Source organism: Klebsiella sp. KE9456 (genome assembly GCF_043832615.1).
GTDB lineage: Bacteria > Pseudomonadota > Gammaproteobacteria > Enterobacterales > Enterobacteriaceae > Klebsiella > Klebsiella indica.
This window is the reverse complement of sequence record NZ_JBDYQK010000024.1, coordinates 1-57,671: the sequence shown is the minus strand read 5'-3', so window position 1 is coordinate 57,671 and position 57,671 is coordinate 1. Positions and strand designations below refer to the sequence as shown.

Annotated in this window: 53 protein-coding genes, 1 other RNA gene, 1 pseudogene and 1 other annotated feature (1 of these 56 running past the window's edge); of the genes and pseudogenes, 23 read left to right on the top strand and 32 right to left on the bottom strand. The window is 49.5% G+C overall.

Annotated elements, in window-relative coordinates:
- A protein-coding gene (locus ABK821_RS21010) for a site-specific integrase (RefSeq protein WP_343178695.1) crosses the window boundary here: on the top strand, window positions 1-601 show its 3' portion. The gene continues 2 nt to the left of window position 1, outside the view; the window shows 601 of its 603 coding nt (coding positions 3-603); the start codon is cut by the window's left edge — 1 of its three bases falls inside, at window position 1; its stop codon occupies window positions 599-601.
- 99 nt (window positions 602-700) lie between these two features.
- Here the strand turns inward: ABK821_RS21010 and ABK821_RS21005 are convergent, their stop codons facing one another.
- Entirely contained in the window at window positions 701-1,600 is a 900-nt protein-coding gene (locus ABK821_RS21005; protein WP_343178694.1) for a LysR family transcriptional regulator, read from the bottom strand.
- A 137-nt stretch (window positions 1,601-1,737) separates the two neighbouring features.
- Here ABK821_RS21005 and ABK821_RS21000 point away from each other — a divergent pair, with 137 nt between their 5' ends.
- The 5 genes from ABK821_RS21000 (at window position 1,738) to ABK821_RS20980 (ending at window position 6,320) form a co-directional block, all read left to right on the top strand.
- Window positions 1,738-2,658 (top strand): alpha/beta hydrolase, encoded by a 921-nt coding sequence (locus ABK821_RS21000; protein ID WP_343178693.1) that lies wholly within the window; start codon window positions 1,738-1,740, stop codon window positions 2,656-2,658.
- Window positions 2,658-3,590 (top strand): alpha/beta hydrolase, encoded by a 933-nt coding sequence (locus ABK821_RS20995; RefSeq protein WP_112203995.1) that lies wholly within the window; start codon window positions 2,658-2,660, stop codon window positions 3,588-3,590. Before ABK821_RS21000 ends, ABK821_RS20995 begins: the two co-directional genes overlap by 1 nt.
- 18 nt (window positions 3,591-3,608) lie before the next feature.
- Window positions 3,609-4,247, top strand: coding sequence for an SDR family oxidoreductase (locus ABK821_RS20990; RefSeq protein ID WP_142255902.1), 639 nt, complete (start codon window positions 3,609-3,611; stop codon window positions 4,245-4,247).
- 72 nt (window positions 4,248-4,319) lie between these two features.
- Window positions 4,320-5,153 carry an SDR family NAD(P)-dependent oxidoreductase gene (locus ABK821_RS20985; RefSeq protein WP_343178692.1) on the top strand — a complete coding sequence of 278 codons (834 nt, stop codon included), beginning with the start codon at window positions 4,320-4,322 and terminating at the stop codon, window positions 5,151-5,153.
- A gap of 39 nt (window positions 5,154-5,192) precedes the next feature.
- Window positions 5,193-6,320 carry an NADH-dependent flavin oxidoreductase gene (locus ABK821_RS20980; protein WP_395034111.1) on the top strand — a complete coding sequence of 376 codons (1,128 nt, stop codon included), beginning with the start codon at window positions 5,193-5,195 and terminating at the stop codon, window positions 6,318-6,320.
- A gap of 671 nt (window positions 6,321-6,991) precedes the next feature.
- Here ABK821_RS20980 and yfjT read toward each other — a convergent pair.
- The 10 genes from yfjT to ABK821_RS20930 form a co-directional block, all read right to left on the bottom strand.
- A complete protein-coding gene (gene yfjT / locus ABK821_RS20975) occupies window positions 6,992-7,459 on the bottom strand; it encodes a protein YfjT (protein WP_343178833.1) in 468 nt (155 codons plus the stop codon).
- A 23-nt stretch (window positions 7,460-7,482) separates the two neighbouring features.
- Complete coding sequence (locus ABK821_RS20970; RefSeq protein ID WP_032230808.1) at window positions 7,483-7,923, bottom strand: YfjS/YafY family lipoprotein; 441 nt, start codon at window positions 7,921-7,923, stop codon at window positions 7,483-7,485.
- Window positions 7,923-8,159, bottom strand: a complete 237-nt coding sequence (ypjK, locus tag ABK821_RS20965) for a protein YpjK (protein ID WP_001144029.1) — start codon at window positions 8,157-8,159, stop codon at window positions 7,923-7,925. Before ypjK ends, ABK821_RS20970 begins: the two co-directional genes overlap by 1 nt.
- A gap of 40 nt (window positions 8,160-8,199) precedes the next feature.
- Entirely contained in the window at window positions 8,200-8,901 is a 702-nt protein-coding gene (locus ABK821_RS20960) for a WYL domain-containing protein (RefSeq protein ID WP_343178834.1), read from the bottom strand.
- Window positions 8,902-9,117: 216 nt separating this feature from the next.
- On the bottom strand, window positions 9,118-9,939 hold the full coding sequence (locus ABK821_RS20955) for a DUF932 domain-containing protein (protein WP_343178835.1): 822 nt from the start codon (window positions 9,937-9,939) through the stop codon (window positions 9,118-9,120).
- Between the two features lie 91 nt (window positions 9,940-10,030).
- Complete coding sequence (locus ABK821_RS20950) at window positions 10,031-10,894, bottom strand: GTPase family protein (RefSeq protein WP_343178836.1); 864 nt, start codon at window positions 10,892-10,894, stop codon at window positions 10,031-10,033.
- Window positions 10,895-11,234: 340 nt separating this feature from the next.
- Complete coding sequence (locus ABK821_RS20945) at window positions 11,235-12,914, bottom strand: ATP-dependent helicase (RefSeq protein WP_343178837.1); 1,680 nt, start codon at window positions 12,912-12,914, stop codon at window positions 11,235-11,237.
- Window positions 12,911-14,815 carry a TOPRIM nucleotidyl transferase/hydrolase domain-containing protein gene (locus ABK821_RS20940; RefSeq protein ID WP_343178838.1) on the bottom strand — a complete coding sequence of 635 codons (1,905 nt, stop codon included), beginning with the start codon at window positions 14,813-14,815 and terminating at the stop codon, window positions 12,911-12,913. Before ABK821_RS20940 ends, ABK821_RS20945 begins: the two co-directional genes overlap by 4 nt.
- Before the next feature lie 628 nt (window positions 14,816-15,443).
- A complete protein-coding gene (locus ABK821_RS20935) occupies window positions 15,444-16,550 on the bottom strand; it encodes an XRE family transcriptional regulator (protein ID WP_343178839.1) in 1,107 nt (368 codons plus the stop codon).
- Window positions 16,547-17,218 carry a hypothetical protein gene (locus tag ABK821_RS20930; protein WP_023326116.1) on the bottom strand — a complete coding sequence of 224 codons (672 nt, stop codon included), beginning with the start codon at window positions 17,216-17,218 and terminating at the stop codon, window positions 16,547-16,549. Before ABK821_RS20930 ends, ABK821_RS20935 begins: the two co-directional genes overlap by 4 nt.
- Before the next feature lie 352 nt (window positions 17,219-17,570).
- Here ABK821_RS20930 and ABK821_RS20925 point away from each other — a divergent pair, with 352 nt between their 5' ends.
- Complete coding sequence (locus ABK821_RS20925; RefSeq protein ID WP_395034116.1) at window positions 17,571-18,779, top strand: type II restriction endonuclease; 1,209 nt, start codon at window positions 17,571-17,573, stop codon at window positions 18,777-18,779.
- A 34-nt stretch (window positions 18,780-18,813) separates the two neighbouring features.
- Here the strand turns inward: ABK821_RS20925 and ABK821_RS20920 are convergent, their stop codons facing one another.
- The 3 genes from ABK821_RS20920 to rdrA form a co-directional block, all read right to left on the bottom strand.
- A complete protein-coding gene (locus ABK821_RS20920; RefSeq protein WP_343178840.1) occupies window positions 18,814-20,247 on the bottom strand; it encodes a DNA cytosine methyltransferase in 1,434 nt (477 codons plus the stop codon).
- A gap of 759 nt (window positions 20,248-21,006) precedes the next feature.
- On the bottom strand, window positions 21,007-23,760 hold the full coding sequence (gene rdrB, locus ABK821_RS20915) for an antiviral RADAR system adenosine deaminase RdrB (protein WP_343178841.1): 2,754 nt from the start codon (window positions 23,758-23,760) through the stop codon (window positions 21,007-21,009).
- Window positions 23,760-26,414 (bottom strand): antiviral RADAR system adenosine triphosphatase RdrA, encoded by a 2,655-nt coding sequence (gene rdrA, locus ABK821_RS20910; protein WP_343178842.1) that lies wholly within the window; start codon window positions 26,412-26,414, stop codon window positions 23,760-23,762. Before rdrA ends, rdrB begins: the two co-directional genes overlap by 1 nt.
- 306 nt (window positions 26,415-26,720) lie before the next feature.
- Here rdrA and ABK821_RS20905 point away from each other — a divergent pair.
- Window positions 26,721-26,866: pseudogene (locus ABK821_RS20905) on the top strand (IS630 family transposase); the annotation flags it as partial.
- 142 nt (window positions 26,867-27,008) lie between these two features.
- On the opposite strand, the gene ABK821_RS20900 reads toward ABK821_RS20905, so the two are convergent.
- The 3 genes from ABK821_RS20900 to ABK821_RS20890 form a co-directional block, all read right to left on the bottom strand.
- The gene (locus ABK821_RS20900) at window positions 27,009-27,629 is read right to left on the bottom strand and encodes an inovirus Gp2 family protein (RefSeq protein WP_343178843.1); all 621 of its coding nucleotides are present in this window, start codon (window positions 27,627-27,629) and stop codon (window positions 27,009-27,011) included.
- A gap of 242 nt (window positions 27,630-27,871) precedes the next feature.
- Window positions 27,872-29,380, bottom strand: coding sequence for a YfjI family protein (locus tag ABK821_RS20895; RefSeq protein ID WP_343178844.1), 1,509 nt, complete (start codon window positions 29,378-29,380; stop codon window positions 27,872-27,874).
- 12 nt (window positions 29,381-29,392) lie between these two features.
- Window positions 29,393-29,605 (bottom strand): AlpA family transcriptional regulator, encoded by a 213-nt coding sequence (locus ABK821_RS20890; RefSeq protein WP_343178845.1) that lies wholly within the window; start codon window positions 29,603-29,605, stop codon window positions 29,393-29,395.
- A gap of 125 nt (window positions 29,606-29,730) precedes the next feature.
- Between ABK821_RS20890 and ABK821_RS20885 the strand changes: the two genes are divergently transcribed.
- Window positions 29,731-30,609 carry a hypothetical protein gene (locus tag ABK821_RS20885; RefSeq protein ID WP_343178846.1) on the top strand — a complete coding sequence of 293 codons (879 nt, stop codon included), beginning with the start codon at window positions 29,731-29,733 and terminating at the stop codon, window positions 30,607-30,609.
- A gap of 58 nt (window positions 30,610-30,667) precedes the next feature.
- Here the strand turns inward: ABK821_RS20885 and ABK821_RS20880 are convergent, their stop codons facing one another.
- The 3 genes from ABK821_RS20880 to smpB all read right to left on the bottom strand — a co-directional run bounded on the left by ABK821_RS20880 (window position 30,668) and on the right by smpB (window position 33,104).
- Window positions 30,668-31,909 (bottom strand): integrase, encoded by a 1,242-nt coding sequence (locus ABK821_RS20880; RefSeq protein ID WP_343178847.1) that lies wholly within the window; start codon window positions 31,907-31,909, stop codon window positions 30,668-30,670.
- 203 nt (window positions 31,910-32,112) lie between these two features.
- Window positions 32,113-32,475: a transfer-messenger RNA gene (gene ssrA / locus ABK821_RS20875) on the bottom strand.
- A 146-nt stretch (window positions 32,476-32,621) separates the two neighbouring features.
- Window positions 32,622-33,104 (bottom strand): SsrA-binding protein SmpB, encoded by a 483-nt coding sequence (gene smpB / locus ABK821_RS20870; RefSeq protein WP_138363108.1) that lies wholly within the window; start codon window positions 33,102-33,104, stop codon window positions 32,622-32,624.
- Between the two features lie 150 nt (window positions 33,105-33,254).
- On the opposite strand from smpB, the gene ABK821_RS20865 reads away from it, so the two are divergent.
- Together ABK821_RS20865 and ABK821_RS20860 are read left to right on the top strand one after the other, a co-directional pair.
- Window positions 33,255-33,692, top strand: coding sequence for a type II toxin-antitoxin system RatA family toxin (locus ABK821_RS20865; protein WP_206665985.1), 438 nt, complete (start codon window positions 33,255-33,257; stop codon window positions 33,690-33,692).
- A 1-nt stretch (window position 33,693) separates the two neighbouring features.
- Window positions 33,694-33,972 (top strand): RnfH family protein, encoded by a 279-nt coding sequence (locus ABK821_RS20860; RefSeq protein WP_395034114.1) that lies wholly within the window; start codon window positions 33,694-33,696, stop codon window positions 33,970-33,972.
- Between the two features lie 68 nt (window positions 33,973-34,040).
- Here the strand turns inward: ABK821_RS20860 and bamE are convergent, their stop codons facing one another.
- From bamE to nadK, 3 genes are all read right to left on the bottom strand, one after another.
- Complete coding sequence (gene bamE, locus ABK821_RS20855; RefSeq protein WP_138363105.1) at window positions 34,041-34,382, bottom strand: outer membrane protein assembly factor BamE; 342 nt, start codon at window positions 34,380-34,382, stop codon at window positions 34,041-34,043.
- 147 nt (window positions 34,383-34,529) lie between these two features.
- Complete coding sequence (gene recN / locus ABK821_RS20850) at window positions 34,530-36,191, bottom strand: DNA repair protein RecN (RefSeq protein ID WP_343178848.1); 1,662 nt, start codon at window positions 36,189-36,191, stop codon at window positions 34,530-34,532.
- Window positions 36,192-36,277: 86 nt separating this feature from the next.
- Window positions 36,278-37,156: an NAD(+) kinase gene (gene nadK, locus ABK821_RS20845; RefSeq protein ID WP_138363103.1), complete on the bottom strand. Its 879-nt coding sequence runs from the start codon at window positions 37,154-37,156 to the stop codon at window positions 36,278-36,280.
- 123 nt (window positions 37,157-37,279) lie between these two features.
- Here nadK and grpE point away from each other — a divergent pair, with 123 nt between their 5' ends.
- Complete coding sequence (gene grpE / locus ABK821_RS20840) at window positions 37,280-37,870, top strand: nucleotide exchange factor GrpE (protein ID WP_138363102.1); 591 nt, start codon at window positions 37,280-37,282, stop codon at window positions 37,868-37,870.
- Between the two features lie 68 nt (window positions 37,871-37,938).
- Here the strand turns inward: grpE and ABK821_RS20835 are convergent, their stop codons facing one another.
- Together ABK821_RS20835 and ABK821_RS20830 are read right to left on the bottom strand one after the other, a co-directional pair.
- Window positions 37,939-39,228, bottom strand: coding sequence for an HlyC/CorC family transporter (locus ABK821_RS20835; protein ID WP_138363101.1), 1,290 nt, complete (start codon window positions 39,226-39,228; stop codon window positions 37,939-37,941).
- Window positions 39,229-39,246: 18 nt separating this feature from the next.
- The gene (locus tag ABK821_RS20830) at window positions 39,247-40,038 is read right to left on the bottom strand and encodes an inner membrane protein YpjD (RefSeq protein ID WP_138363100.1); all 792 of its coding nucleotides are present in this window, start codon (window positions 40,036-40,038) and stop codon (window positions 39,247-39,249) included.
- A 166-nt stretch (window positions 40,039-40,204) separates the two neighbouring features.
- On the opposite strand from ABK821_RS20830, the gene ffh reads away from it, so the two are divergent.
- The 5 genes from ffh (at window position 40,205) to rplS (ending at window position 43,828) form a co-directional block, all read left to right on the top strand.
- Window positions 40,205-41,569, top strand: coding sequence for a signal recognition particle protein (gene ffh, locus ABK821_RS20825; protein WP_138363099.1), 1,365 nt, complete (start codon window positions 40,205-40,207; stop codon window positions 41,567-41,569).
- Window positions 41,570-41,806: 237 nt separating this feature from the next.
- Window positions 41,807-42,055 (top strand): 30S ribosomal protein S16, encoded by a 249-nt coding sequence (gene rpsP / locus ABK821_RS20820; RefSeq protein WP_138363098.1) that lies wholly within the window; start codon window positions 41,807-41,809, stop codon window positions 42,053-42,055.
- An 18-nt stretch (window positions 42,056-42,073) separates the two neighbouring features.
- Window positions 42,074-42,622: a ribosome maturation factor RimM gene (gene rimM, locus ABK821_RS20815; protein WP_138363097.1), complete on the top strand. Its 549-nt coding sequence runs from the start codon at window positions 42,074-42,076 to the stop codon at window positions 42,620-42,622.
- Between the two features lie 46 nt (window positions 42,623-42,668).
- Complete coding sequence (gene trmD / locus ABK821_RS20810) at window positions 42,669-43,436, top strand: tRNA (guanosine(37)-N1)-methyltransferase TrmD (RefSeq protein WP_395034108.1); 768 nt, start codon at window positions 42,669-42,671, stop codon at window positions 43,434-43,436.
- A 44-nt stretch (window positions 43,437-43,480) separates the two neighbouring features.
- The gene (rplS, locus tag ABK821_RS20805) at window positions 43,481-43,828 is read left to right on the top strand and encodes a 50S ribosomal protein L19 (RefSeq protein WP_000065253.1); all 348 of its coding nucleotides are present in this window, start codon (window positions 43,481-43,483) and stop codon (window positions 43,826-43,828) included.
- A 167-nt stretch (window positions 43,829-43,995) separates the two neighbouring features.
- Here the strand turns inward: rplS and ABK821_RS20800 are convergent, their stop codons facing one another.
- From ABK821_RS20800 to ABK821_RS20790, 3 genes are read right to left on the bottom strand one after another with little or no spacing between them, the layout of a single operon-like run.
- Window positions 43,996-44,478, bottom strand: a complete 483-nt coding sequence (locus ABK821_RS20800; protein WP_395034105.1) for an OmpA family protein — start codon at window positions 44,476-44,478, stop codon at window positions 43,996-43,998.
- An 11-nt stretch (window positions 44,479-44,489) separates the two neighbouring features.
- Entirely contained in the window at window positions 44,490-45,713 is a 1,224-nt protein-coding gene (gene dgcN, locus ABK821_RS20795) for a diguanylate cyclase DgcN (protein WP_138363094.1), read from the bottom strand.
- Window positions 45,706-46,215, bottom strand: coding sequence for a YfiR family protein (locus ABK821_RS20790; protein ID WP_138363093.1), 510 nt, complete (start codon window positions 46,213-46,215; stop codon window positions 45,706-45,708). Before ABK821_RS20790 ends, dgcN begins: the two co-directional genes overlap by 8 nt.
- A 340-nt stretch (window positions 46,216-46,555) precedes the next feature.
- On the opposite strand from ABK821_RS20790, the gene aroF reads away from it, so the two are divergent.
- The 3 genes from aroF to ABK821_RS20775 all read left to right on the top strand — a co-directional run bounded on the left by aroF (window position 46,556) and on the right by ABK821_RS20775 (window position 49,697).
- A complete protein-coding gene (gene aroF, locus ABK821_RS20785; RefSeq protein ID WP_138363092.1) occupies window positions 46,556-47,626 on the top strand; it encodes a 3-deoxy-7-phosphoheptulonate synthase AroF in 1,071 nt (356 codons plus the stop codon).
- Window positions 47,627-47,635: 9 nt separating this feature from the next.
- Window positions 47,636-48,757, top strand: a complete 1,122-nt coding sequence (gene tyrA / locus ABK821_RS20780; protein WP_343178849.1) for a bifunctional chorismate mutase/prephenate dehydrogenase — start codon at window positions 47,636-47,638, stop codon at window positions 48,755-48,757.
- A gap of 67 nt (window positions 48,758-48,824) precedes the next feature.
- The gene (locus ABK821_RS20775; RefSeq protein WP_142502438.1) at window positions 48,825-49,697 is read left to right on the top strand and encodes an SMP-30/gluconolactonase/LRE family protein; all 873 of its coding nucleotides are present in this window, start codon (window positions 48,825-48,827) and stop codon (window positions 49,695-49,697) included.
- Here ABK821_RS20775 and pheA read toward each other — a convergent pair.
- From pheA to bamD, 4 genes are all read right to left on the bottom strand, one after another.
- A complete protein-coding gene (pheA, locus tag ABK821_RS20770) occupies window positions 49,694-50,854 on the bottom strand; it encodes a bifunctional chorismate mutase/prephenate dehydratase (protein WP_343178850.1) in 1,161 nt (386 codons plus the stop codon). The two genes, ABK821_RS20775 and pheA, sit on opposite strands and share 4 nt — an antisense overlap.
- Window positions 50,855-50,884: 30 nt before the next feature.
- Window positions 50,885-51,009, bottom strand: a sequence feature (Phe leader region).
- A complete protein-coding gene (gene pheL, locus ABK821_RS20765; protein WP_101706155.1) occupies window positions 50,961-51,008 on the bottom strand; it encodes a pheA operon leader peptide PheL in 48 nt (15 codons plus the stop codon). It overlaps the preceding feature by 48 nt.
- A gap of 105 nt (window positions 51,010-51,114) precedes the next feature.
- Window positions 51,115-51,450: a ribosome-associated translation inhibitor RaiA gene (gene raiA / locus ABK821_RS20760; RefSeq protein ID WP_138363088.1), complete on the bottom strand. Its 336-nt coding sequence runs from the start codon at window positions 51,448-51,450 to the stop codon at window positions 51,115-51,117.
- 468 nt (window positions 51,451-51,918) lie between these two features.
- Window positions 51,919-52,656, bottom strand: coding sequence for an outer membrane protein assembly factor BamD (bamD, locus tag ABK821_RS20755; protein WP_138363087.1), 738 nt, complete (start codon window positions 52,654-52,656; stop codon window positions 51,919-51,921).
- A gap of 131 nt (window positions 52,657-52,787) precedes the next feature.
- Between bamD and rluD the strand changes: the two genes are divergently transcribed.
- The 3 genes from rluD (at window position 52,788) to clpB (ending at window position 57,197) form a co-directional block, all read left to right on the top strand.
- Window positions 52,788-53,768, top strand: a complete 981-nt coding sequence (gene rluD / locus ABK821_RS20750; RefSeq protein WP_138363086.1) for a 23S rRNA pseudouridine(1911/1915/1917) synthase RluD — start codon at window positions 52,788-52,790, stop codon at window positions 53,766-53,768.
- Window positions 53,765-54,496, top strand: coding sequence for a purine nucleoside phosphorylase YfiH (gene yfiH / locus ABK821_RS20745; RefSeq protein ID WP_138363085.1), 732 nt, complete (start codon window positions 53,765-53,767; stop codon window positions 54,494-54,496). Before rluD ends, yfiH begins: the two co-directional genes overlap by 4 nt.
- Before the next feature lie 127 nt (window positions 54,497-54,623).
- A complete protein-coding gene (clpB, locus tag ABK821_RS20740) occupies window positions 54,624-57,197 on the top strand; it encodes an ATP-dependent chaperone ClpB (RefSeq protein ID WP_138363084.1) in 2,574 nt (857 codons plus the stop codon).
- Window positions 57,198-57,671 lie beyond the last annotated feature (474 nt).

Here is a 57,671-nt window from a genome sequence, read left to right as displayed (position 1 = left end):
GAACACGTCACCGTGGAACAAAGACCGTATCATCGGCCAAAAAAGACCACTTCAGATATCTCATATCTCGGGGATCCGAATCCGGCTTGAACTGGAAGGTAAAATGCGCGATTTAGCTCTGTTCAATATGGCTCTGGACAGTAAGCTACGAGGCTGTGATCTGGTCAACCTCAAAGTATCTGATGTTGCATATGGTAGCTCTGTTTCAAGCAGAGCTACGGTGTTGCAACAGAAAACCGGTAGCCCTGTGCAGTTTGAGATAACCAAAGGGACAAGAGAAGCTGTTGCTGCATTGATAAAGCTTGGCAATTTGCATAGTAAAGACTTCTTGTTTCGGTCTCGAGTCGGAACTAACCAGCCCATATCTACCCGGCAATACAACCGAATTTTTCATGGGTGGATAGAAAAGCTTGGTCTCGAAGATTCGCTTTACAGCACACATTCCATGAGAAGAACAAAACCTTACCTAATCTACAAGAAAACCAAGAATCTCCGGGTGATCCAACTTCTGTTGGGCCATAAGAAACTGGAAAGCACAGTCCGTTATCTGGGCATTGAAGTCGATGATGCATTAGAGATCTCTGAATCGATCGAAGTATAAGGTTGTCAGGGCTGCATCAGCAGCCCTGTGCCAGAAGCGGACGTTGTACAGAACACGCGAGTTTCCCCTGAATGCCTGAACTCATCATCGAAAAGATATCTAAACAGATCCATTATACTTAAGCACATCAATTAACAGAGAAAATGCCGAACCCGCATGGCGGCGGTGTGGGTAGTACAGATGATACCCTGGTAAGTCGGGTGTAAATTTCTCCAGAACGCGGGTCAGTTTTTTTTCTTCAATAGCCTGCTGAACCTGGTCATAAGGCAGATACGTGAGGCCGTGCCCGTCAATCGCTGCATCGAGGATCAGGTCTATCGTATTCAATAGCAGTTGTCCTTCCATGCGAACCCTGACTTCGCGCCCTCCACGCACTAATCTCCAGCGATTCGCGGTACCCGATGAAGGAAGGTACAGATTAATAGCCTGATGATCGACCAGGTGCGCCACAGACACTGGAATACCTTTTCGCGAGAGATATTCTGGCGCACCAACAATTGCCATCGGGATATCGGGCCCGATTCGAACAGCAATCATATCCTTATCCATCTCTCCCCCCAGGCGAACCCCGGCATCAAAACGCTCTGAGACGACATCAGTCAGGCCGTAATCGATGAGCAGCTGCACATTAATGTCAGGGTGAGATTTCAACAGCGTGCGCATGGCGGGCAACAATATGGTCTTTGCGGCATGTTCCACTGTGGTAATGCGTATTGTGCCTGAGGGGCGGTCACGCAGATCGCCTAATGAGGCCAGGGTCGAGTCTATGTCGTGCAGCATTGGACCAAGAACAGACAAGAGGTGTTCACCCGCCTCTGTGGGAACAACACTGCGTGTAGTACGCGTCAGAAGCCGCAGGCTCAGGCGGTCTTCTGTTCGGCGCACTATCTGGCTTAGCGCTGACTGGGCCATGCCCAGACGGGCGGCAGCCCGGGTGAAACTACGCTCTTCGGCGACGGCCACAAATGCCATCAGATCGGCTATCTCATCGCGTTTCATCTCTGTGTTTTCATCCGGCAATTAATCATTTAAATGATAAGTCCAATCATTATTTTGGGTCTAATCATCTTAATGATCAATGGCTATAGTTATCCCATCAAACATGACAGATAGCCGACAGCCCAATGAGGAACCGGATGATGAACCAGAAAATCAGCTTCACCAACAGCAATATCCCGACAATTTCTTTGTCCGCTGTACTTTATTTTCCACCCGCATTTGATGAAAGCCGCAAGTACCCGGCCATTGTGGTTTCTCATCCGGGGGGCGGCGTTAAGGAACAAACTGCCGGAACCTATGCCGAAAAGCTGGCAGAAAGAGGGTTTGTGACGGTGGCTTACGATGCGTCTTATCAGGGCGAAAGCGGTGGAGAACCTCGCCAGCTGGAAAACCCGTATATCCGTACCGAAGATGTCAGCGCAGTGATTGATTACCTGACCACGCTTCCTTATGTCGACACCGCGCGAATTGGCGCGATGGGAATATGCGCCGGTGCGGGCTACACCGCCAATGCCGCGATTCAGGATCGCCGTATCAAGGCCATCGGAACCGTCAGCGCCGTCAATATCGGCTCGATGTTCCGCAACGGCTGGGAAAACAATGTGAAATCCATTGATGCGCTGCCGTACGTTGAAGCGGGTTCAAATGCCCGTAGTACCGATATTAGCAGCGGTGAGTATGCCACCATGCCGCTGGCGCCCATGAAAGAGTCTGATGCACCAAATGAAGAATTGCGCCAGGCCTGGGAGTACTACCACACGCCACGGGCACAGTACCCGACGGCCCCTGGATACGCCACGCTGCGCAGCCTCAACCAGATCATTACCTACGACGCGTACCATATGGCGGAGATTTACCTGACCCAGCCGCTGCAAATTGTGGCGGGTAGCGTAGCGGGAAGTAAATGGATGAGTGACGACCTGTACGATCGCGCCTCAGGCCAGGACAAGCGGTACCACATTGTCGAAGGCGCCAACCACATGGACTTGTATGACGGTAAAGCCTACGTTGCGGAAGCCGTTTCCGTATTAGCCCCGTTCTTTGAGGAGACGCTGTAATGAAAGATGTTCAAATCCAGAACGCCGATATGGCCTGGCACATTGCGGCCAGCATTCATTTTCCACCGGCGTTCGATGAGTCAAAACAGTATCCGACAATTATCAGCGTCCACCCTTTTGGCAGCTGTAAGGAACAGACGTCCGGCAATGTCTACGGAAAAGTGCTGGCTGAAGCAGGCTATGTCGCGATCGCCTATGACGCCAGTTTCCAGGGGGGATCCGGCGGCTCTCCACGCTGGGTGGAGGATCCGAATCAGCGCGTGGAAGATATCAGTCGCGTTATTGATTACGCCGTAACGCTGCCTTACGTCGATGCTGAACGGATTGGCGTGCTGGGTATTTGCGGCGGCGGTGGCTATGCCATTAATGCCACACTGACGGAGAAGCGTATTAAAGCCGTGGTGAGCATCACCGGCGTAAACATCGGCCGTCTTTTTCGCGAAGGTTTCAGCAATTACGACCCTATTGGCGCGCTGAATGCGATGGCGGCACAGCGTACAAATGAAGCCCGAGGAGGGGAAATTCAGGTTAATGAACTGCTCCCCGCCAGCCCGGAAATAGCAATGGCCAGTGGACTGACTGAGCGTGACGTGTTTGAGGCAACAGACTACTACAAAACGCCGCGCGGCCAGCAGCCAGGTGGGGCAACGCGAATGGTGTTCTCACATGCGCAGAAAACGCTGGCCTGGGATGCCTTCGCTTTTGCGGAAGTGTTGCTGACTCAACCCGTGATGGTGGTGGTCGGTGAAAAAGTGGGCGCTTTCGGGGCTTACCGTGATGGTCTGGAAATCTATGGACGGGCTGCCGTTTCCCGTGACCGCCAGTTAGTCTCATTAGCCGATTTTTCGCATTACGAACTGTATGACAAACCGGAAGCGGTTCGTGAAGCGATGTCAAAAGTGCTTCCGTTCTTTGCCGCACACCTGGAGTAATGCCCCGTGAAAAACATCATTCAAAAAGTCCTGGTACTTGGCGCCAGCGGGCAGATTGCCCGCCATGTTATCGACCAATTAGCGGATAAACCGGGCGTCACACAGACATTATTTGCCCGTCATCCGGTCAAAATCCACACACCACACCCGCTCAATAGCCGGATTATCATGGGCGATGTGTTAAACCATACAGCGCTGGAACAGGCCATGGTGGGTCAGGATGTGGTGTACGCCAACCTGACCGGGGAAGATTTGGATCTTCAGGCGAAGGCGGTGATTGCGGCGATGAAAGCCGCTGGCGTAAGACGCCTGATTTTCGTCCTTTCTCTCGGTATTTATGATGAAGTCCCGGGGAAATTCGGCGAGTGGAATAACGCCACTATCGGCGAACCGCTCAGGCCATTCCGCCGTGCGGCTGACGCGATTGAAGCCTCCGGGCTGGATTACACCATCCTGCGTCCGGCCTGGCTGACGGATGAAGATACGGTTGATTATGAGCTCACTACCCGCAATGAGCCGTTCAAAGGCACGGTGGTATCCCGCAAAAGCGTTGCCGCATTAATCAGCGATATGATTGATAAACCTGAACAACATATTGGTGAAAATATCGGTGTTAACCAGCCCGGGACCGATGGCGACAAGCCGTACTTTATGTAAATCAATTATGCCATTTTACCCGTACAGCTTGTATTGCAGTACGGGTTCTTAAACTTATCAAGGTGAGCTGAGATGAATCGTATTTGGTTTGTAACCGGGGCTGCCCGCGGTATGGGGGCCAGTATAGTGAATGCCGCTTTGCAGCAGGGAGATCGTGTGGTGGCAACGGGACGTAATATGGACAAATTACGCCAAATATTCAGCACGGTAGCGGCGGAGAATATTGCGCTGCTGGAGCTTGATGTTCGCGATGAGCACCAGGCTAAGGTTGCCGTTGATGCCGCTATTCGCCGTTTCGGGCGTATTGATGTTCTGGTTAACAACGCAGGATTCTGCCTGCTGGGTCGCTTTGAAGAGGCAACCGCTGAACAAATTGAGCTGCAGTTTACCACCAACGTGTTCGGCACGGCCAATGTGCTACGCGCTGTGTTACCAGTCATGCGCCAGCAGCGTAGCGGACGCATTATTAATACGTCCTCGATCGCGGGTGTCAAAGCGGTCGCAAACGCCACATTTTACTCAGCTTCGAAATTTGCCGTTGCAGGTATGACCCTGGCACTTGCCGATGAAGTTGCGCCGCTTGGTATTCATGTCACCGCAATTGAGCCCGGTTTTTTCCGCACCGAGTTTCTCAGTAATAGTTCGGCCCACTATGGCGAAAAAAAGATTGAGGACTATGCCGATTATGGCGATGCGCGTGAGCTGCTGGCATCCGCAGATGGTCAACAGCAAGGGGACCCGGCCAAACTCGCACAGGTGGTTTGTCAGGTGGTTGAAATGGAGAACCCACCCCGACAGCTGCTAATAGGAAATGACGCTATCAGTTTTGTAATGCCTTCGCTGGAAGCCCGTATTAAAGAGATACGCGAATTTGCGGTGCTGAGTAATACCACTGATTTTGATTAATGGGTGTAAGCACCCGATGCTTTAAATATCGAGAGTACAATGACTGACTTATTAACCCAGGCCTTCACATTTAAAAATGGCCTCAGGATGCGTAACCGCGTCGTTATGGCACCGATGACCACATGGTCCGCTAATGACGATGAAACGATTTCAGATGAAGAAGTAAACTATTATCGGGCGCGCGCTACCGGTGTGGGATTAGTGATAACGGGATGCGCTCAGGTTCAGAGAAACGGTGTGGGTTTCACCAATGAATTCGCAGCCTACGATGATCGTTTTATCCCGAGTCTGAGGAAACTGGCTGATGCAGCAAAAAACGGGGGGGCGCTGGCAATCCTGCAACTGTTTCATGCCGGTAATAAAGCGGTTCCCGAACTCATCCCTGGTGGAGAGATCGTCAGCGCCAGCGCCCTGGCCGCTCCGGCTGGCCCTTTTAATCGTGGCGAACAAGCCAGCCGGGCTTTGGGTCATGACGAAATTTCTGGTGTCATTCATGACTTCGGCGAAGCCACTCGCCGCGCAATTGAGGCCGGTTTTGATGGTGTTGAATTGCACGGTGCGCATGGTTTTCTTATCCAGAATTTCTTCTCCCCCTGGTTTAACCAGCGTACTGACGAATGGGGTGGTTCATTAGCAAACCGGATGCGTTTTCCGCTGGAGGTCGTTAGGGAAGTCCGGCGGGTTATTGAAACTCATGCCGGGAAACCCTTTTTATTGGGTTACCGGTTATCGCCGGAAGAGTCAGGAGACGGAGGATTACGGATTAATGACTCCCAGGCTCTGGCTGGTCAGTTAGAGAAAGAGACTCTCATTGACTATCTCCATATCTCACTCCACGACGTACTGACCGATCGGCCGCAGGGCAGTGAGGGTAAGGATACGATCCTGGCGCGGTTTGTAGAGCAGTTTAATGGGCGTTTGCCTTTGCTGGCAGCGGGAAAAATTACTTCGTCACAAGCGGCTCAACAATCTCTGGACGCCGGACTGTCACTGGTTGCCTTAGGCCGGACGATTGTCATGAATCCCAACTGGATGGAACTGGTGATGGCAGGTCATGAGGATAAGGTAAAAAATAAGCTTATCCTGTCTCAACGCTCAGACGAACTGGCAATCCCTGAAAAACTGTGGCATGTGATTCAGAAGACTCCCGGATGGTTCCCGACATAAACAAGACCTGAGTAACCAGACATCAGTACAGGTAATTCTGGAATATACCGTTTTGCCTGTAACTATCTGGAAGATGGAGCATCAATTTGTAGCTTTCTATCCGTACAGAGCGAAAAGGTCCGCTTCTCGCTCACAGCGGACCTTCAATCCAGTAAGTATGTCCGCTTCGTGCTGTGAGTCCAGCGATTATTGCAAGAATCGAAATACGCTAACCAACTGGGATCGGGGTACGTCGGCAATCGAAGCTGCAGGCAGGTAGCTCCTGCAGCCAGTATTGTTAACATTTTAACAGCAGCACTCTGCTTCTTTTTCACTACATTCTTCACAAATTCTGCAAGAGCAGAAGTCCTCAAGGTTATTGCACTGGCTACATTTTTTGCAGGTACAGTCCGACTCTTTCTCGTCACAGTTCTCACAAGTTCCACAAGTACATGCACTCATCATGTGTGCACACTTATCACAAATTTTACCCATAGCTTCTCTCAACCGTTAAATAAACAATCTCAACATAACACGTGATTATTTTATCATTTCTATATGGTCAACTAAAACTGGCCATTGCGCTTATTATTCGGAAGTGCTGGACTAATTGGTGGAAATAAAAAGGAAAAAAATAAGCCCTGGCTGCCTCTGGCAGCCAGGTATGTTGTTATGGATGGAAAGCACAACAGTCACTCGTTCGTGCAGTCTGCTAATGTTGGCAGTGCCTTCGTAGCGTTTGTCAGGTCAACGCTGAAGGTCCCTGCTTTGCGGTCATTGACGTAGACTTCGAACTGCTTGGCCTTGCGGATATCCATGATGAAACTAAACCAGGCATTATCCCCGTTACGCCAGCCAAGGGTTGAGGGAATGGCATATTGCTTATGGTCCATCACCACTGTGATGTCGGTACTGTCATCATGCGAGCTGATCGTTTTATCCCCTGCGAGGGTCAGAAAAACCGAGTGCTGGTAAATACCGTTCTGGTCCGGATTTTCCGTACAGTTGATGGTAAAAATTTTCCCACTTGCATCCGTCACGCTGTATTCCGCATTGCCCTGACCATAACCCTGCTGCCATAGTCCGGGAACCGCTGAGGCATTAAAGCTGGTAAGCAGCACGCCTGAGAGCACATACCGGCTTAGTGAACGTACTTTCATTTCCGTCTCCTTTGTCTTTGTATTTATTCCCGGTTATCAGGATTTGAGGGGATCAGCAGCCGTCCCATCAGTTTGCCGTCATGGGAATATTCAAGGAAACGCTCCCGGGTGCGCGGGTCAGTTTTCTCGTGGTATTGCAGGCTGATGTTGTCGGCAATACACAGCGCATTCATCAGCGGCTGGACGGTTTTCTCCTCCATATCCACCAGATAGTAGTAACTGCCACCCTCGCAACCATCGGGCGACTGGCGGGTGCGTAAGACCTGCAGAGTGGGGCCAGAAAGAGCAATCTGCGACCATTCTTCCCTGACATCATCCTGACGGCTGACCACATCGCTGAAGCGCGGAGGCGTGAGGTCCTTAAATTTACTGATAGCTTTGAGGTCATCACTCCTGTCATCGCAGGCGCTCAGAAACAGAGAGGTGGCAACCAGCGCCAGCAGAGGTAGTGTTTTACGTTTCATTATTTTTTCCCTGAAATCAGACGAACCACTTTGGCAAAGACATAAATTCCCACAAAAATACCCACCGGCACGCCGACGAACGGCGTCAGCGCGACACTGGCAGCACCGGCTGCGCCACCTCCCGTCAGTAGTGCGGCAACGGTTGCAAGTGTCAGGGCCGTGAGGCTGTCGGACACTCCGGTTTTGTTCAGAATGATGACGATGATAACAATGGCGATAATGGCAATAACGGGCATTGGGCTCCTCCCTGTTGCCGGGTTGATAACAACGCCTGCGCTATTCCGGTGGGCTGTCAGCCGGAACAAACGTAAGCAGTGAATGCTGGATAAAGCGAAAATGGGGTAAGGCCTGAATGAAGACCGGGTCTTCAACCAGGCGACACAGACTGTCATTGCGGCGAAAAGTCTCCTGCAAAGGCTGAATCAGATGGATTTCATCAAGTGTGAATACGGCGATATGCCCTTCGTGTTCAGCCACCAGATACCAGGTCTGCTGGTGGATGAGTAACCGGCAGGGAGCCAGGCGCTCACAGCGTCGCCCCTCCGCAATCAGCGTCACCCGCCTGCGCCCGGTAATGGCCTGAATCAGTCTCCAGAAAGACAATGCTACTGAAGGCGAAGGAACCGGATTGGCTGGTGCTATCACGCAGGGAGACTCATCGCACATCAGCAGTGCATTCACCAGACGGCGGTCAAGGCCGGGAAAAAGCCCAGCCAGCCCGCTGCGGTGGGCAAAGATAAGCACGTCGGGCACCATCTGCATCTCACTGCCAGCAGTGCGTAAGCGGCAGTATCCGGACTGATACTCCAGGTCCAGATACATCAGTCGTTCACGAAAATCTCGCCGCAGCGTGCGCACTGACACGCCAAACTCAGCCGCCAGTTTGCGCACGCTCAACGTTTCACCCGCAACCAGACGGCTGATTATCAGTGACAGCCTGACAGCCAGCCGGTCATGGCGGCGTTCTGCCTGTGTCATGAGAGGTTCTCCAGGAAAGTTAACTGACTGAAAATGATGTGATTACTTTAAAGAGGGGGGCGGACAGGGTATGGACAACGCAGAAACTATTTTTTATTTCTGCAAAAGCCAGATGTAACGGGGGTTAAAAGCTATAACCGGGGGATTGAGGCACACGAGCACATAGCGATGCGGACAGGTGGTGTCCGATATTAACAACGTGGCAACATGAAACGTCTACTGCAGTTGCGTGAGCAGTGTTTCTGCCATCACCCACAGCGCACGGTTAAGCTTCACGTCCCCGTCAATGCCACGTACGGCACGGGTATGCATTCGTCCGCCTTTAGCATTACGCCCGCTGAGTCCGCCCTTAATCAGGTTTTCCTGAATCCGCTGATAGGTGGTCCAAAGGTCATTGCTCTCATCCTGCCAGCGGCGCGGGGAGAGTATCTGTGATTCAGTAACCGGCTGGTGATCCTCACCAAAGCGATACGTTAGCGCAGCTTTTGCCAGTGCCTGCTGCGCAGGTGGAGGCAACAGCAATGACTGCATGGCATCCCGCTTTTCTTCCACACGGTCAAAAATCCCCAGCACTTCATACGCCCCCTCAATAACCTGACTCACCACGTCCCCCTTGTGTGGCACCCGTACCTCGCCAAACGACTCACCACAGACGAGGCCGTTCTGACACACAGCCCTGAACAAGCCCGGTAACATCTGGTACGAGCTGGTGCCATCATGGGAGTTGAGCAGGATAATTTCCGGCACCTGCTTACCGGTAATCTGCCCCTCCCTACGCAGACGCAGCATATGCTTCGTATGTTCACGACGGCCAGGATCACGTACCCGGGTCTGACAGGCAAAGAATGGCTGGAAGCCTTCGCGCTGCAGGCTGTCCAGTAGGGATATGGTGGGTATATAGGTATAACGCTCACTACGGGACTCGTGTTTGTCCTCGCTGAACACACTGGGCACCACGCGAAACAGCTCCTCACGGGTTAACGGGCGGTCGCGACGGATAAGATTTGCTGCGCCAAAGCGCGAAGCCAGACGGGTCATAAGCAGACTCCTCATAACGGGAAAACAAATAAAAGGGATCCCCGTCGCATCGGCGACAGGATCAGGGAAATAACAGGGATGGGTTAAATACTTAGAAGAAGAAATCCCAGACGGCGCGGGCCACTGACACCACGGTGGTGCGCACGGCCTGAATGACGGCTCGCACCGGGGCGGGTATCAGGGGAAAGGCACTGATGCTATCGATTACAGCACCGACGGTTGCACCAAAATCGCTACGAGCCTGCTCCCGGACTACCGTCGTGCGAAAGGAAGACTGGAGTTGCGACACCACCGGGCTGGTGGCCTCACGTGGCAGGCACTTAATCATTCGCTCGGCCATAACCCGCAGTCCCCACTGAAGACGGACCGACACGGCACACACCGGATGTACGGGCTGGAACAGCTCATGCAGCAGACAGATTTTACGGCTGATATTCTGCTTCTGCGCCGTGGACAAAGGTCCCCCACCGCTGGTGGGTTCGGCCTTATCCGACTGACTGATAACAAACAGCACCTTATGCCGGTATTCCTCTCCAATCACCTGATGATAAAAATGTTCATCCACCGCCAGCGCCCGGTCATCGGCTTTAATCAGCCACAGCACCAGGTCGAGGCGAGGAAGCTGTTCGCGGTACAGCGCAGCATACTCGGTATCGCGAGCGCCACTTTCTCCTACGCCGGGCAAATCCACCAGCGTCATAAAGCGCTCGCCCACCTGCAGACGAAATCGTAAAGGTTCACGGGTGCAGGCCGCGACATCGCTGACCGGCGATACTTCGCCGACAAACAGAGCATTGCAAAGGCTACTCTTTCCCGCCCCGGTTTTCCCCATAATGCCGATCACTGGCTCGTAATGAGTTAACTGATTTATCTGCTGCAATATACGTTCAGATACCCACTGAGGTAGATTGGAAAGTATGTTCTGCAGCGGCTGAAGATCTTCAGATTTTCTCATGGCTACTCCTCTGAAAAATATAATAAAAAACGGCAGAACCGCTAGACTCTGCCGTTAATTGGATATGCTCAGTTGAATGATATATATCTGAAGTTTTTTACAATGCTGACCCAATCACTAATCTTTAGCCATAGAAACTTTTATTATGCAACACTGCTGTACTAATCAATGAGGAGCAAGTAACCTCCCCTAACGAAGGATTCATCATTATATATCTCTTAATTTTTGGCAAGTTAAGTGAAATCACTCAACACCTGACTTCTTTGTTCCAGAAATGAGCATTTATAACATGTTACTATTTTAAGAAATGAGCCATAAATTATTAATAAAACATGGATAATCACTTAAACTTGTTACCCGCTACAAATGGAGTAACATAACTAAAATACTCAGATTGAGCAGTTCGATTGATATTCCAACGTCTGGCGTTAGCAGGACGTTCTCGCTGATCGGCATGTGTGAGAATCAACCGTCTTTTCGCTCGTGAAACACCGACGAAAAAAGCGCAACGATTCTCATCCTGATCGCCAAAGAAAATCTCGTTTTCTACTGCCATGATAATGACAGAGTCGAATTCCAACCCTTTACTTTTATGAATGGTCAGAATGCGTACAGCCTGATCATCCGCAAAACGTCCCAACGCTTTTGGCAAATCTGGTTCTGATTTATGCAATTCTTTAATCCGGGCAAAAGTTTCACGGATAACATCATTTAAACGCGAACGAGTTTCATAGTCAGGTGATAAAGCAACCAAAATTTTGGAGCCGATATACTTCAGAAACTCTATTGCTAATTGTACCCAATCCGAAAAAGGTGAGTCTGTATGCCTAGCATCAGATATTTTTTTACGTTGTTTTTTAATTAATTGATCAAGATCCTTTCTCGCACTTGACTGTATTTCTTCATCGGCAAAAGGAATCAATTGATTCATCAATCTAATCCAAGCCTTAGGTTCACGCTTACCGTAGAGACATGATAAATAATCTACGATCAAACGTGCTGCAGGTTCTATAGTGATATCCTGCAATTGTTGTTCGTTACGATATGGAATACCGCGTGCTTCCAACTCGGTCATAAGGAGGTCAGCATAAAGTTCCAACTGTTTAGAAACCAAGACTGCAATTTCTGCAGGTGGTAATTGTTCTGTATTTATCCAACCATTTATTAGATCAGCCAAATAGACGGCTTCTTTACAACTGTCTTCAAAACGCCAGGTATAAACCTCACCTCCATCGCCACCCAATTGTTCATCTGGCATGACAGAGTCAGGATCAAGCGTACGAATAATTTCGTTCTGAACCCGCAGCAATTGTGGTTTAGAACGGAAATTGCGATACATGTTAAGTGGTACGGCATTAAAATCATTGGCAAAGGTTTGGAAAATACCGTCCAGCGCTCCAGCCCAAGCCATAATTTTTTGTTTAGTATCACCTACTGCCGTAAGGCGAAGACTAGTCCCTTGGAAAGCAAGCTTAACTAAGTCATATTGTAAATTCGTGCAATCCTGGAACTCATCCAAGAAAATATCGCTGTAAGTTTGCCGAATTGCATGACGGGCAATTTTTGAGGTTTTCAATATCTGGATTGCCAAAGGGACCAGATCGCCGAATTCAATTTGAGTACGAGAGGGGCCATTTTTCTTGTCTACAATTGTATAACCCGCATCCAGGGCATCTTTCCCCGAGAGCACCGGCCTGAAACGATCGATGATACGTTTGGCAAATGCATGGAAGGTATAGCTATCAAAACGCGAGGCAAGATCGGTCCCGCACCGCCGTTCGACACGCTCTTTTAGGTTTCGGCTGGCATCAACCTTGAAGGAGATCGCTAGAATCCGCTTAGGGTACCGACATGTTCCTGTACGCAAAAGGAAGTCTGCTCGTTGCGCAAGCATTTCCGTTTTACCCGCACCTGGTCCGGCGGTGAGTGCCAAGCAGCGTTTACGCGCTTTTGCTGCTCGTTTTGCATTTGGTTCTAAAGTCAGTCCATCGGCAGGTTGCCATGCTTCAGCAGCAATCATTCTGGCAGCTCTTCGAGTTTGGCAATAATTGCATCTGCCAGCCTGTTTAGCGACTCAGGCATGTTGTCAAGTAATTCAGTATCCCTTAGCTGAGTTAACGCCTCAATGTGTGCTGCTGGTTTGCTGCCAAGCTTAAAGCGCTGATGATAGGTGCTGAACAACATTAATTCGTCTTCACTGTATTGAGATGAATCGTGATGGCTTTTCCCGAGGACAGCCTTGATAGTTGACTCATCAGGTTTTTCTTTATCAACATCATAAGCTTCGGGATAAGCCAGTAACATTGAAAAGTCCAAATCCATTGGGGAAGAAAAAAAAACGCCACGTTCTTCGAGAAGTTCGAAATAATTATCAAAGTCCCGAACTTTTTGAGCTTTATCTTTCCAACTTGGAATTCCGTGATCTTTGGGGAGTTTCTTATACGGCTCATATGCAGAAAACTGATCATTAACATACTTGATTCGTCCCCATCCTGCCGCATAGCGAGCTACATCAAGATCAAGCAATGTCAGATAGGGAATCTGCAACGCTGAAAGCAACCGCCAAAAATGATTGACATGCCTACCGCCTAACGGCGCAATCGTGATTGCTGACTCATCAACTGACGCGCCTTTGGCCTGAAGTAGACGTGGCAACACAATCTCTTCACTATCACCTTCACCTAGCACGACGAGACGTGAGAAATAAATCTCAGGAAATGCTTGGACGGCTTCACGGACAAACTTGTGTGCATCATCAGCTTTCTCTGGCAATTTGATACAGGTGACCCGTGTTTTTCGAGCCTCAGTTAACCGTAGATAACGTATTAACTCAGGAGCAACGCGACGTAACATTGTAGGGGCATGAGTAGCAATGAGAGCTTGTGCATCCACATTTTTCGTCATGGTATACAAAGCACTGACGATACGTCCCAGGTAATGTGGAGAAAGACTATTTTCTGGCTCCTCCAAGGCGACCAGCGTAAAGACCGGTGGACGTAACTTATCGGGATCAAAAGATACATCTTCCTCGGCGAGCACAGCTCTCCCAATCGCTTGAGATGATAATACTAGGGAAAGATAAAGCATTGACTTTTGGCCATCACTCAACCGCGAGAAATCGACAAGTGAACCGTCGTGCCCGGGGGTAAAAGAAACCGACAAATGTCGCAACAGTGCTTCAATCTCCGAAGCCACAAATGTGATTTTTGGATCAGCGAAAAATTTGCCCTTGTGTAGAGTGGCCCAGGTTGTTTTCAAACTCTTACTAAATGCTTTCACTGAAGGGTTGGCTGCAAGGCTGTCGCTTATTTGATCGGTCAGACCTTTGATCGTATCGCGCTCAGCATCCCAACGTACGGCACGGAGCAAACGGCCTAGTAATGCATTCGCACCGTAAGTAATGTGATCAGCAGGGTCACGTCTGGCTGGTAAATAATGAACCTGGATGTGATTACGCTCTGCTCGTGGTACTTGAGCTGTGTTTTGAGGTGAACCATCAGCATTGACATCCAGTACATACACTAAGTTTTCGTCGATATCACCATCCAGTCCCATAGTAGCCGTGAGGCGAAAACGCACACGTGGGAGGCCTCCCGGATCATCAAGTCGCATATGACTAAAATGAGGTGCTACGGTACTGTTATCATCTTCCTCATCAAGTTCAGGAAATAAAAAGTCAGCTTCTATCCACAATTGGCGCTCTTCCGGAACTTCTTCTTCATCATAAGGGACATGGAAATCAGAACGATGAATCCGACGCAATGCAGGATCAAAGGCAAATAGTTTGCATAAAGCCTGAAGTGCCGCGGTTTTACCCGAGCCATTAGGACCGATTAAGTAAGTGATATTTTCAAGGCTTACCTCTGTCGGTTCTGGGCCAAAAGATTGGAAACCAGATACCCGAATTACTTCAAGCTTCATGTTGATTACGCCCCCAGCTCACTTTACCCATTGAATAAATTAGCTAATAGTTTTCATGCCACTAATGAGTCCATGACTTTTAAATTCTCGCACATTAAGCTCAAAAATATTTGATCTCGTTATCGATTCAAAGACTTAAATACTACAATTCCTCTGGAAGGTAAGCGAACAGCCAGAACCGTATTGACGAACGACGGCTATTCGGAAGACAGTGCTATGCGCCATGGCAGCAGTTCTGCAGCACCGCCAGTTGCGCCGACGTTAGGAACACTTTGCCATCATGGGCCGACGGTTAGCCGAAGCAGCCACGCTCTAGCCGTTTTGTCAGCAGAAACAGTCCGTCGCCGGTGGACCACAGCACTCCTGAGCGCCAAGAGCATATGTTGCTAAAACCATTCTGTACTTACCAATGGTGGGACAGGTCAGGGGAATTACGGGGGAATACCACTACATTTTTCCGAGCCCCTCATGGTATTTTGGTAGCATTGGTTGATATCTAGTATCTCGGCAAGAATGCGGCGAACAAGGAATATTAAAGATTACTATTCAGAAACATGTCCGCTGGCTATAAATAAAAAAACCGCTAGAAACTCCTTCTAGCGGCTCTAAGCATGAGCAGTTTTCCTGTTCACACCAGACGGAGCGAGGCCCTTGATAGTGAGGTTCCGCTATTGCCACCGCTGATTGCCGCCACACCGTAAAGTAGACTGCTCAGTTCATCAACAGGCACGTTAAGCGCATCACTCAGTTGAGTCAGATGAATGCCGTTACCTGCTAAAGCGGCCATCATTTTTTCAATAATGAGCGATCTTTCACGCTCAATTCCTCCCGGCTCACCGGTTCGATATCCCTTTGCCGTCGCATCGCGCATCAGGCTGTTATATTGCCATTCCGTCAGCACGTTCAGATTGCGCATTCTGACAATCAGAGCCATCGCCGAAACTTTCCAGAGCGACTTCAGTTGCACGATTTTGTCAAACGTCGGGAATGCCATCTTAACGGCCATCACGTTTTCCGGGGGCATCAGAAATGCTGACGCAAAAGCATCCGCTTCACGCTCAGCATCCTGCCCCTTGACATCTCCATGACGGTGAAGTACCAGATGAGCCAGCTCATGTGCTGCATCGAAACGGCTGCGTTCACCTGACTTACGTGTGTTGAGGAAAATGTAAGGAACATCATCTTTCCAGAAGGAAAAAGCGTCGATACTCGCCGTTTCCTCTGAGAGCCAGAACACCTTAACGCCGTGCTTCTCCAGAAGATGAACAACGTTGGTGATACTCTTCTTACCTATTCCCCAAGCTTCGCGCACCGCCTGAGCGGCGACCTCAGACTCACTTCCACGAAGATTCGGCAGTTCAGGCTGAGGCAAAGTGAAGCGCGTACTGAAATACTCGCTCAGCATAACCCCCAACCCACCAGCTCCAATTGCCGCATGCTGGTCGACGGCTTTTGTCGTACGCAAAGAACGAAATGAAACCGTCAGTGGATCGATTGCTTCAACGTCATCCCCAAAGAAAAAGGACTCTGGATATTTTAGAGCGCTGGCGTACGCCTGGACTGTCTCTGGCGTGGGTTCATACAAGCAATAGGGTTTTTCGTACTCAATTACAATACGACTAGATAGCCCCATTTTCTCTGCTAATTCCTTCAGGGTCAGTTTGCGTCTAATCCGCGCCAGCTTGAGCCGGGACGGATTAAAAAGGCGTTTGCCGTCATCAACAGGGTTACTCATTTGCTTTCAACAGTAATAGATATGTCATCATCAAAATCCTCATCAGGGAAAATATCAGCACCTTCAAACGGCAGAGGACCCAAGATGATACGCTCACTCCATGCGCTTACACGGGCAAATCCGTCCTGATTCACCATTCCTACCGGATATGACACCTCGCAGCGAACCTCTTTGTTAGCCGCATCATAATAATACAGGACGATATAAGTACGGGTGCTGTCTATCGGCGTGATCTCAGATTTGCCTGAATACAACGCATCCGTCTGGAACATATCAGCTGTGCCGGGATTGTTGTGAACAATCGAGCGCGTTGCCTCGCCCTTGGCATTTTTGGTTTTCGGCAATCCATCAGGACGTCCGGTGTGCCTATCGCCCGAGGTGATAATCAGATTAACCCCTTTGGCTGAGTTAACGACCATTTCCATTCGCTTGACCACTTCAGGAGACCAGCCGTTACCCTTACCAATCAGCACACGGCGGGTCGCGGCGACCATCTCACTCCAGAAACGGAACCCTGCATCTACTGCGGGGTGAAGCTTGCTAGATTTGCGGCGCTCGTACAAAGCAGACGTCAAAGCGGCATGAATATCGTTTTCTGAAAAACCCAGTTCGTTAAGTACAAGATCTGAATCAGCTTCGGTATGTAGGATACAATAAGGCATGGTCATGAAAGCATCTCCGTGAGGTTCACTTCATGATTTCAACATAATTATTATGATAAAATCAAGAAGTGATTACCGGAAAGTCGTTACAGGTCCTCACTTAGTTCGTCACACTCCCCCTTCCCATCTGTCCCTTCCTTCTATCAGGATTCTTAAAAATTTTATTAAATTTCATAATGTTAAATATAACTTTATGCTGTAACTTTATAGTTTAAAAAGTGAGGAAGCGGTACATTCCCTGCGTATGGCCTGCAGCCAGTTCACTGACATACCGCGATGCTTATAAAGCCTTACTGGTTGCTTTTATATAACTATGAAAAAATGGCGTTTCGAGTTTCAGGTTAACAGAGGGGTGTTTATGTCGGTTTTTCATAACTGGCTGCTTGAGATCGCTGGCGGAAATTATCTTGTCTATATCAAACGCCTTTCCGCCAACGATACAGGCGCAACAGGTGGTCATCAGGTCGGACTTTATATCCCTTCCGGCATCGTAGAAAAGCTGTTTCCGTCCATTAACCATACCCGCGAGATGAATCCTTCAGTCTTTCTCACTGCGCATGTGTCATCACATGATTGTCCCGACAGCGAAGCCCGGGCTATTTATTATAACAGCCGTCATTTTGGTAAAACCCGGAATGAAAAAAGGATCACGCGCTGGGGAAGAGGCAGCCCACTTCAGGATCCTGAAAATACAGGTGCTCTGACGCTTCTGGCCTTCAGGCTTGATGAGCAAGGCGGGGACTGTAAGACAGTGAACATCTGGGTATGCGCCAGCCCTGATGAAGAGGACGTTATCGAGACCGCTATCGGCGAAGTTATTCCGGGAACACTTATCTCTGGGCCCGCTTCGCAAATCCTAGGGGGCCTGTCTCTTCAGCATGCACCTGTAAATCATAAATACGTTATTCCTGAAGACTGGAAGCATCGCTTTCCGTCTGGAAATGAAATTATTCAGTATGCCGCCGGTCATTATGCGAAAAACTCCCATGACCCAGATGTGCAGCTGATTGACCGCCGGCGCGTTGAGTACGACATCTTTCTGCTGGTTGAGGAATTACATGTTCTTGACATCATCCAGAGAGGATTTGAATCTGTGGATGAGTTTATTGCGTTGGCCAACTCTGTCAGTAATCGACGTAAATCAAGAGCCGGAAAGTCACTTGAGCTGCACCTAGAGCATCTTTTCATTGAGCACGAGCTGCGGCACTTCGCCACACAGGCAGTCACTGAAGGCAATAAAAAACCAGATTTCCTATTCCCCTCCGCAGAGGCATACCACAATGTTGAGTTTCCCAGAGAAAATTTACGCATGCTGGCGGTCAAGACCACCTGTAAAGATCGCTGGCGCCAAATACTGAATGAAGCAGATAAAATCCATCAAGTGCATCTGTTTACACTGCAAGAGGGGGTGTCTCAGGCACAGTACAGGGAAATGCGTGAAGCAGGTGTCAGGCTCGTTGTGCCGTCATCGCTACACAGAAAATACCCGGAAGTGGTCAGAGAGGAATTAATGACGTTAGGTGCGTTCATTGCAGAGCTTACAGGCCTTTACGCTAAACTTCCTTAAGTAAACTCCCGGTATCATAGGCCGGGAGCATTACTCAGACCTGTTCAGCGTTATCAACATCGGCAGAAACAGCTTTGAGGATATAAGGTTGCAGCAGTCTGGCAACAGCTTCGAATACCGGTACCACAACAGAGTTACCGAACTGTCGGTATGACTGCGTATCAGAAACCGGAATACGGAAAGACTTGCCGTCTGGCTTTTCAAAGCCCATGAGGCGGGCACACTCGCGGGGAGTCAGCCTGCGCGGTCGACGCGCTTGATTTTCTTTGTTCATAAAGTCTGCTTCACCTATATCCATATCCCAGCCGCGGTCTATCAGAATTTCAGACCCGTCTTTGTGATAGCGGGCAGAAAGCGTTCTGGCAACACTTTCCTTATTTTTAGGATTGACGAGACCAAAACCGAAACCATTCCCCTTCGCCGCATGCTTTTTAGCATAGTTGTAGAGGTACTCCCAGAGCTTCGGAGTCAGGATATATTTACTGTCAACCACGGGTTCCAATAGCTCGCCAAATGACGGACGTTGTTCCGGGTAAAAATGGCTGACGTCGCGCAGGGTAAACCCCTTGTGAATATTCAAGTCGCGGCGGAATCCGACTAAGACGATACGTTCACGGTGCTGAGGCAGGAAATATTTTCCATCGATGACTTTAGGATCGCTTTTTCCCACATCAGCAGCATCCGCAACTTCATAACCCAGCTCGTCAAGGGTCTCCATGATGACTTTAAAGGTTTTACCCTTATCATGACTCTTCAGGTTTTTGACATTCTCCAGCACAAAGATGGCCGGTTTTTTTGCCCGTATAATGCGCGCCACGTCAAAGAAAAGCGTTCCCTGCGCCTCACATTCAAAACCATGCGCACGACCTAATGAGTTTTTCTTGCTCACACCAGCAAGACTAAATGGCTGGCAGGGAAAACCTGCGAGAAGCACATCATGATCAGGCACGTGCTCATCAATGTAGGCATAGGCATCGGTTTCTGACACTTCAGGTTTGTCACTGAGAGTGACTTCCCGGATATCGAGATTGAATTTGTGTACGTGCTCATCATTAAACCAGTTGGCTTTATAAGTGCGTACTGCCTCTTTATTCCATTCGCTAGTAAAAACGCACTGGCCACCAATGGCCTCAAAGCCTTTTCGTATACCTCCAATACCTGCAAATAGGTCAATGAACCGGAAAGAATAGTCCGGGTGGTATGCAGGCGGTTCTGGCAGCATTTTCCGGAGAAGTGCTTCTTCAACTGACGTCAGTGATTTTGGTGGGCACTTACCATTAACCCAGCGGTTAAGGGTTTCGCGACTCCACTCGTTTTTCCCGACTTTTCTAAGTAACTCAGCCACGTACTTCTGATCATAGATTTCCAGTACCTGCTCGATCAGCTTTTTATCATTTTCCTGTCGCAGCTTTTCTTCCTTCCCTGCTTTCTCAAGCAGATCCTGTGCCAGTAATTCAAATTCAGACATAATGCCTCCATAGGGTCTTATGGGTGAAACTCTATCACTCATCTGACCCAGAGTGAAACTTTTTATCTGGATATTTAAACAGTAGCAGTTGTTGGAACATGTTAGCTCCAAAAAGCTAACCACAATGATGCTTTTGAGTAGTTAGTCAGTTAAAAAAGCAGCTTTGTTTTGTGAAATGGAAATTAAGAAGATATTGGCCTATTTACACGGACCTAAATCACATGTCTCGCTCGAAGTGAACTGTCAGATTTAATTACGTACTGACAAATTTTGGCCTTTCTCGTATAAAAAAGGCCATTGCTGTAAAAAAATAAAATGACGAAGGCATGCATGCCAGAAAGCGAACATATTACCTGACAGCGGTAACCGATCACGGAGAGGCGTACCCTAAATCTGATTTGCATTCAAACAAAGCCGGTTCAACGACCCAAACAAGTTTGATACTACCTTAGCAATAATGTTGCTAATAACTGACGTGACTGTCGATGTTGACCTTGAGCGTTTTTATGACAACCTCTCGATAGGGATGCATTGGCAGTGGTCCCAGTTCAGGGCGGCCCAACAGCTAAACCTGCCACACCGTTAATTGTGTTAAGTAACGGTGAGGAATAAAGTCATCGGCCTTGGCATGGTCTTCCATCAGCCGTTCGGTCAAGGCACAGTCAGCTTTTGTATCAACCACCACTGTGAAGTCACATAGAAAAACGGGGCGACTCACTATTTCGCAAGACGTGCATTTTTTCCGACAATTATTCTCCTTTAAACTGGCTCGAACACCGGAACATGATTGCGATGAAATTGCTCGACGCCATACTGGCGCAAGGTCTCCAACCAGCGTTCGACCACTGTGCGGCCTACCTTAAGCTCAAACGCAGCCTCACGCAGCAGCAAGAACTCGGTGCGTAATGTGGTCGGCATGATGCCGGGGTCATCGGTGTTCACTAGCACACGCACCGGTCCTCGGCGCAATCCGTAAAGGTTAGCCGAAGCGCCGCTCTCCAGCACCGATTCGTCAGGCGGATACCAACGGAAAATTGGATGTTCGGCATGTGATTTCAGGCGCGCGATATAGACATTGGATGTCGGGTTAGCTTCGATGATCAACCCCAACTTGTCATATTCGGTTAGCAGCCAGTCTTGCAGCGCGTGCATGAAATCCAGTTCGGCCGGGGTATCGACGTCTTCCAGAATATTTTCATCAGCCTTGCGGCTAAGCCTGGGGTGAAACTCTCCATGCGTCCCCGCTTCGTCCCTCATGCGCACAATCACTAGCGGCGCTTCTGTCAGCGAAGCCAGCCAATCATGCCGAGCCTGATACAGCTGGCTCGCCAACGTATGTTGTTTGCTCAATTCTTGATGGTCAGGCAAAGCGCATTGCTCTTGCGAAGTAACTTGCCAGCCATCGCCAACCATTCCCAGCCGATAATGACAATTACGACGCAGCCACCATGCCTGATACAGATCGTCCGGTGTCGCATGACGCAAATGCGCATCTTTGTAATCAGCAACCGGATCTACATAGACTTCGCCATTGTAGCTGCAGTCATCACCAGCCATAAAATCCGGTACTTGCCACCAGCGTGACAGACGCCAGAAACGGGCAATTCGTCGTTCGAACAGCGGCAAAACCTGTTGTGCCAGTGGCAGTAAACCGCTCAACATACTAGCGTGATGCCACAGCCACACCAGATTATCCAAATGTTCGTCCAGCGGCAGCATCATCTCGCCCTGCCGTGCAGCCCACTGTTTCGGCACTATACCCAGTGCAAGTGCATGCCCGAGCCGGTCGCCCTCACGCATTTCACAAAAACGTACCGTCTCGTCGATATGGCGCATGCCCGATGCCGGATGGGCATAATCCTCGCCGGCATGAATACTCAGGTGAAAGCCGGTGCTGGCACGTTCGCCATCCGGCAGTGGCTTGAAGCCGCTACGCAGCCAACGCAGCACCGGCGCAAACCACTCGATCTTCAGCGCGTTTTCATCCCCCGCCACATCCAATCCACGAAACCATCTAGCTGGTTGGAAATGGAAATTTTGATTCTGTTTGCCGCCTAAAAACTCGGGTGCGTTCCAGCCGGAAGCACTTTGCAGATTGCGTATCAGCTTTTCAGCCTCTTTCCACAACTTCCTAACATCCGGCCTGGAGCGCTGATTTTGCTTGTGAGTTTGTGAGCGAAAAAAGTGGCCACAGAATTGCCAGCGTTCCAGCGCCTGCATGGCGGCCAAAGCTTGCATATCCAGCAGGATATCAGATTCACCAAAAATGTAGGGGGGGCTTGGCAAGGACAAACTGGCATTAGCAAGCAGGCCGCGAGCGATCTTGCCGACAAACGCCGGCTTAAATGCCAACGGCCCTGACTTGATCTCTGCCACATCAGCACGACCTGCCCACAATCGGCGCATATTCCCTTGATAGTCGCCACCCCTGCCGAGCGCTGATTGATAGTAGCGCTCGGCAAAGCGTGTGAGCCCTTGCCCATCCATTATCAGATTACTACGCAGCTGGTTCACGGTCTGCCAGAAACACAAGATGGCCGCGCGTTGCAGTGGATGGGTATCAGGTTGGCAATAGCGGCGACAAAGATAGACATACAGCCACAACCAGCGATTGGCATCGCCACGCTTCATTGCCAATGCAAACTCGTTCAGTAGCCAATCCGCACTACCAACGTTGGTAGCATGTAGGCTAGCGGCAAGCAAATCCCAGTCTGGCTTGAGGGTAGGGGAGTGCATGGCTAGATTGAGCCGCGCCAGATGCTGCGGCCAACCTTCCGAACGATATGGCTGATTGTCCTTAGTATTTTGGGGGCGCTTGGTCTGCTCGTCGGATTCCAGCAACAACACCAGCAGTTGCCGCGCGCGCTGCAACAGAGGCTCCAAGTTGTCGTGCTGTTCTCTCTGCCACTGAATCGCATTGTCGTCGAGTCTTAATTCATCACCCGCCAGCAGATAATCGTCGAGAATCGCGCTATCGGTTGTGATGCCCCAGAAATGCACATGTCCCTCGGCAAACGGTAGTGATGGGTTTCCAGATGGGGCGAAAAATGCAGTCTGCGCGGACACCACGCGGCGGATGTCGTGTATCAGTGGCAGAGGCATGTCATTAAGCCACTGTGCTAAATGCCAGCCGGCCAATAACGTAGGGTCCAGCCCTGTTGCAAGGCGCACATACGCCTGCACCTCACTCTCAAGGTAGCACAACAAGTCGCCATTGCGCTGCAATAGCCTCTGTTGTAGCTCGTCCAGCCACGGCAGTTTTGGCGTCAGCAACAAATCACCATCAAGCATGCGCCCCATCAACTGGCGCACATCGGTCAGCCGGTGCTCGCGAGGATGGTGCGCCTCCACACCCTCTACCAGCAAATGATAGAAATCATCCTGCAGTCGATGCCAATGGTCAGACTCCAGACCGTCAGCTGACTTTAGCAAGTGCTGCCACAATCGTGCGGCTAATCTTTTATCGCCAAAAAAACACTCGGCGGCGTGTTCAGTCAAGGTGCGCTGGAGCATTACTCTGGTTCCTTGTCCTGACCTTGTCCTGACGGCTGTACATTAGGTTGCGGATGATTTGACGAATTTGGCGCTGGATCTTTAGATAATTCATCAATAACCTCTTTTAGAAGTTTTGTGTACTTGCTATCACCTCCGAAATTAGCTGCCATATGATCATATATCGAACCTAATTTTTCTATTTGTTTTCTGGCTTGTGTTTTTACTGTCGTTTTATTTGTATTCCTGGCGGTGATGCCAAGCTCTTCTCTCAAATATTTTTCAGCTTTAGCCTCAAGATTTTCCTCAGACTTAGGCCAATCCAAGTTGATTACCTCATCAATCCACTTCTTCAACGGGTGCTCTGCAAGCACAATGCTGACTGCCCTCAAAGAATTATTTTTATCAAAAGCTTCCAGTATTGGCTTGATGTTGACATTAAACTGGTCATTGCTTTTGTAATTTTTTAGATTTTCAGGATTAATGTTGGTCGTTGCTATCACATTAGGCAAGCCAAACAGCTCACCCTTTTCAAAACTACCAAAGGCAAACCAGGTTGCGTAGAAACTGTGAGCCACCATATTTAATGCCGTTCTGATACGTTTCATGCCATTTGGCACATACTCATCACTCGCCACCTGGCTATAAACTTTATTGAACACCTTGTAAACCAACCATGGCGCAAGATCAATTTGATTAACATGACAGGTCTGCCGCCACATTTCTATTTCTTGATGTAGTTGCTCTGCTATCAAATTTATATCGTACTCTGCGTTTTGAGGCTCTTCCAACCCTTCATCACCACCACCATTGGACTTATTTTCTTTTTCGTTAAAAGTGATTGTTTTAGTAGGTGCCAGTGCTGCCGTAGAAAAGAAAGGAGCCCGCCCCATGATTGCATGTATTTCTTCGACCGATAGCGGACCGACAATGCTGGAAATTAACAACTCAAACACCCGGCCTATATTCAGCAGCATGGTTTTCTTGGCGTTGGTGTAAAAATTATTCTGTGCCAGCAAGGAAATCAAAAAGCTTGCCTTTTTCCTTTGATCGACTTGCAAACCTTGTATTGAAAGGCTCTGAATCTCCTTGATGTAATCCCACCCTTTGCTTGAATTTACCCCAACTTCTGCCACTGGATACGGCAGAATAGTTTTCTGCGATTTGATACCGGCCAGCCACTCTTCAGGCAACCGTCCATTCAATACAATCGGCCAAGCAGAAAGGTCTTCCGCCTTGTCGAAAAGCTCAAAGTTGGCAGTAGCATGTGTAAGGGGCTGGAACAAGGGTGTGTCAAGAAGGCTCCGATGCTGTGAGGATGAGGATTTGTACCAGTCTTGCCAATGCAGTTTGGCAAGCAATATCAGATAGGCTGCACCGGCTTTAGGTTCAAAGCAGAAGTAATTCACCAGATTATGTGCAAACTCATTTCTTTTCTGCTTCGCTGCTTTATCAGCTTCATCCTGAAGCTCCATTGTTTTATCAGCTTCATCCTGAAGCTCCGTTGTTTTATCAGCTTCATCCTGAAGCTTAGGAGGCATTTGCCAACTAATCCGCACATTCAGCTCATCCTTAGCAGTACGAATTTCAGCTGGCAATTCCAGAATAAGATCATGGCAATGCCTGATTAACTGCGACAATGCACGGATAGAAGGTATTGGCAACGAGGGACGACTACTTTCAAATCCATTAACCGGGCCAGTCAAAAAGATCTCCAGCCAAGAAATGAAGTTAGCCAAAGGCATTGCATCATTTGCATTGCCGAGAGTAACTCTAGTGTCAGCCGCCTCTTCTCCAACTGGCCCCCACTGCCAATAACTGCTGACTTCCGGCATGGTCAAACGGCGAGTGAAAGGCAGGATCTTGCGTTGATACTCTGCTGCCAATTCTACGGCCCTTTCATAGGCTACTTTGCGACGGTAGCTGGAATCCTTGGTCAGGCGGCCATGAAAATCGCGCCAGGTTACCTCATCGTAAAGCGATCGATCGCCACAGACGATGGGCAACACATGAGGTGTAGCTAGATAACGGCGTACGATTTCGAGGTTTTCAAAGGCACGATTCAACGAGGTATCGACATCGTCGATCGGCAGGATCAACAGCTGTTTGTCCAGCAAGCTCAACACTTCGCGGAAAAAATCTTGCACGCAGTCGGCTAGCTGCTTGTTGCTGTACATGGCACGTACCTTGTCCATGCCGTGACGTTCTTGTTGTGTCTCGACCGATTCCAGCGACTGGGCGAGTTTCTCCAGCGTCTGGTTCAGGCTACGGGCCTTATTCGGTGTAATCCGCTGCTGTTCTTTGACATCATTATCGTGAAGCACGGCGGCGACGATGATGTGTAGGAATAACGAGTCGCCATTTTCCAGCAGAGTCGGATCTACCGGGTCAAGAATGTGGACATCTTTCAAGACGTCCCAATCTTTTAGATAGCTTTTCAAATTGACCAATACAGCAGTTTTACCAGTCCCACGTGCGCCATCTATCGAGATGGCATTATGTTCGCGCAGCTCATTCAGCGACCTGCCTGCGGCGGCTTTTGCCTTGTCCACTGCTTCAATAATCATCCGCGCCAGCGGTTCGTACACTTCACCGCGTGGCAGCAGGGTGTTAGCGTCGGGCAAGACGGCGGATTCGCCTGCATTGAGGGGGATATATCGCTTGTTCTGGCTCATGATCGGCACCTGGCTAGCGGATTTTTATAGGGCAAAATTGGGACCCCATTCTATCACGACAAATGCAAAAGACATTTACTGAACTGCACCATTACCCCTTGAAACTACAATCTTTTAGAGGGGTAACCAGGATGACAAAACATAACCGATTTCCCTCTGAAGTTCGTCAACGCGCCGTTGGAATAGTTCTTGTGAACCAGAATATCTACAACTCAAAATGGGCTGCTATCTGCGCCATTGCCCCAAAGATTGGCTGCACTCCCGATGCATTACGTATCTGGCTCAGCCAGCAGGAACCCGAGGATGATGGACAGGATATGGCAGGCATTGCACGATATGATAACCCGTATTCATCAATGCCGCTCGATGTGGCAACTGCTAAAAAGAGTTCGCCACTTTATGGAAACAGCCAGTCCTTTCCCGAAAGAAAACATGGTCAGGCAAAAGTGTAGCGGTATTAGGTGTAGCTATTTAGATAAAACTAACAATTGTGATAACTGGCGTGCATTAACAGTATCTTCTGCCTAATAATTTTATCTCGAATGCTGGAAATCTGGCCTTTCAATAAGAAAGGCCATTGACTCAAAAAATAAATCAACCTCGACTACAACCGAAGTTCCGATCTCCATCGCCAAATACTTTAGTATCAAGTTTTGCTAAATAATCTAAACGATTCAGTAGGCTGTTGTACTGTGCTTCAAAATTAAAATCATTGCTATCTAGAATATAGCGACAGTTTTCAGGGTAGTGAACCAATCCCAGATAATCCTCCAACTCTAAACCTAAAGCACTGTACCACGCCCTTATAATCATCATCCGTAGGTTGCTTTCAATCTTATAATCACCTAAATGATAATAGGCATCTTTATTAAAAAAAAGACCAAGATGAAAGTGGCATTTTCCTTCTTCAGAAAACTCCCGCACCCAAACATGACGAACTCGGTTTGGATATATTCTTTTGCCGTTAGCTGCTCTGGCTTTCTCATTGGCCTCCAGTATAGCATTTAATGAGTTACGGAAGCGGGATATCACTCCTGGCTCCAGATTAGGGAAGCAACATACAGTATCACCTCTATCTAGAATAGGTGGATAATGAACATCAACACGTAATGCCATAGTCCTTGGAAATTCGTTGATAGCATTATTAATTACTTGTTCAATATGCTTTCTATAGGCGAGTACATGCTCACCATGGGAACCATTGTATAATTTCATGATTTATTTCTCGTATGATTTTAGGAGTTGTTTATATTAATAGATCACGTATGTGTTACTCGTTGTAGAAATATGGTTTTCAAGTTATATCTAACTGTATAGATAAGTCTGAGTGATATCACTGTTATGATTTTGTATATGTTAGTATATATTACCTATCCAACATAAAAACACTTTAAAATTAACTTAAAGCCAAGTGTTACATCATTTTATAATGAAAAAACAACTCTGCAATTATTTGCCTATTGTACTGGTTGTATATAGAGAGTTTTACCGAAATGCGTTACTACTATTCTTTTGTTAATAAGTAAGATATTAAGCAATTCATCCATTTTAATTTTATTTCTGAATCGATAAGGTCCGTATTGAAGAATCTTCGTTTTACTTATATGTGGTGGGAAAGTACTAGCGCAATAATTTTTTATCCAGGAGTATAATTCGTCACTTTCATTATTAACAAGAGTAAATCCTGAAGCTTTAGAGAACAATCTTTTGTACTCATCAACATACCAGGCACTTATCTTAATTGCAGCTTCCACAGCTTTAATTGATATATCTTCGTTACGACCTTCGAAATAATGGAGTAATGCAGCAATCCTTGCCATGTTCTCTGCCATTTTTGAAGCATAATCCTTCATGTTGGATAAATAACCAATTTCGCTCATTTCCGATTCAGTTCTGTTATAAAATGAGATCCATAGTTGCTCTGCCTGCGGAGAGAGTCGTAGGATTATTCGCTCACCTTTGCCATTTCTTATAATGCTATCATTAACTATCTCAAGCAGTCGGCTATGGAACACTGGTAAGTGTTCACTGGATATCACTGGACTTGTAATCTGCCGGAATCCTTGTCTTGAATCGGGCTGGCAAATCAAGCAACGGGCAAAAAAACCAATCCCTTTAGCCATCTCACCTTTACGCTCAATATACTTATGAAATACTGTAGGTTGTATCATCATAGATAATGTCATTCTGGCGTCATGAATTAAACGTTCAGGAGAGTTTTTTCTATCAACGGAAAAATTTGAACCATCCCACATCTTGTTTATGAAAGGAAGTTCATTCAATGTATGCCCATTAAATATGGTCCCTGCTTCATCCGACATAATACCCACGGACTTCCATTCTCCACAAAGATAATCTTTAATTGCGGCTGGCGTTGCATCATTAAACATCAGCCTATATCTAACAGGTTCTTTAGGTTTGGTTTCAAATAGAAACCTCAATTGTTCATTCGTTATACTGCAATCTTTATTACGACGAGTATCAGATTTTAGTTTTGACTCCAGTGCTTTTGTTTTGATAATAAAAGCTGCTTTGTCATTCATCCATAATTGTAAATCTTGGCTATGTTTTTCAAACCAAATTTTTTCCTGTTGATACAGCGGTTTCATGAAAATGCTATCAACAGTACTTTTTCTTTCTCCTGATTCAGCAAGCGTCAGCAAAAAAAGTGAAACGGGGCTACATAGACCATTTAGCCTACAAACGTCAATTCTATTTTGACACACTAATGAAATTGCTCCAAGCGCCGATGCTGATATCAACGATAGAGGAGCTTGTGTTTGTCGCTCTACTTCATAAATTGCATTTCTGATTAGCGACGGAAAAACATGGACAGGAAATGGATGGGTGCTCAACTTTAAATCCTCTAAATTTTTTTGGGGAATATCGATAACTGCTATTTTTGCTACAAATAGCAAAAATAGCAGTGTATTATTAGTTTTGTACGCTTTTATTGTGTACATCATGGATCTGTATATTCAGATAAGTTTGCTACGCCGTGTTAACCATTCATCAATCTCTGATTCAACCCATCCAACCGATTTGACTCCGAGCATTCGCTTTTTGGGAAAAGTTGAGTCGTAACGTGGTGATTTGGGGTTCAACCAGTCATAAATTGTGGCTCGTGCCATACCAGTTTTTTGGATAACCGCAGGTAAGCGGAGTATCCTAACGGTTGATGGATTGTTCATGCTTGATTGCCTCTCATTAGTTCGTTTTGGTTGTAGAGAGATTAGCGGCAAGTACTAATGCAAAAAATCCGCGTACCAAAAAAACATTTTTTACAACACTTAACTAATTGATATTTGGTGTTTTTATGTTGACAGCGATTGAGTTTTGCGAAGAAATTAGTCAAAAATCGGTTTGGCTTTCTGGGCAGATGGTTGAATGTGATTGGGACATATACGTTGATGTGCTCAGCGAAAGTTATCCCGTGATACGAAAGGAACTCAGCGAGATGCGAGATCAATTCTGGAATTCTGATAAGGTAGGAACTCGTGTGATTTTGTACAGTGATCCATCTCGTAAGGAGTATAAATATTGTACTGTTGACGGAGTGGAGCAATTAAAAGAGGAATATACAGAATTATATGATCCAGCTCAGGAATGCTGGAAACAGTTAAAATCACGTATTTTCAGGGAAACATTTGTTCATCTTATTCATGATCCTTTTTTAATTAATGATGTGTTTAAATCACATCTATTTTTTGCCTCAATGTCTTATCAATGGGGAAAGTCAGTTATGTCGGAGAATGAATGTGTTGCTATTAAAGCGTTCATTAAGTCAGCTGAATTATTTGATAGATGTATTGGTATGTCATGGTTTCATGTTTCTGTATGTACCCAAAAAAAATTATCACATGTTAGAGCTAAGGCCGGAAAAGAAGGTGGGAACAGTAAATCAGAAGTGTATCGAATAATTCAGGATAAGCTTGTTTATTTAATCAATAGCTCCGTACCTGAAGGTGGGTGGAAAAGTAAAGCAGCTGCAGTGAATGACCTCATTGACCCCTTATGGAAATTTGTCGAAGAGTCAAATTTTGAAATTAATAATCAAAGTAAAAAATACCGGATATCAACAATGAGCCCTGATGCGTTGGCAGATACCATTATAAAAAACTGGTCAAGAAATATTGAAAGTATCAAATTGGCTTTAGATAATACGGTTACTAGAAAAAAGAAAACCAAAGGGTAAAATTCTGTACTACCTATAGGCGAGTTATCAGCACCCATAATGGGTGCTGATAAAGGATTCATCCTACAAGACGTATTCCCCTAACCCCACTATTCACAATGCTGCCGCTATCTGCTGCTTTAACAAAATCAGCCCACCACTGCATCATCGGTCGTCGTTGCTCAAGATAGTCACTTCGATTGTAAGCGCGACGAACCTCATTCTTATCCACATGAGCAAGTGCAGCCTCAATAACATCAGGCGGAAATCCTTCCTCATTGAGCGCCGTACTAGCGATAGAACGTAAACCATGTGATACGAGAACGCCTCCTAAGCCAGCACGCTTAAGGGCTGCATTAACTGTTTGGCTGTTCATTGGCTGGGTCGGCTTAATGCGGCTGGGAAAAATAAATTCTCGGCCACCACTAAGTGACTTCATCATTTCCAGTAAAGAGAGAGCCTCATCGGATAGTGGAACCGTATGGTCTCGGTTCATCTTCATTCGGGCTGCAGGAATTTTCCATTCGTTAGCATCAAAATCGATCTCATCCCATCGAGCCTCAGCAGCTTCGGCAGGACGGGTGATGGTGAGAAGTTGCCACATGAATAGACATCTTGTGGACAAGCTGATACTTGCCGTACGCATAGTCTGCATTAGCTGTGGAAGTTGATCCGGGCGTATGCTTGGCATGTTTTTCTTTTGCGGTTTCTCAAACGCTTTTCCGATATTTACACTGGGAACTGCATCAATCAAGCCTGTGTTCTGCGCATAAATCATGACTTCGTTAATACGCTGACAAAGGCGTCGGACTGTCTCTAATGCACCTCTGGCCTGAACCGGCTGCACTGCTTTAACCAGAGTATGAGCCTTAATCTCAGTGACACTGATATCACCGATTGCTGGGAAAACATCTCTCTCAAGCGAGCGCCAGATATCGTCGGCATAGTCCTCTGTTACGCTGGTTTTCTTCACATTCCACCAACGCTCGGCAACTAACAGGAAAGTGTTGGTTTTAGCCTCTTGAGAATTTCTTACCTGTTCTTTCTGATGATCCTGAGGATCAATGTCTTTCGCCAACAAAACTCGAGATTCAGCTCTGAGTTTACGCGCATCAGAAAGGGAGACTGCAGGGTAGGCACCGAAGCTCTGTTTGGTTCGCTGTTTTGTCAGCGGTCGATAGTAACGGAACTGCCAGAGCTTACTACCACTGGCCTTGATTAATAGAGTAAGCCCGTCCCCATCATACAGCTGGTAATCGGCATCTTTAGGTTTGGCGGCTTTGATTTCCGTATCGGTTAACGGCTTGGTTTTTCTTGCCATGGGGAATCTCCATGCGTTTAGGCCCAACGAAAACAATAGAGCTTTTCGTTGGGCCTATCAATGGGCCTAAAAGGTTCGGATTTAATTAGTTCTCTTCGGACTTCGCGGGACAAATTGAGGGCACAAAAAAGCCCGCAGGGCTTGCGCCGTGCGGGCTCTTAGGACTTCATCGGATGACTCTGGTAATCACCGATGGAGAATTTTGGTGGAGCTGGCGGGAGTTGAACCCGCGTCCGAAATTCCTACATCCTCGGTACTACATGCTTAGTCAGTCTTTACATTCGCCTGGCACCTGCGGACGGACACGCCACTACCAAACTAGCCTGATTAGTTTTAACGCTTCAACCCCAGGCAGGGCATCCACGCGATCTCTTTTGGGTTTGACCTCTCTTTGATCCCCGTCTTAAGAGCGGAAGCTAGGGAGAGAGGGCTCAGAGCAGGTTATTAAGCTGCTAAAGCGTAGTTTTCGTCGTTTGCGACTATTTTTTGCGGCTTTTTACGAGGCCAACCGCCCCTCGGCATGCACCTTGGGTTTCGCAAATCCCGTCGAATCCAGAATCAGCCCCAATGTGTAAATACAGTATAACAGATTTATGAATATGCTTACCAGTCCTCGTTTCGCGGATTATTCCGGCAGGCAGAGCAAAAAGTCAGCATCAACAACAATATAACGCGAGGGCCAGTGAAACTGACCCTCAAGAGCAGAAGGGAATTAACGGCCTGCGTTTTTCATGATGCGCGCTTTATCCAGCGCCCATTCGCGGTCTTTTAGATCGGTACGTTTATCGTGCTGTTTCTTACCTTTGGCGACGCCAATTTTTACTTTGCACCAGGCGTTCTTCCAGTACAGCGATAAGGCAACCACGGTATAACCTTCGCGGTTGATGCGTCCATATAGCGTGTCCAGTTCGCGCTGGTTTAGCAAAAGCTTACGGGTACGCGTGGGGTCGCAGACATAGTGAGTGGAAGCCACCGCCATTGGCGTAAAGTTAGCGCCAAACAGATAGGCTTCGCCATCTTTCAGAATGACGTAGCTATCGCCTATGTTGGCTTTGCCTGCTCGGAGGGATTTGACTTCCCATCCTTGAAGGGCAAGACCAGCCTCGTATTCATCTTCGATAAAGTATTCATGACGAGCGCGTTTATTCAGCGCAATGGTGGCTGATCCAGGTTTGTGGGCTTTTTTCTTAGTCATAGTATCCTGAAGTCATCGTCTTAAAACAGTCGTACCTCAATCCATCCTGCGAGGCGTAATGCGCTATCTTAGCACGAGTTGCGGTACAGCGTTTTTTTTAGCAGTAGATAAATGGTATTATTTGTACCGTGTTTATATGTGGAACCTGCCATGCCTCAGATTAGCCGTACCGCACTGGTGCCGTACAGTGCGGAACAAATGTATCAACTGGTAAATGATGTGAAGTCTTATCCTGATTTTCTGCCGGGCTGTACCGGTAGTCGGGTTCTGGAACTAGGACCAACGCAAATGACTGCGGCGGTTGATGTATCTAAAGCGGGTATCAGTAAGACCTTCACGACGAGAAATACGCTGACCAGTAACCAGAGTATCCTGATGAGCCTGGTCGATGGCCCATTCAAAAAGCTGATTGGCGGCTGGACGTTTATTCCGCTAAGCCCTGAAGCGTGCAAAATTGAGTTTCATCTCGATTTTGAATTTACCAATAAACTGATTGAAATGGCGTTTGGTCGTATCTTCAAAGAGCTGGCCATGAACATGGTGCAAGCGTTTACGAGCCGTGCCAAAGAGGTCTACAGTGTCGGCTAAAATGATGGTCGAAGTCGCCTACGCGTTGCCAGAAAAGCAGTATCTGCAACAGGTTAAGCTGGATGAAGGGGCGACGGTCGAGCAGGCGATCGTTGCCAGCGGTCTTCTGGCGCTGCGTGATGATATCGATCTGGCGAAAAACAAAGTGGGGATCTATAGCCGCCCGGCTAAGCTTCAGGATGAAGTTCATGATGGCGATCGGGTAGAAATTTATCGGCCGCTGATTGCTGACCCGAAAGAACTACGTCGTCAGCGGGCAGAGAAAAACGCAGGGAAGTAATCGTTTCAGGCGCAAATCTTCAGAAACACAAAAAGCGCTCAGTGAGCGCTTTTTGTATCTAAGCAGTCTTACTCCGCCGTCAGGGCCGGTTTGTTGTCAATGTGGGTTAACACTCCACTGCTGTCAAAGGTCAGGGTAAGGGTTTGCTGGGTGACTTTTTCATGCCCGGGTTGCTGACGGAAAACGTAGAACCAGGTATTGGTGCCAAACGGATCCGACATCATTGGAGTACCCAGAGCATAGGCAACCTGTTGCTGCGTCATGCCGACATGAACTTTTGCTACGTCGGTTGGTGCCAGATAGTTACCCTGGTTGATGTCAGGTCGGTAAACCACTCGTTCCAGAGTGGAACAGCCTGCGGTCAACATGAGAAGAACCGCTGCGGCAGCAGTCAGCGTTTTACAGCGCATAGTGATTTGATTCCTTTTTGGGCCCGAACAGTACGTGGCTCGTCTGTAATATGCCGATGATAATAGACCTTTGCCCGGTTGGGAACCTTCGGCTGCAGGTCTATTGGCAATTTGCTGTTCACTATGACTCTGTGAAAATCAAAAAGTTTACGCGGCAAGCAACTCTTTCGCGTTTGCCAGGGTGTTACGGGTGACTTCGCTACCACCCAACAGACGGGCCAGTTCCTGCAAACGGGCGCGTTTATCCAGAGGGCGCATATGCGTTTCAGTCATTTCCCCGTCAGTTTCTTTACAGACAAAGAAATGGTGATGGCCGCAACCGGCAACTTGCGGTAGATGAGTCACGCACATCACCTGGGTTGATTCACCCAACTGACGTAGCAGTTTGCCCACTATCGCTGCTGTCGGGCCGCTGATACCTACATCCACTTCATCAAAAATCAATGCCGGCGTTTCCATCTTCCGCGCGGTGATAACCTGAATCGCGAGCGCAATACGAGATAACTCACCTCCGGAGGCGACTTTGGCAATCGGCTGCAGCGGTTGGCCCGGGTTAGTTGTTACGCGGAATTCGATATGATCCGCGCCTTCGGCAGTAAGATGACGTTCATCAAACGCGACAGTAATGGAGAACACGCCGTGTGGCATCGAAAGTGAGTGCATACTTTCAGTAATGAGCCGAGCCAGTTCATCAGCACTACGCTGGCGCAGGTTGTGCAACTGCTTTGCTGTATCCAGCGCCAGGTGATGATGTTCAGCGACCCTCTGGCTAAGGGATTCAAGAGAACCGGCGTTATCGTCCAGCAGGCGCTGCTCTTCCAGCAAGGACTGGTAAAATGCAGGAAGTTCTTCAGGGGAAATCTGATGCTTGCGCGCCAGGGTGATTTGCCGGGAAATGCGCTGTTCCAGCTCGAACAGACGATTTGGATCGAGATCGAGGCGATCGTGGTAATGACGCAGTTCGTCAGTGGCTTCGCTAAGCTGGATAGAGGCTTCTTCCAGCATATTCAGCACCCCGGAGAGTTTACTGTCCATGCCGGTCAGTTCGCTCACCAGTTGTTTCGCGGTGTAGAGCAGGTTTTGCAGGTTGGCTTCTTCGCTGTCTGCCAGCACCATTAGCGCATGCTGACAGGTCGTCAACAACTGACCACTGTTGGCCAGTCGTTTGTATTCTTCATCGATCTGTTCAAATTCACCCGCCAGCGGATTGAATTCATTTAATTCTTTTAACTGGTATTGCAACAGATCTGCACGAGCTGCGCGCTCCTGGCTTTGCTGCTGATGTTGCGCCAGATCGCGGCAACTTTGATGCCACTGGCGATAGTGTTCGTCCATACGTTGAGTAAGCGCATACTCACCAGCGTAGCCATCAAGCAGAGCTTTTTGATGCTCGGGTCTGGTCAGTAACTGGTGCGCATGCTGACCGTGGATCTGGATAAGTAACTGACCCAGTTCGCGGAGTTGCGATAGAGGAACTGCCGTACCGTTAATAAAACCGCGGGAACGACCATCAGCGCTGATGACCCGACGCAGTAAACACTCACATCCGCTTTCCAGATGGTTCTGTTCCAGCCAGCGCTGGGCGGCGGGCGTGTCTTTCAGGGCGAAGCGCGCGCATAAATCAGCCCGGCTGGCGCCTCTGCGAACCATGTCGGCATCCGCCCGACCACCGAGACAAAGCCCCAGCGCGTCGATGGCAATTGATTTTCCGGCGCCGGTTTCACCGGTGATGGCAGTCATACCACTGTGAAAATCGATTTCCAGCTCACGAACGATAGCAAAATTACTGATAGTGAGTTGTGCCAACATAGCTGCCTTCCTGTATGAAAAACCATTACTGTGTTTAAATACAGTATAAACTGGTTTTTTATACAGTAAAGAGGCGGGGCATAAAATCAGAACAATTTTTTTGACCAGCCGAGTTTAGTGCTTAATGTATTGAAATAGCTGTAATCTTTAGGGTGAATGAGGTTGAGGTGATAATCGCAGCGGCGGATCAATACATCTTCACCATCCTGAATCGGGAGGGCTATCTGGCTGTCACAGCTAATCTCCAGGTCGCTGCAGCGCTGGGAGAAACGCAGACGAATGGTACTGTCGCCGTTAATGACCAGCGGGCGGGCCGAAAGCGTATGCGGGAACATGGGCACCAGGGTGATAGCATCCAGCGAAGGCGTCAGGATCGGTCCTCCGGCGGAGAGGGAATAGGCCGTGGAACCGGTCGGCGTAGAGATAATCAGGCCGTCGGAGCGTTGAGAGAACGCAAATACCTCGTCAATATAGACTTCAAACTCAATCATATGCGCAACTTTGCCGGGGTGCAGAACGACTTCGTTAATGGCTGTGCTAATGCGCTTCTGGCAATCTTGCTGGCACACCTGCGCTTCCAGCAGAAAGCGTTTTTCGGCGATATAATGGCCTTCGAGTACGTCGGCGAGCTGCTGTAGCGCGTTATCCGGGTCGAGATCGGTCAGAAAACCGAGATTGCCGCGGTTAATGCCGATGACGTTGATATCGTAGCGCGCCAGCGTGCGTGCGGCTCCGAGCATATTGCCGTCGCCGCCAACGACAACGGCCAGGTCCGCCTGTTGGCCAATTTCCGCCAGCGTCCCTGTTTTAACACCGCTAAGCTGCAGTTCATGCGCGATTTGCTGTTCAACCAGTACGTCATAATTTTTACTGGACAGCCAGCGCCAGAGCATTTCATGTGTGGTCAGGGCGGTTGGGTGACGGGGGTGTCCCACGATGCCTATACACTTGAAATGGTTCTTCATGATCTGGATGTCCTTAGGTTAAATGAATAGTGACAATCTGGCTGTGTTCCCTTGAAACCCGGAAACTGATCCCCATAATAAGCGAAGTTAGCGAGATGAATGCGAAAAAACGCGGAGAAATTCATGAGTAGTAAAGAACAGAAAACGCCTGAGGGGCAAGCCCCGGAAGAAATTATCACGGAGCAGCACGATGACGTTGAGGCGGTAGAGCCTGAAGTTTCGGCTGAGCAGGTGGATCCGCGCGATGAAAAAATTGCGAATCTGGAAGCACAGCTTGTTGAAGCGCAGAAGCGCGAACGTGAAGTGGTGCTGCGTGCAAAAGCCGATGAGGATAACCTGCGTCGTCGTACGGAGCAGGATATCGAAAAAGCGCATAAGTTCGCGCTGGAAAAATTCGTCAACGAACTGCTGCCGGTTATCGACAGCCTGGATCGCGCGCTGGAAGTGGCTGATAAAGCTAACCCGGATATGGTTCCAATGATTGAAGGCATTGAGCTGACGCTGAAGTCAATGCTGGATGTGGTGCGTAAATTCGGCGTGGAAGTGATTGCTGATACCAATGTGCCGCTGGACCCGAACGTACACCAGGCCATTGCGATGGTTGAGTCTGAAGATGTGGCGGCTGGCAATGTTCTGGGCGTGATGCAAAAGGGCTATACCCTGAATGGTCGTACGATTCGCGCGGCGATGGTGACCGTGGCGAAAGCGAAGTAAATAACAGTGAAACGGCTACCCCAGGGTGGCCGTTTTGCTATTCATATCGAGCAAAAAAGTAAGGCTTGCTACGACTCCGCCACGCTTTCGCGAATGGGTTTTACCGGCATCACCTTCACCTGCTTAATCATATTCTCCTGAACATCAAGAATATCAATATCATACTGTTCGATGCGTACGCGGGTACCTGGGGCCGGAATCTCCTCAAGGGCTTCCAGAATGATACCGTTAATCGTGCGCGCTTCATCTTCCGGCAAATGCCAGTTAAACGCTTTATTGATTTCACGTACGTTGGCGCTGCCGTCAATAATCACTGAGCCATCGTTTAGCGGCGTGACCTCTTCTGCAAGTGTAGGGGACATTGACGTCGTGAAATCCCCGACGATCTCTTCGAGAATATCTTCCACCGTGACCAGCCCCTGAATATCGCCATATTCATCCACTACCAGGCCCACTTTTTTCTTATTTCGCTGGAATTTCACCAGTTGCGTGCTGAGCGGCGTACCTTCCGGCACGAAGTAAATTTCATCGGCAGCACGGAGCATGATTTCTTTCGTGAACTCCTTTTTTTCCGTCATCAGGCGATACGCCTCCCGGACGCGCAGCATGCTGATCGCATCGTCCAGCGTATCGCGGTATAGCACGATGCGTCCGTGCGGAGAGTGGGTCAGTTGCCGGACGATAGATTTCCAGTCGTCGTTAATATTGATGCCGACAATATCGTTGCGGGGAACCATTATGTCGTCAACGCTGACCTTCTCAAGATCCAGCACGGATAGCAGCATGTCCTGATTGCGGCGGGATATCTGTGAGCGAGATTCATTAACAATGGTACGTAGCTCCTCTTTGCTCAATGCTCCGCTGATAACGATGTCGGTTTTAATGCCCATCATGCGCATCAGAATGCGGGTGATGGTGTTGAGCAACCAAACAAGGGGCATCATTAATATTTGCAGCGGCGCGAGCAGCAGGCTGCTGGGGTAGGCGACTTTCTCCGGGTAGAGCGCGGCAATGGTTTTCGGCAGCACCTCGGCGAAAACCAGCACCACGAAGGTCAGCACGCCGGTGGCAATGGCGACGCCGGCATCACCGTACAGGCGCATCCCGACAATGGTGCCTAACGCCGAAGCCAGGATATTGACAAGATTGTTGCCGATCAGCACCAGGCTGATTAAACGGTCGGGTTTGCGCAGCAGCTTTTCGACACGTTTCGCCTGGCGATTGCCTTGCTTGGCCATGTGGCGCAGGCGGTAGCGGTTTAGCGTCATCATGCCGGTTTCAGAACCGGAGAAATAGGCGGAGATGAGCACCATAATGAGCAGAGTAACGATTAGCGTAGTGGTGGAGATATGTTCCACTTGGGATTCCTTAAAGACTTAGCTCATGAATTGCTGCAAGACGCGGCTACCAAAATAGGCCAGCGTCAGCAATCCTGCGCCAGCCACGTTGAACCAGACGACCCGGCGCCCGCGCCAGCCTTCATGATAGTGCCCCCAAAGCAGGACGATATAAACGAACCACGCCACAATAGATATCACGGCTTTATCAATATTTTCTGCGCTAAACAGGTTATGCATATAGAACAACCCGGTACACAGCGTCAGGGTCAACAGAACCACGCCGACCTGGGTGATATGGAACATTTTACGTTCGATGCTCATCAGCGGCGGCATTTCGTTGCTGAATATCAGCCTTTTATTCTTCAGTTGATAGTCAATCCATGCCAGCTGTAGCGCGTACAGAGCGGCGATAATCAGCGTCGCATATGAGAAGAGCGACAGACCGATATGTATCAGCATACCCGGCGTGGTTTCCAGGTGCGTGATGTACTCGTTCGGCATAAAGGTCGCGAAGGCGAGATTGATCAGTGCGAAAGTGTAGACGATGGGCAGCAATAGCCAGCCGCGATTACGCGATGCGACAATGGTCATCACCGTGCAAATCATCAGACTGACCAGCGATCCTACATTTAATAGGCTAAGGTTTTGCCCGCTTTCGCCGCCAGGAAAAATGCGTGATTCCAGCGCGAAGGCGTGACAAATCAACGCAACAGTTGCGGAAAGGATCGCCATTTTCCTCCAGCTGCTGTTTTTTTGCAGCAGGCCAGGGATAATCAGCGCGAGGCTGATGGAGTAGGCGACAAGCGCGAGTAGAGCAAAAACAGGCATATGGGCGTCGACTGTTGACTTAATAGTAGAGAAAAGCAGTATAGCGTCACGCGACTCTGGCTCCAACCGTTGCAGCACATTCGCGTTGATGTCGTGTTATACTGCGGCCATTCCGTATTTTTGTGTCGCTGCGGCGACCGACCGTTTCCACCTCAGGCGAGAGACAATGTTTGATAATTTAACCGATCGTTTGTCGCGTACGCTGCGCAACATTAGCGGCCGTGGACGCCTCACCGAAGACAATATTAAAGACACCCTGCGCGAAGTGCGCATGGCGCTGCTGGAGGCGGACGTCGCGCTGCCTGTGGTTCGTGACTTCATCAACCGCGTGAAAGAGCGCGCGGTCGGCCATGAAGTTAACAAAAGCCTGACGCCAGGCCAGGAGTTCGTCAAAATCGTTCGCAACGAGCTGGTTGCGGCGATGGGCGAAGAGAATCAGGCGCTGGATTTAGCCGCACAGCCGCCAGCCGTGGTGTTGATGGCCGGCTTGCAGGGGGCGGGTAAAACGACCAGCGTCGCTAAGCTGGGTAAATTCCTGCGTGAAAAGCATAAAAAGAAAGTGCTGGTTGTTTCTGCCGACGTGTATCGTCCAGCGGCAATTAAACAGCTGGAAACGCTGGCCGAACAGGTTAGCGTCGATTTCTTCCCATCGGATGTTGGTCAGAAACCGGTTGATATTGTTAATGCCGCGCTGAAAGAGGCAAAGCTTAAATTCTACGATGTGCTGCTGGTGGATACCGCCGGTCGTCTGCATGTTGATGAAGCGATGATGGACGAGATAAAACAAGTCCATGCGTCTCTGAATCCAGTAGAAACCCTGTTTGTCGTCGATGCGATGACCGGGCAGGATGCGGCGAACACGGCGAAGGCGTTTAACGAAGCGCTGCCGCTGACCGGCGTTGTGCTGACCAAAGTTGATGGCGATGCCCGCGGCGGCGCGGCGCTGTCGATTCGTCATATCACCGGCAAGCCAATTAAATTCCTCGGCGTAGGCGAGAAAACCGAAGCGCTGGAGCCGTTCCATCCGGACCGTATCGCTTCTCGTATTCTCGGCATGGGCGACGTTCTGTCGCTGATCGAAGATATCGAAAGTAAAGTCGATCGTGCTCAGGCCGAGAAGCTGGCCTCTAAGCTGAAAAAAGGTGACGGTTTCGATCTGACCGATTTCCTTGAACAGTTGCGTCAGATGAAAAACATGGGGGGGATGGCCAGCCTGATGGGCAAACTGCCGGGCATGGGGCAACTCCCGGATAACGTTAAAGCGCAGATGGATGACAAGGTTCTGGTGCGTATGGAAGCGATCATCAATTCGATGACGCTGAAAGAGCGCGCGAAGCCGGAAATCATTAAAGGTTCGCGCAAGCGCCGTATTGCCGCGGGTTGCGGAATGCAGGTGCAGGATGTGAACCGCCTTCTGAAGCAGTTTGACGATATGCAGCGCATGATGAAGAAAATGAAGTCGAAAGGCGGCATGATGAAAATGATGCGCGGCATGAAGGGTATGATGCCGCCTGGCTTCCCTGGCCGCTAATACGCTTCATAATTCAAGCCGCAGATGCGTTGGCTGCGTTCGTTCACCCCGGTCACGTACTTGTGTACGCTCCCGGGGATTTACTCACTTGCCGCCTTCCTGCAACTCGAATTATTTAGCGTATGTAGTTTTGAATTGATTTTTGCACAGAAATCAGTAAAATTTTCGGGCTTTTAATATGACACCGGGCTCCGTTCCTCGATGGGGCCCGGTGTTTTATTCACACAAGAGGATGTTATGGTTACTATTCGTTTAGCACGTCACGGCGCGAAAAAGCGTCCGTTCTACCAGGTTGTTGTTACCGACAGCCGTAATGCACGCAACGGTCGCTTTATTGAGCGCGTTGGCTTCTTCAACCCAATCGCTTCTGCGAACGAAGAAGGCACTCGTCTGAATCTGGATCGTATCGCTCACTGGGTTGGCCAGGGCGCGACCGTTTCCGATCGCGTAGCTGCGCTGATCAAAGCCGCTAACAAAGCAGCTTAATCTGTCACGGTGGTCATGATGAGCAAGCAACACACCGCACAAGCACCTGTTGATCCGATTGTATTGGGCAAGATGGGTTCTTCCTACGGTATCCGTGGTTGGCTCAGAGTGTTTTCCTCCACCGAAGACGCCGAAAGCATTTTTGACTATCAGCCCTGGGTAATCCAGAAGGCGGGTCAGTGGCAGGTCGTTGAGCTGGAAAGCTGGCGTCACCACAATCAGGATATCATCATCAAGCTGAAAGGCGTTGATGATCGCGATGCCGCGAATCTATTGACCAATTGCGAAATTGTCGTGGATTCTTCGCAGTTGCCTGCGCTGGAAGAGGGTGATTATTACTGGAAAGACCTGATGGGCTGCCAGGTAGTAACCACTGGAGGCTATAGCCTCGGTAAAGTCGTCGATATGATGGAAACCGGGTCTAATGACGTTCTCGTCATCAAGGCAAGCCTGAAAGATGCATTTGGTATCAAGGAGCGGTTGGTTCCGTTCCTCGATGGGCAGGTTATCAAGAAAGTCGATCTCACTACTCGTACAATCGAAGTAGACTGGGATCCTGGTTTTTAAATTCTCCGGATAAACGGTAACAAAACGGCACTATGGGGATTGGCTTGTGTTTATAGGTATCGTTAGCCTGTTTCCTGAAATGTTTCGCGCAATTACCGATTACGGGGTAACTGGCCGGGCAGTAAAAAATGGCCTGCTGAACATCCAGAGCTGGAGTCCTCGTGACTTCGCGCATGATCGGCACCGTACCGTGGACGATCGTCCATATGGCGGCGGGCCGGGGATGTTAATGATGGTGCAACCCTTGCGGGACGCCATTCATGCAGCAAAAGACGCGGCAGGTGAAGGTGCAAAGGTGATTTATCTTTCACCTCAGGGGCGCAAGCTTGATCAAGCAGGCGTCAGCGAGCTGGCAACCAATCAGAAACTGATTCTGGTATGTGGTCGCTACGAAGGTGTAGATGAGCGCGTAATTCAGACCGAGATTGACGAAGAATGGTCAATCGGCGATTACGTTCTCAGCGGTGGAGAGTTACCGGCAATGACGCTGATTGATTCCGTTTCCCGGTTTATACCGGGTGTTCTGGGTCATGAAGCTTCAGCAATTGAAGATTCTTTTGCTGATGGATTGCTGGATTGTCCACACTATACGCGTCCTGAAGTGTTGGAAGGTATGGACGTTCCGTCGGTGTTGTTGTCGGGAAACCATGCTGAGATACGTCGCTGGCGCCTGAAGCAGTCGCTGGGCCGGACCTGGCTTAGAAGACCTGAACTTTTGGAAAACCTGGCTCTGACTGAAGAGCAAGCAAGGTTGCTGGCGGAGTTCAAAACGGAACACGCACAACAGCAACATAAACATGATGGGCAAGCGTAATACGCTCCCGATATATCAGTTTACCCAGGATAAGAGATTAAATTATGAGCAACATTATTAAGCAACTTGAACAAGAGCAGATGAAGCAGGACGTACCTTCCTTCCGTCCGGGTGATACCGTGGAAGTGAAAGTATGGGTTGTTGAAGGTTCCAAAAAACGTCTGCAGGCATTCGAGGGCGTGGTTATCGCTATTCGTAACCGCGGTCTGCACTCTGCATTCACTGTTCGCAAAATTTCCAACGGCGAAGGCGTTGAGCGTGTCTTCCAGACTCACTCTCCGGTTGTTGACAGCATTTCTGTTAAACGTCGTGGTGCTGTGCGTAAAGCTAAACTGTACTACCTGCGTGAGCGTACCGGTAAGGCTGCTCGTATTAAAGAGCGTCTTAACTAAGATTCGCTTTCGCGACATCCTGAATAAAAGGGCTGGCCTGCAGGCTGGCCCTTTTTTTACCGTTAGCTGAATCCTTCATGGCGTGTGGCTTACTTACGATATCGCGCCATGTGCAGAGACGATAGTCAGCACGCCCTTTTACAGGTTAGATCAAGCGATTAAAGAGTTTAAGGTGTACTGATAATCACCGTGACGCGGCGGTTTTCTGCGCGCCCTTTTGCGGTATCGTTGCTGGCGATAGGGTATTTTTTCCCGAGTCCGCGCGTAGTCAAATTTGCTCGCGGGATATTTGCACCTTCGGCCCAGGCATCCGCTACGCTGTCAGCACGCTTAAGCGATAACATTTCGTTGTAGCTATCCTCACCGTAATTGTCAGTATGCCCCTCCAGACGACTGTGGGTAATACCCGTGGCGGCCAGACGTGATGCCATCGTATGAATTTTTCTTTTACTGTCGGCGCGCAAATGGTAGTCGTTTTTATCGAATAAAATGGCATCCGATAATCCTAATAACCAGCCACCGTTGGTCTCAGTGAAGCCGTATGATTTCATGGCTGCAATCTGCTCCGGAGAGAATTTACCTTGTGGGGCCTGGCAACTGGTGAGAAACAGTATGGCCAGTAACGTGGAAGCAAAATATTTCCCGAACATTGTGACTCCTTTTATTTTTGTGTTTGCTGTAAACGCTGGTTTTTCATCCGATACATATTTTGATCGGCAAGCTCTTGTAGTGTTTCTGCGCAGTCGTGTTCCCAGGTTAACGCATAACCGATACTCAGTGACAGCCTGGCGGTGTGGCCGTTTTGGAGATTAAACGGCGGGAGAAACTGCTCGGATAATGCATCGCAGAGCACCTGAACTTCGGCTTCAGTGCGAACGCCTCGCAGCAGAATGGCAAACTCATCGCCCCCCAGACGCCATGCCTGGTGCTGTTTGCCGACAAAGGCCATCAGGCGTCTGGCAACGTCGATTAAAACGTTGTCCCCTGCCGCATGACCCCAGTTATCGTTAATGCGTTTGAAGTTATCGCCATCAAGAAATAATAATGCAGAGCAATTATGTCTGGTTTTGTCTTTCATCAACGCAGTAATGGCATTACAAAAATCCGCTCTGTTAGCCAGTCCGGTTAACGGATCGAGTAATGAACTGCGCAGGAGCTGGGCATTTTTGGCCTGTAGTTGTTGCTGCCAGTCCTCCATTTCTCCCAGCAGGCTATTAAAATCCTGGGCAAACAGGTGAAATTCTTCAATGCGTTCTTCGGGAACCCGGCGGGAGAAATGACGATTTTTGCGAATATCGTGTACCACTTCAGTAATATTTTGCAATGCGCTCACAATGCCGCGATGCAGCGAGTGGGTAAGGAGTAATGCGATACAGGACGCGAAAAAAATACTCCCGGTTAAAACCACAATTGCGATACCGAGAAAATGACTTATTAGTTTGTCCAGCGCGGTCAGTCTGAGTTCGCCGATAATTTTCCCTTGATGCCAGATCGGTTGAACTGTGGGTTCCGGGAATAACCATTTACTGATCGTGTCGCTGATTTTTTCCTGGCTGACCAGATGATCGTTATTCCATGCTGCGAAGTCTCTTTGCTGCTTATCCAGTAAAACGGCCCTGGAGAATTGCCCCTGTTTACCCAGTTCGGCCAGCGTATCCCGGGCCGCGGAACTATCACCAAAAACAAGTGCGGCTTCCAGACTATGTCCCATTGTTGCAGCCGTCAGCTCAAGGTTTTTTTGCGCATATTGCTTGAGCGTAAATACCGATGCGGTGCTCAGCAGTAACCAGATTAGAGTCATCGAGATAACCACGCTAATCATGCTGATACGGCGTAGCGCTCGTTTAAATGTGGGGCGAGGGGCCTGAGACAAATCCTTATTCATGCGATGTTTTCCGGGCAAGCATCAGTACATCGGGATTAACCCGAACGCCGCTGTGCGTCAGTACATCCAGATTTACGGAAAATCTGACTCTCTCATTATTTATACGCAGACAAAAAGCACTGCCAATAGAGCAATCGGTATTTTGTTCCGCAATAAGCAATAGGGGGCGATTTCCATATCTAGCCGTAAATTCAGCCTGTTGTATTGGTGATTCACTGCCAAAATAAAAACCATCGCAAATCGTCTGTAAGGCTTCGTCAGTGTTACGAACAATCACGGGGTGATAAGGCAACATTTCCACAGATTCTTCAGCCAGGCTATGGATATAACGTGATGTCGAAAAAATACAGAGTCTGGGTGGGCCTGGTAACTGTGGCCAGCGTGTGTAAGACACAATGCCCGAAACGATAGTACGAACATTTTCAGACGGCCCGGAGGCAACAGCAGGGAGACCCACAAGAGATAATACTAAAGTCAAAAAGAGACGGTGAAGAACGGTCATTACGGTTCCGTCAGGTTGTCATAGCGTGGGGAATGCAGGTTGCTGATACCTGAGCGGAGGATAACATTATCGGTGAAAACCGTCATTAGCCACGCCTGCGGCTTTACGGTAATTTCTGCCAGGATTTTTAGTAAAGGAAGATAGGGTGGGTGGGGAATGCCAGAGGAATTCACTTTGGTGTAAATTAATGTTTACTAAAAAAGAGTGTGTTGTGCGAATAAATTGCTGGTGTAAATTAAAATTTACGGAATATGGATTGAAATCTTTACTTGGTATGGTATCGTTACCTCCTCCTCGCTGAGGAAATCACTATCGCAAACGAGCTATACAGGATCCAATCATGCAAAAAGACGCGCTGAACAATGTACACATTACCGACGAACAGGTTTTGATCACGCCGGATCAGTTGAAGGCCGAATTCCCCTTGAGTGTTGAGCAGGAAGCGCAGATCGCGCAGTCCCGGAAGACAATCTCAGACATTATTTCGGGTCGCGATCCGCGCCTGTTGGTGGTGTGTGGTCCTTGCTCAATTCACGATCCTGAAGCCGCGGTTGAATATGCTCGTCGTTTTAAAACCCTTGCCGCAGAGGTCAGCGATAGCCTCTATCTGGTCATGCGCGTCTATTTTGAGAAACCCCGTACCACCGTTGGCTGGAAAGGGCTGATTAACGATCCGCATATGGATGGCTCGTTTGATGTTGAAGGTGGCTTGAAGATTGCCCGTCATCTGCTGGTTGATCTGGTCAATATGGGGCTGCCATTGGCGACAGAAGCGCTGGATCCGAACAGTCCCCAGTATCTCGGCGATCTGTTTAGCTGGTCCGCAATTGGTGCGCGTACCACGGAATCCCAGACTCACCGTGAGATGGCCTCTGGCCTGTCAATGCCGGTCGGTTTCAAAAACGGTACCGATGGCAGCCTTGCAACGGCGATTAACGCGATGCGTGCCGCAGCCATGCCGCACCGTTTTGTTGGTATCAATCAGGCGGGGCAGGTCTGCCTGCTGCAAACCCAGGGCAATCCCAACGGTCATGTTATTCTGCGCGGTGGTAAAGCACCGAACTACGGCCCACAAGATGTCGCGGAATGCGAAAAAGAGATGATTCAGGCGGGACTGAAGCCTTCGCTGATGGTAGATTGCAGCCATGGGAATTCGAATAAAGACTTTCGCCGCCAGCCTGCGGTAGCAGAATCCGTTGTCGCACAGATTAAAGATGGTAATCGTTCCATTATTGGTCTGATGATTGAGAGCAATATCCATGAAGGTAACCAGTCCTCTGAGCAACCGCGTTGCGATATGAAGTATGGGGTCTCCGTAACGGATGCATGCATCAGTTGGGAAACCACCGAGGCGTTGCTCCGTGAAATTGATAAAGATCTGCGAGGCCATCTGGCGGCTCGTCTGGTGTAAGAGGATCATATGGTTGCTGAACTGACCGCGTTACGCGATCAAATAGATGAAGTCGATAAGGCGCTGCTGGCATTGCTGGCAAAGCGGCTGGAACTGGTGGCGGAAGTTGGAGAGGTTAAAAGCCAGTTTGGGTTGCCGATTTACGTCCCGGAGCGTGAATCCGCAATGTTAGCTTCCCGGCGTGAGGATGCTGTTGCCCTTGGGGTCCCGCCGGACCTGATCGAAGATGTTTTGCGTCGCGTGATGCGTGAGTCTTATTCCAGCGAAAATGATAAAGGCTTTAAGACGCTGTGTCCGACCCTGCGTCCGGTAGTGATTGTCGGCGGTGGCGGGCAAATGGGGCGTCTGTTTGAGAAGATGCTGACGCTTTCCGGGTACCAGGTGCGTATTCTGGAGAAAGAAGACTGGTCACAGGCCGAGGCGATTGTTGCGGATGCCGGTATGGTTATCGTCAGCGTACCGATTCACAAGACGGTGGCGACGATTGCACAACTGCCACCGTTGCCTGCGGACTGTATTCTGGTCGATTTGGCCTCTGTTAAAGCAGAGCCGCTGCAGGCGATGCTGGCCGCGCATAAAGGGCCGGTGCTGGGGTTGCATCCGATGTTTGGTCCGGATAGCGGCAGCCTGGCGAAGCAGGTAGTCGTGTATTGCGATGGTCGTCAGCCGGAGGCTTACCAGTGGTTTCTGGAGCAAATTCAGGTCTGGGGAGCGCGTCTGCATCGTATCAGCGCCGTCGAACACGATCAGAATATGGCCTTTATTCAGGCGCTGCGCCACTTTGCGACATTTGCCTATGGCCTGCATCTGGCGGAAGAGAATGTGCGCATTGAGCAGCTTTTGGCGCTGTCGTCACCTATTTATCGTCTGGAGCTGGCGATGGTTGGCCGACTGTTCGCCCAGGATCCGCAGCTCTATGCTGATATCATTATGTCTTCGGAAAATAACCTCGCGCTGATAAAGCGTTACTATCGGCGTTTTGGGGAGGCGATTGGTCTGCTTGAGCAGGGCGACAAACAGGCGTTTATCGATAGCTTCCGTAAGGTTGAACACTGGTTTGGCGATTACGCCCAACGTTTCCAGAGCGAAAGCCGAACGCTGCTGCGCCAGGCAAATGATAATCGGCAGTAAGCCGTAAAACATGTATACAATAAAGCCAGAGGGGTTACCCGCTGGCTTTTTTTATAGGGATGAAAACATGGCTGAACCACAACCGCTGTTTGATTATGCCGGGTATCTGCCGGAATGCCCGACCTGGAGTGAAAGCGAACAGGCACTGTACTGGGCCGATATTATGGCGTGTGAGATTCACCGCTATGATGTGCATACTGGCGAGCATCAGGTACTGCAATTTCCCGAAGAAGTCGGCTGTTTTGCGCTGCGCGAAAAGGGGGGATTTATTGTCGCTTTACGCAGCGCTATCTGGCTCACAGATGCGCATGGTCTGCTGCAGCGAAAAGTCTGCGATAACCCCAGTAATCCGCAACTGGCGCGCTTTAATGATGGTGGAACCGATCGTGATGGCCGCTTTTACGCGGGGACGTTCTGGGGGCCGGGGGATTTTAACGGCGCGCTCCTGATGCGTATTGATAATAGCCTCAGTCCACGGGTGATTCAGTGTGATATCCACGGTGCTAACGGTCTGGCATTTAGCGAAGACAAGCGCTGGATGTACACCTCGGATACGCCGAACGCCGTTATTTATCGCACTGCGCTGGACGGGCAAGGGGAGCCTGGTAAACGTGAGGTTATACATCGCTTCGTTGCGGGAGAAGGGATCCCGGATGGCGCTGCTATTGATAGCGAAGGGTGCTACTGGATCGCGATGTTTGATGGCTGGCGCGTTGCACGCTTTTCAGCAACCGGCGAACAACTGGAAGAGTATCGTCTGCCCGTTCGCTGCCCTACGATGGTCTGTTTCGGCGGCGCAGACATGAAAACGCTTTATATCACTACCACGCGGGAGAATATGGATGCCGATGAAGTGGCGAAGTATCCGCTTTCCGGGGCAATCTTCACCCTGCCGGTTTCTGTGGCAGGAATGAAGAAATTGCCGTTTCGTGAACGTTAAACCGGATCAACCGGCACCACGTTTTCGCTGGGGTAGCAGCCCAGCACTTTCATGGAGCGGGTTATTTCGGTCAGCTCTTTCAGCGCCTTGCGCATGGCTATTGATTGCAGATTGGCCTGAATATCCAGATAGAACATCTCTTCCCACGGATTGCCGTGAATCGGGCGAGATTCCAGCTTGGTCATGATCAGATTGTGATTGCGCAATACCAGTAGCGCCTCTACCAGCGCACCGGCCTGTTGACCAGTGGCCATCAGCAGCGTGGTTTTTGCCGGCACCTGGCTGGAAACCTCCACCGCTTTGCGCGCCAGCACCAGGAATCGGGTGATGTTTTGTGCCTGGTTAGCCAGGCAATGTTCCAGCACCTGTAAGCCATGAAGCGCTCCGCCGGCTTCGCTGCCCAGAGCGGCAACGGTCGGCGAGTTAGCCTGCGCCACTTTTTCCATTGCTGAGGAGGTGCTGTCGGTATACTCAATGTTCCAGTGCGGATAGCGGCTAAGATACTGGCTACACTGCTGGAACGGCTGCGGGTGGCTGTAGACGGTCGTAATTTGCTGGGCATTGGTTGATGTTGAGACCAGCACGCAGTGATCGATAGGCAGAGTCAGTTCGCCGACGATAGACAGGCTGGTGTGCTGCAGAAGGTCGTAAACATCATTGATGCCGCCGGAGCTGGTGTTTTCAATCGGCACGACGGCATAGTCAGCCTGCCCGGTTTCCACTTGCTCAAAGATATCGGCGAACTTGGCACAGCCGCTTTCGATAAACTGTTCGAAGTGGCGGGCGGCATACTGGCGGGCCGCAAGATGCGAGTATGAACCTTTGGGGCCAAGAAACGCCACGCGTGCGGAGTGTGGATTAATTTTATTCAGGCGCTGTTGTAGCAGGGTTTGTTGGGTAAGAACCGAGTCTTCAATGATCAACTGAAACAGGCGCGTAATGTAATGCGCATCGAGATGGTGGTTTTTCCCCTGGGCCATCAGATGTTCCAGCAGGTCGCGCTCCCGGTCGATATCGCGCACCGGACGATGCGACGCCAGCTTGGCCTTACCGACCTCGACGGCCAGGCTACGGCGTTCCGCCAGCAGCGCAAGCAGCTTTTCATCCAGAGCGCTTATCTTATCGCGTAAGGCCAGTAATGGGTTTTCCTCGGTCATATGTGTTGCCTTTCTTGTTATCGAATATCAATAAAAAAGGCCTCCCGCGTGGGAGGCCTTGTTGTTCGTCTTCGCATTCTTTATCACACGACGAATTGCCTCCCATTCAGGGGAAGGTAAAAAAGAATGCGAAGAAAAACGGGATCAATTTCACGATGAATTCCTTGAGTCAGTGGGATTACAGTACCTGCACTGTTTTCTCTCTGTCAATAAAAAACGCGCCCGAAGGCGCGTTGCATTACACAAACTTAAGTTAAGGATTACTCTTCTTCTTCCACAAAGCCTGCCTCTTTCACCGATGTTACGGCGCGGCGGGCTTCCCCTTTGTGTTGCACTTTATTCAGCTGCCGTTCCAGCTTGTTGATCAATTCATTGATGGCGGCATACATATCTTCGTGCCGCGCGCTGGCAACCAGATGGCCGTTCGGCGTATTGATAGTTGCATCAGCGATAAAACCCTGCGGTTCCTTAGACAAGATGATGTGCGGGTTAATTAAATGAGTTTGCCATTTATCAAGTTTGGCGAGACGGTCTGCGACGTGTTGGCGAATTGCCGGAGTAATTTCCATTTGTTTACTGGTAATGTTCATTGTCATAAATTTTACCTCTTGTCTTTCCCGTCTTGGTGAATTCAGCATACCGCGCCTAATGTCAAAAATCGTGAGTTAAATCACATTTTATTGTCACTTTTTGTCAACGAATTTGTTTTGTGAGTCAGGACAGGAACGGGGGAGATTTTGCTTGTCGAACGCAGGAAAGAGGGCCATATTTGATGGGTTAACTCAGCACTAAACCGCTTCAGCTCACGCTGACATGCACATAAAAACGGCAGCCAAAAGGCTGCCGTTCAGATTGCTGACAAAGTGCGTTTTTCCGGAATTGCCCGGCGGCGCTTCGCTTGCGCGGGCCTACGAAAAACCCATAACATGATGATATTATTGGTTTTACATGCCAGGTAAAGCGATAGCCGCCACCCGGCAGAAATGCGAGCACAATATCTAAATCAGGTTTGTCATCAGCCTCAACGGCAGCCAAAAGGCTGCCGTTTGGCTTATTTACCGGGATCAGGTGTTTTTGCTGTTTGCCGCAATGATTTTCGCGACCTTGTCGGCCTCCGCATTCATTTGCATCTGGCGATAAGCATTTTCCATCTTCGGCAATGCATCACGGGTGGCCTGGGTATCCGGATAGTTACGCAGCATACCCTCTACGCGGTTGACAACCGCGACCCATGCGCCGCGATCGGTGTAGTAATTCACGACGGACAGCTCGTACTTCGCCAGACGATCTTTCAGATAGACCATACGTTTGTAGGCATCGGTTGCGTACTGGCTGTTTGGATAGCCACGAACCAGTTTGGAGAAGTCGTTGAAGGCATCGCGCGCGTGCTGTGGGTCGCGGTCAGAGCGATCGACACCGAAGAAGCCCTGCAGCGCACTGTCATCCAGCGCCATATTTGTCAAACCACGCATATAAATGACGTAATCAATGTTAGGATGCGTAGGGTTCAGGCGCATAAAACGATCGATGGCTGCCTGCGCCAGCGGCAGGTCGGCATTTTTGTAGTATGCATAAATCAGATCCAACTGTACCTGTTGGGAATAAGGGCCGAAGGGATAACGGTTATCCAACGCTTCCAGTTGCGTTATTGCCTGTTTCCAGTTACCGTCCTGCAGCTTTTGCTGAGCGGTCGCGTAGATCTCATTCGGCGGATTATCGGGCACCTCTTCCTTTGAGCCAGAGCAACCCACCAAAGCCAGGCTCAGTGTGGCTGCTGCCACCAGGTATTTCATGCGCGTCATGACGTTTTGACTTCCTCAAAATGTTTATGCGGGAGAATCTCGGTTCCTGCTCCCGATTAAGACCAGCTACAATAGCACACTATATTAAACGGCAAAGCCGTAAAACCCAACGTTAAACGAAGAAGCTGTATATGGCACAACGAGTACAACTCAACGCAACGGTATCCGAAAACCAACTCGGTCAACGCTTAGATCAGGCTTTGGCCGAATTGTTCCCGGATTATTCGCGTTCGCGCATAAAAGAATGGATCCTTGACCAGAGAGTGCTGGTTAACGGCAATGTCAGCGACAAGCCGAAAGAGAAAGTACTGGGGGGAGAGACCGTTTCTGTCGATGTTGAAATCGAAGAAGAGGTTCGTTTCCAGCCGCAGGATATTCCGCTCAATATCGTTTATGAAGATGATGACATCCTCGTAATTAACAAACCGCGTGATTTGGTTGTCCATCCCGGCGCGGGCAATCCTGACGGTACTGTGCTGAATGCGCTGTTGCACTACTATCCGGCTATTGCTGATGTGCCGCGAGCGGGGATTGTGCACCGCCTGGATAAAGATACCACCGGGTTGATGGTGGTAGCGAAAACTATCCCGGCGCAAACCCGGCTGGTGGAGTCCCTGCAACTGCGTGAAATCACCCGTGAGTATGAAGCGGTGGCGATTGGTCACATGACCGCAGGCGGAACGGTTGAAGAGCCGATCAGCCGCCATCCGACCAAGCGTACGCATATGGCTGTGCACCCAATGGGCAAACCAGCGGTGACCCATTATCGGATTATGGAGCATTTTCGCATTCATACGCGTTTGCGTTTGCGTCTGGAAACTGGCCGTACGCACCAGATTCGCGTGCATATGGCGCATATCACCCATCCGCTGGTGGGCGATCCTGTCTACGGGGGGCGTCCGCGTCCGCCGAAAGGCGCGTCGGAAGCGTTTATTACGGCGTTGCGTAAATTTGATCGTCAGGCGCTGCATGCGACGATGTTGCGCTTATACCACCCGATCAGCGGCATTGAGATGGAATGGCATGCGCCCATCCCGCAGGATATGGTTGATTTGATTGACGCCATGCGTGCCGATTTTGACGCTCACAAAGATGATATCGACTGGCTATGACTAAACTGATTGTACCGCAATGGCCGATGCCGAAAGGCGTGGCTGCCTGTAGTTCCACGCGCGTTGGCGGGGTTAGTCTGTCGCCATACGCTTCACTCAACCTTGGCGCTCATTGCGGAGACAATCAGCAGCTCGTAGAAGAGAATCGTCGGCGCATGTTTGCCGCTGGCGGCTTGCCGTCATACCCCGTGTGGCTGGAGCAGGTTCACGGCACGGCAGTGTTGAAACTCGATGGCGGGCCATATGCGTCAAAGCGAGCGGATGCTTCATACTGCAATGTGCCAGGCACAGTATGTGCGGTGATGACCGCCGATTGCCTGCCGGTGCTGTTTTGTAATCGCGCAGGTACCGAAGTCGCGGCGGCTCATGCCGGCTGGCGCGGTTTATGTGCAGGCGTTCTGGAAGAAACCGTCGCCTGCTTTGCCGATAAGCCGGAAAATATTATGGCCTGGCTTGGGCCTGCTATTGGGCCGGATGCGTTTGAAGTTGGCCCCGAAGTGCGTGAAGCCTTTATGGCAAAGGATTTACAGGCGGAAAGCGCATTTCGTCCCGCGGGTGAAAAGTATTTTGCTGATATCTACCATCTGGCCCGTCAGCGTCTGGCGAATGTTGGCGTGGCGCAAATTTTTGGTGGCGATCGCTGTACCTTTAGCGAAAAGGATGAATTTTTCTCTTATCGTCGCGACAGAACGACAGGTCGTATGGCAAGTTTTATCTGGCTGATATAACCTGCCGAGCTAAGACGATCCAGAAGGCAAACTTATTTTTGCATAGTTCAGGTCTTTAACCTTGAATAATTGAGGGATGACCTCATTTAATCTCCAGTAGCAAATTTGACCTGTTATGGGAGGAGTTATGCGTCTGGATCGTCTTACCAATAAATTCCAGCTTGCTCTTGCCGATGCCCAGTCGCTTGCACTTGGGCACGACAACCAGTTTATCGAACCTCTTCATCTAATGAGCGCCTTGCTGAATCAGGAAGGGGGATCGGTACGTCCATTATTAACTTCGGCAGGTATTAATGCCGGGGAATTACACAGCAAAATTGAACAGGCGCTGAGCCGTTTGCCACAGGTGGAAGGCACTGGTGGCGATGTTCAGCCATCTCAGGATTTAGTACGTATCCTGAACCTTTGCGACAAGCTGGCGCAAAAGAGAAAAGACAACTTTATTTCGTCAGAGCTATTTGTTCTGGCGGCGCTTGAATCACGCGGTACGCTGACCGACCTTTTAAAATCCGCCGGGGCAACAACCGCCAGTGTGAGTCAGGCGATTGAACAAATGCGCGGAGGTGAAAGCGTGAACGATCAGGGGGCCGAAGACCAACGTCAGGCATTGAAAAAATTTACCATCGATCTGACCGAGCGTGCCGAGCAGGGCAAGCTTGATCCGGTGATTGGCCGTGATGAAGAGATACGGCGTACAATTCAGGTTCTGCAGCGTCGTACCAAAAATAACCCGGTGCTGATTGGTGAGCCAGGGGTAGGTAAAACGGCCATCGTTGAAGGGCTGGCGCAGCGGATCGTCAATGGCGAAGTCCCGGAAGGGCTGAAGGGCCGTCGGGTGCTGGCGCTGGATATGGGCTCGCTGGTTGCGGGCGCCAAGTACCGCGGTGAATTTGAAGAGCGCTTAAAAGGCGTGCTGAACGACCTCTCTAAGCAAGAAGGTAACGTTATTCTGTTTATCGATGAATTGCACACCATGGTTGGAGCGGGTAAAGCGGACGGCGCGATGGATGCCGGGAACATGCTGAAACCGGCTCTGGCGCGTGGGGAACTGCACTGCGTGGGCGCCACGACGCTGGACGAATATCGTCAGTATATTGAGAAAGATGCCGCGCTGGAACGTCGTTTCCAGAAGGTATTTGTCGCCGAACCGACGGTTGAAGATACCATCGCCATCCTGCGTGGCCTGAAGGAACGCTACGAACTGCATCACCATGTGCAGATCACTGACCCGGCGATTGTGGCGGCGGCCACGTTGTCTCATCGTTATATCGCCGACCGTCAGTTGCCGGATAAAGCTATCGATCTGATCGACGAAGCGGCATCCAGCATCCGTATGCAGATTGACTCTAAACCGGAAGAACTTGACAGGCTTGACCGCCGTATTATCCAGCTCAAGCTGGAACAGCAGGCGCTGAAGAAAGAGTCGGATGAAGCCAGTATCAAGCGACTGGATATGCTCAATGACGAGCTGGCGGATAAAGAACGTCAATATTCGGTATTGGAAGAAGAGTGGAAGGCGGAAAAAGCCTCGCTTTCCGGGACCCAGACGATTAAAGCTGAGCTGGAGCAGGCCAAAATCGCTATTGAGCAGGCGCGTCGTGTTGGCGATCTGGGGCGGATGTCAGAGCTACAGTATGGCAAGATCCCGGAACTGGAAAAACAGCTGGCAGCAGCTACCCAGTCTGAAGGTAAGACCATGCGTCTGTTGCGTAACAAAGTCACCGATGCGGAAATCGCAGAAGTGCTGGCGCGCTGGACCGGCATTCCGGTAGCCAGAATGCTTGAAGGTGAGCGTGAGAAACTGCTACGTATGGAGCAGGACCTGCATAGCCGCGTCATTGGGCAGAACGAAGCGGTGGAAGCGGTATCGAATGCGATCCGCCGTAGCCGTGCCGGGTTATCCGATCCCAATCGTCCTATTGGCTCATTCCTGTTCCTTGGTCCTACGGGGGTGGGGAAAACGGAGCTCTGTAAAGCCCTGGCTAACTTTATGTTCGACAGCGACGATGCGATGGTGCGTATCGACATGTCCGAGTTTATGGAGAAACATTCCGTTTCTCGTCTTGTCGGGGCTCCTCCGGGATACGTTGGCTATGAAGAAGGCGGCTATCTGACTGAAGCGGTTCGTCGTCGTCCTTATTCCGTCATCCTGCTGGATGAAGTGGAAAAAGCGCACCCGGATGTGTTCAACATTCTGCTACAGGTACTGGACGATGGACGTTTGACTGACGGGCAGGGGAGAACGGTCGATTTCCGTAATACAGTGGTTATCATGACTTCGAACCTGGGGTCCGATCTGATTCAGGAACGTTTTGGCTCGTTGGATTACAGCCACATGAAAGAAATAGTGCTGGGCGTGGTTAGCCAGAACTTCCGTCCGGAGTTTATCAACCGTATTGATGAAGTTGTCGTCTTCCATCCATTGGGTGAAAAACACATTGCTTCTATTGCGCAGATTCAACTGCAACGGTTGTATAAACGTCTGGAAGAGCGTGGTTATGAAGTCCACATGTCTGATGATGCGCTGAAACTGTTAGGTGAAAACGGGTACGATCCGGTTTATGGCGCACGTCCGCTGAAACGTGCTATCCAGCAGCAGATTGAAAACCCGCTGGCGCAACAAATTCTTTCTGGTGAGCTTATCCCGGGTAAAGAAGTGCAATTAGTTGTGAAAAACGATCGGATAGTGGCAGTGCAGTAAATCACAAAACAGCAAAAACGGGCCCATTGGGCTCGTTTTTGCTTAAAAACCAGGCAATAATTTAATTCTGACGGGTGTTTTGGCTTAAAAATAAGCGGGTGGGCTTTTTTTTTAAAATACCCCTTGCCACATCAGAATTACTCCCTATAATGCGCCTCCACTGACACGGAACAACGGTGCACAAGCCGCCGGGTCAGCAGGGAAGGCTCTGAAAAACAGGGTTGACTCTGAATGAGGAAAGCGTATTATACGCCACCTCGCGACAGGCGCTAAGGCGCGTCGCAACTGCTCTTTAACAATTTATCAGACAATCTGTGTGGGCACTCAAAGTGACATGGATTCTTAACGTCTTCGGACAATAAATGAATACCAAGTCTCTGAGTGAACACGTAATTCATTACGAAGTTTAATTCACGAGCATCAAACTTAAATTGAAGAGTTTGATCATGGCTCAGATTGAACGCTGGCGGCAGG

Bases quoted from the DNA above. Each gene is read 5' to 3' on its own strand.
- ABK821_RS20790 (WP_138363093.1), bottom strand. From the start codon at position 46,215: ATGACCGTTCTTCACCGTCTCTTTTTGACTTTAGTATTATCTCTTGTG.
- grpE (WP_138363102.1), top strand. From the start codon at position 37,280: ATGAGTAGTAAAGAACAGAAAACGCCTGAGGGGCAAGCCCCGGAAGAA.
- ABK821_RS20955 (WP_343178835.1), bottom strand. From the start codon at position 9,939: ATGACCCGTCTGGCTTCGCGCTTTGGCGCAGCAAATCTTATCCGTCGC.
- ABK821_RS20980 (WP_395034111.1), top strand. From the start codon at position 5,193: ATGACTGACTTATTAACCCAGGCCTTCACATTTAAAAATGGCCTCAGG.
- ypjK (WP_001144029.1), bottom strand. From the start codon at position 8,159: ATGCCCGTTATTGCCATTATCGCCATTGTTATCATCGTCATCATTCTG.
- yfiH (WP_138363085.1), top strand. From the start codon at position 53,765: ATGACTAAACTGATTGTACCGCAATGGCCGATGCCGAAAGGCGTGGCT.
- ABK821_RS20800 (WP_395034105.1), bottom strand. From the start codon at position 44,478: ATGTTCGGGAAATATTTTGCTTCCACGTTACTGGCCATACTGTTTCTC.
- yfjT (WP_343178833.1), bottom strand. From the start codon at position 7,459: ATGAAAGTACGTTCACTAAGCCGGTATGTGCTCTCAGGCGTGCTGCTT.
- aroF (WP_138363092.1), top strand. From the start codon at position 46,556: ATGCAAAAAGACGCGCTGAACAATGTACACATTACCGACGAACAGGTT.
- ABK821_RS20895 (WP_343178844.1), bottom strand. From the start codon at position 29,380: ATGATGTACACAATAAAAGCGTACAAAACTAATAATACACTGCTATTT.
- ABK821_RS20930 (WP_023326116.1), bottom strand. From the start codon at position 17,218: ATGACCATGCCTTATTGTATCCTACATACCGAAGCTGATTCAGATCTT.
- ABK821_RS20970 (WP_032230808.1), bottom strand. From the start codon at position 7,923: ATGAAACGTAAAACACTACCTCTGCTGGCGCTGGTTGCCACCTCTCTG.
- dgcN (WP_138363094.1), bottom strand. From the start codon at position 45,713: ATGAATAAGGATTTGTCTCAGGCCCCTCGCCCCACATTTAAACGAGCG.
- ABK821_RS21000 (WP_343178693.1), top strand. From the start codon at position 1,738: ATGATGAACCAGAAAATCAGCTTCACCAACAGCAATATCCCGACAATT.
- ABK821_RS20775 (WP_142502438.1), top strand. From the start codon at position 48,825: ATGGCTGAACCACAACCGCTGTTTGATTATGCCGGGTATCTGCCGGAA.
- ABK821_RS20885 (WP_343178846.1), top strand. From the start codon at position 29,731: ATGTTGACAGCGATTGAGTTTTGCGAAGAAATTAGTCAAAAATCGGTT.
- ABK821_RS20985 (WP_343178692.1), top strand. From the start codon at position 4,320: ATGAATCGTATTTGGTTTGTAACCGGGGCTGCCCGCGGTATGGGGGCC.
- ABK821_RS20960 (WP_343178834.1), bottom strand. From the start codon at position 8,901: ATGACACAGGCAGAACGCCGCCATGACCGGCTGGCTGTCAGGCTGTCA.
- rdrB (WP_343178841.1), bottom strand. From the start codon at position 23,760: ATGCTCCAGCGCACCTTGACTGAACACGCCGCCGAGTGTTTTTTTGGC.
- bamD (WP_138363087.1), bottom strand. From the start codon at position 52,656: ATGACGCGCATGAAATACCTGGTGGCAGCAGCCACACTGAGCCTGGCT.
- rimM (WP_138363097.1), top strand. From the start codon at position 42,074: ATGAGCAAGCAACACACCGCACAAGCACCTGTTGATCCGATTGTATTG.
- ABK821_RS20860 (WP_395034114.1), top strand. From the start codon at position 33,694: ATGATGGTCGAAGTCGCCTACGCGTTGCCAGAAAAGCAGTATCTGCAA.
- ABK821_RS20995 (WP_112203995.1), top strand. From the start codon at position 2,658: ATGAAAGATGTTCAAATCCAGAACGCCGATATGGCCTGGCACATTGCG.
- ABK821_RS20830 (WP_138363100.1), bottom strand. From the start codon at position 40,038: ATGCCTGTTTTTGCTCTACTCGCGCTTGTCGCCTACTCCATCAGCCTC.
- ffh (WP_138363099.1), top strand. From the start codon at position 40,205: ATGTTTGATAATTTAACCGATCGTTTGTCGCGTACGCTGCGCAACATT.
- ABK821_RS20925 (WP_395034116.1), top strand. From the start codon at position 17,571: ATGTCGGTTTTTCATAACTGGCTGCTTGAGATCGCTGGCGGAAATTAT.
- ABK821_RS20900 (WP_343178843.1), bottom strand. From the start codon at position 27,629: ATGAAATTATACAATGGTTCCCATGGTGAGCATGTACTCGCCTATAGA.
- ABK821_RS20880 (WP_343178847.1), bottom strand. From the start codon at position 31,909: ATGGCAAGAAAAACCAAGCCGTTAACCGATACGGAAATCAAAGCCGCC.
- tyrA (WP_343178849.1), top strand. From the start codon at position 47,636: ATGGTTGCTGAACTGACCGCGTTACGCGATCAAATAGATGAAGTCGAT.
- ABK821_RS20950 (WP_343178836.1), bottom strand. From the start codon at position 10,894: ATGAGAAAATCTGAAGATCTTCAGCCGCTGCAGAACATACTTTCCAAT.
- recN (WP_343178848.1), bottom strand. From the start codon at position 36,191: ATGTTGGCACAACTCACTATCAGTAATTTTGCTATCGTTCGTGAGCTG.
- rplS (WP_000065253.1), top strand. From the start codon at position 43,481: ATGAGCAACATTATTAAGCAACTTGAACAAGAGCAGATGAAGCAGGAC.
- ABK821_RS20890 (WP_343178845.1), bottom strand. From the start codon at position 29,605: ATGAACAATCCATCAACCGTTAGGATACTCCGCTTACCTGCGGTTATC.
- ABK821_RS20940 (WP_343178838.1), bottom strand. From the start codon at position 14,815: ATGAAGCTTGAAGTAATTCGGGTATCTGGTTTCCAATCTTTTGGCCCA.
- ABK821_RS20945 (WP_343178837.1), bottom strand. From the start codon at position 12,914: ATGATTGCTGCTGAAGCATGGCAACCTGCCGATGGACTGACTTTAGAA.
- ABK821_RS20920 (WP_343178840.1), bottom strand. From the start codon at position 20,247: ATGTCTGAATTTGAATTACTGGCACAGGATCTGCTTGAGAAAGCAGGG.
- pheA (WP_343178850.1), bottom strand. From the start codon at position 50,854: ATGACCGAGGAAAACCCATTACTGGCCTTACGCGATAAGATAAGCGCT.
- ABK821_RS21005 (WP_343178694.1), bottom strand. From the start codon at position 1,600: ATGAAACGCGATGAGATAGCCGATCTGATGGCATTTGTGGCCGTCGCC.
- ABK821_RS20865 (WP_206665985.1), top strand. From the start codon at position 33,255: ATGCCTCAGATTAGCCGTACCGCACTGGTGCCGTACAGTGCGGAACAA.
- clpB (WP_138363084.1), top strand. From the start codon at position 54,624: ATGCGTCTGGATCGTCTTACCAATAAATTCCAGCTTGCTCTTGCCGAT.
- smpB (WP_138363108.1), bottom strand. From the start codon at position 33,104: ATGACTAAGAAAAAAGCCCACAAACCTGGATCAGCCACCATTGCGCTG.
- rluD (WP_138363086.1), top strand. From the start codon at position 52,788: ATGGCACAACGAGTACAACTCAACGCAACGGTATCCGAAAACCAACTC.
- rdrA (WP_343178842.1), bottom strand. From the start codon at position 26,414: ATGAGCCAGAACAAGCGATATATCCCCCTCAATGCAGGCGAATCCGCC.
- rpsP (WP_138363098.1), top strand. From the start codon at position 41,807: ATGGTTACTATTCGTTTAGCACGTCACGGCGCGAAAAAGCGTCCGTTC.
- ABK821_RS20935 (WP_343178839.1), bottom strand. From the start codon at position 16,550: ATGAGTAACCCTGTTGATGACGGCAAACGCCTTTTTAATCCGTCCCGG.
- nadK (WP_138363103.1), bottom strand. From the start codon at position 37,156: ATGAAGAACCATTTCAAGTGTATAGGCATCGTGGGACACCCCCGTCAC.
- bamE (WP_138363105.1), bottom strand. From the start codon at position 34,382: ATGCGCTGTAAAACGCTGACTGCTGCCGCAGCGGTTCTTCTCATGTTG.
- raiA (WP_138363088.1), bottom strand. From the start codon at position 51,450: ATGACAATGAACATTACCAGTAAACAAATGGAAATTACTCCGGCAATT.